This is a genomic window from Blastococcus sp. SYSU D00820, from assembly GCF_054050695.1.
Map to the genome: position 1 here is coordinate 167,616 of NZ_JBJGZW010000004.1, position 57,671 is coordinate 225,286.

Here is a 57,671-nt window from a genome sequence, read left to right on the forward strand (position 1 = left end):
CGCGCTCGACCGGGTGCTGCCCGGCCGGGCGGCGGCGGGCGTGGCCGCGGCCCTCTTCGGGCTCTGGCACGCCGCGCCGGCCCTCGACGGGCTGCGGGCCAACGACGTGGCTCGCGGGCGGGCGGCGCGGGCCGCCGCCGTGCTCGGGGTGTGCGCCGGCACGGGGTGCGCCGGTGCCCTGTTCGGGTGGCTGCGCCGGCGCAGCGGCAGCCTGCTGGCGCCGGCCGTGCTGCACCTGGCCGTCAACGTCCTGGGCACGCTTGCCGCCGCCGCCGCGACCCGGCGCAATCGGGGCGGGTGAGCCCGGGCGGAGCGGGTAGTCCCCCGGCTCGCACCACACGGGGAGGCCCTTCCGCATGACCCGGCTCGACGCGTCCTCGCTGTCCGGTCTCGACCCGTCGGTGTGGACTCCGCGCTACGACCGGGCGGCCGTCCGCCCCGGCATCGTCCACCTGGGGGTCGGCGGGTTCCACCGCTCGCACCAGGCCCTCTACGCCGATCGGCTGCTGGACGCGGGCCAGTCCCCGGACTGGGGGATCTGCGGGGTGGGGGTGCTGCCCGCCGACCGCCGGATGGCGGAGGTGATGGCCGCCCAGGACTGCCTGTACACCCTCGTCGTGAAGCACCCCGACGGCTTCCTCGACGCCCGCGTGGTCGGCTCGCTCGTCCGGTACCTGCTCGCTCCGGACGACCCCGAGGCCGTGGTCGAGCAGATGGCCGCGGAGTCGACCCGCATCGTGTCGCTCACGGTGACCGAGGGCGGCTACAACGCCTCGGCGGTCACGGGGGAGTTCGACACGCAGGCGCCGGAGGTCGTCGCCGACCTGCGGCCCGGCGCGCGGCCGCGGACGTCGTTCGCCCTGGTGACCGAGGCGCTCGACCGCCGGCGGCGGCGCGGGCTGGCGCCGTTCGCCGTCGTCTCCTGCGACAACATCCCCGGCAACGGGCACCTGGCCCGCCGCAGCTTCGCCGCCTTCGCCGGTCTGCGCGATCCGGAGCTGGGGGAGTGGGTCCGCGAGCACGTGCCGTTCCCCAGCTCGATGGTGGACCGGATCACGCCGGTCACCACCGACGCCGACCGCGCCGAGCTCGCCCGCCGGTTCGGCGTCGAGGACGGCTGGCCGGTCGTCTGCGAGCCCTACACCCAGTGGGTGCTGGAGGACCGCTTCCCGGCCGGCCGGCCGGCGCTGGAGGACGTCGGCGTGCAGCTGGTCACCGACGTCGCGCCCTACGAGCTCATGAAGCTGCGACTGCTCAACGCCGGCCACCAGGTGCTCGGCCACCTGGGCCGGCTGGTGGGGCACCGGTACGTGCACGAGGCCTGCCAGGACCCGCTGCTGCGGGAGTTCCTCGTCGGCTACCTGGAGGAGGAGGGGACGCCGACGCTGCCCCCGGTGCCCGGGATCGACCTGCGGCGGTACCGGTCCGACCTGGTCGGCCGGTTCGCCAACCCGCACGTCGCCGACACCCTCGACCGGCTGTGCGAGAACGCCTCCGACCGCATCCCCCAGTTCCTGCTGCCGGTGGTCCGCGCCAACCTCGCCGCCGGCCGGGGGATCCGCCGGTCGGTCGCGGTGCTGGCCGCCTGGGCGCGGTCGGCGGAGGGCACCGACGACGCCGGCCGGCCGATCGCGCTGGCCGATCCGCGCGGGGACGACCTGCGCGACCGGGCCCGGCGGCAGGGCGGGGACCCGCTGGCGTTCGTGGCCGACCGGGAGCTGTTCGGCGACCTCGCCGACGATCCCCGCTTCGCCGAGGCCTACCGCACGACGCTCCGGTCGCTGACCGAGCGCGGCGCCCGGGCGACCCTCGCGGCCCTGCTGGACGCCCGCCGGGCCGCCTGAGCGCCGGCCGGGTCAGCAGACCAGGGCGACCAGCTCGTCCCAGGAGCCGACGACGGCGGCCGCGCCGGCCTCCCGCAGCGCCGCCGTCCGCGCAGGCCGGTCGGCGGCCGGCACGAACTGCAGGATGCCCACGGTCGGGTGACCGGCAGCCACCGCCGCGCGGGCGCCGTTCACCGAGTCCTCGACCGCGATCCCCTCGTGCGGGGCGATGCCCAGCCGCTCGGCGGCCAGCAGGTAGACCGCGGGGTCCGGCTTGCTGGTCGGCTCGGGCAGCGAGTCCTCGGCGCTGAAGCGGCGGCCGGGGGCGAACAGCGGCGCCAGCCCGGTCACCCCCAGGCAGGCCGCCAGCCGGGACGACGCGCTGGAGGTGACCGCCGCCAGCCCGAACCGGCCGGTGAGGCGGTCCAGGGCCGTCCGCACCGACGGGTCGGGCAGCAGCACGGTGCGCAGGTGCGCGGTGACCACGTCCTTCTCCTCGCGGACCCACTCCTCCAGGTCGGCCCCGGCGAGCTGCCGGGAGAAGCCGGCGGCGAGCTCCTGGGCCGCGGCCCGGAAGTTCTTGCCGTTGGTCATCCGCTGCAGCTCGTCGGGGGCGTAGGTCCGCGGCGCGCCGAGCCCGGCGAGGAACCGGTTGGTGACGCCGGCCGAGGCCGCGTAGGCCGGCTCCTCGGAGGGGAACAGCGTGCCGTCGGCGTCGCAGAGCAGAGTCGTGGCCGCGGCCGGGTCGAGGGGAGGGTGCCGATCGGTCACGCGGCGCCCTGCTCCCGCGCGGCCAGGCGGGCCGCGATGACCTCGCGCGGCCCCTGCTCCTCGAGCGCGGACAGCGCGTGCTGGACGCAGCCGGCGAACCGCGGGTCCCGGCCGATCGAGTCGAACACCGCGCGCTCGTGCAGCAGCGGCGCGGCGTCGGCGCCGGCCTCCTGGGCCACCGGCACCAGGTCCGGCCGCGGACCCTCGATCGGCACCTCGTCCCCGGCGTAGTCCTCGCCCCGCAGGAACCGCAGCCAGCCGGCGACGGCCAGGCACAGCAGGTCGTGCGGCCGGCCCTCGTCGAGCGCCGCCCGGACCGAGGGCAGCAGGTAGCTGGGGATCTTCGACGAGCCGCGGCGGCCCAGCCGGGCCAGCTGGTCGGGCATCCGCGGGTTGGCCAGCCGGTCCAGCAGGGTGCGCTGGTAGTCGCCGAGGTCCACCCCGGGCACCGGGGGCAGGCCCGGGGCGATCTCCTCGGCCATCAACCGGGTGAGGAAGGTGCGGAAGACCGGATCGGCCATGACCTCGGCGGTGGTCCGCAGGCCGGACAGGTAGCCGAGGTAGGCGATGGCGCTGTGCCCGGCGTTGAGCAGCCGGGTCTTGACGGTCTCGAACGGCGACACGTCGGGGACGAACTGGACGCCGACCTGCTCCAGCGGCGGGCGGCCGTTGCAGAAGGTGTCCTCGACGACCCACTGGCGGAACGGCTCGGTCACCACCGGCCACCGGTCCCCGATCCCGGTCGCGGCGACGACGGCGTCGCGCTCCTCCGGGGTGGTGGTCGGGGTGATCCGGTCGACCATGCTGCTGGGGAAGGCGACGTGCGCGTCGATCCAGTCGGCCAGCCCGGGGTCGCGCAGCCGGGCGAAGGAGACGACGGCGGTGCGCGCCGCCGTTCCGTTGGACTGCATGTTGTCGCAGGACAGCACGGTGAACGGCGGCAGGCCGGCCGCCCGGCGCCGCGCCAGCGCCTCCACCAGGAAGCCGAAGACGGTGCGCGGCGCGGCGGGGTCGGCGAGGTCGGCCTGCACCTCCTCGTCGTCGGCGTCGAACTCCCCGGTGTGCGGGTCGATGCGGTACCCCGTGCCGGTGATGGTCAGGGAGACGACCCTGGTCTGCGCGTCGGCGAGCGCCGCGAGCACCGCCCCGGGGTCGTCCGGGGCGTAGAGGTAGCCGGTGAGCACGCCGACCACGGCGGCCCGGTCGCCGTCGGCGGCGCGCTCGACCACGAGGTAGAGCCGGTCCTGGGCGTCCAGCACCTCCCCGATGGCGCGGCTGTGCAGGCCGACGCCGAGCACGCCCCAGTCCGTCGCGCCGCGCCGGGCGAGCTCGTCGAGGTACACGGCCTGGTGGGCGCGGTGGAAGCCGCCGACGCCGATGTGGACGATGCCGGGGCGCAGCGCGCTCCGGTCGTAGCCGGGCGCCGAGACGTCGGGCGGGAGGTCGGGGAGCGTGCGGTCGGACAGGGGGACGGCGGTCGCCGTCGCCCGCGCAGGGGCAGACGTCATGGAGGGAGGTCCTCGAGGGGGGAGTGGGACCGCTCGGGGTGGCTGTTCACCCGGGATCCGCTCCGGACATGCCCTGCCCGGCACCGGCGCAACCGGAACGCCTCCCGATGTGGTGGAGACCTCTTCCCCGGGGTAGGGGGCGGACTCCCCGTAGCACTCGGGGCCGGTCGCCGCCTCCAGGACGTCTCCGTGAGCGCACGCCGCACCCCGCCCCTGCCCGCTCCGCGCCGCACCTGGACCGACGTCCCGTCGGTGGGCCGGGTGCATGCCCGCACCTGGGACGGCGGTGCCCCCGCCGACGCGGTGCCCGTCGTGCTGGTGCACGGCCTGGGCCTGTCCAGCCGCTACCTCGCACCGCTGGGGCGGCGGCTGGCCGCGCTCGGTCACCGCGTCCTGGCCCCGGACCTCCCCGGCTTCGGCCGCTCGCCGCGGGACCGGCGGCTGCGCTGGCCCGGTGGGCCGGACGTCGCCGAGCAGACCGGGCACCTGCTGGCCTGGCTCGACGCCGTCGGCGTGCCCCGCGCGAGCCTCTTCGGCAACTCCATCGGCACCCAGGTCGCCGTGGAGCTCGCCGCCGGCTCCCCGGAGCGGGTGGACCGCCTGGTGCTGTCCGGGCCGACGCCGGACCCCGCCTACCGGACGCCGCTGCGCCAGTACCCGCGGGTGCTGCGGAACATGGCCTTCGAGCTGCCGACGCTGCAGCCGCTGTTCCAGCTCGAGTACGCCTCCACCGGCGTGCTGCGCATGCTGCAGCAGCTGGTGCGCTCCGTCGACGACCCGGTGGAGCTGCGGCTGCCGCGGGTGCAGGCCCCGGCGCTGGTGGTGCGCGGCCGCCTCGACCAGACGCTGTCGCAGCGGTGGGCCGAGCGGTTCACCCGGCTGCTGCCCGACGGCCGGCTCGTGGTGGTGGAGGGCGCCGCGCACAACCTGCACCACGCCGTCCCGGACGTCACCGCGCGGCTGGTGCACGCCTTCCTCGCGGGGGAGATGACCGCCGGGGACGACGGGGTCGTCGTGCCGCGGTCCTCGCCGGAGGACCCGCTGGCCCGGCGGCGGCCGATCGCACCGGCGGTGCACGCCGCCCTCGACGTCGGCACCACCGCCGCGCTGCTGCTCGGCGCTCCGCGGATGCGCAGCTGGGGACCGCGGACGCGGGCGCTGCTCGCCGGATTCGGGGCGATGGGGCTGGCCGACACGCTGCTCACCGACTTTCCGGCCGGCGCGGTCCGCCGGGTGCCCCTGCCGCTGCACCTCAACGCGGAGGCGGCTGCCGGCGTGCAGCTGCTGCTGGCCGCCGCCACCTGGCTGCGGGGGGAGCCGGCCGCCGGCCGGCGGGCGGTCGCGCTGCAGGGCGGCCTGGAGCTGCTCCGGGCGGCGGTGACGCGGGTGCCGGCCGGCCCGGCCCGCCTGGTGGCGTCCCGGCCGGCGGGGTGAACCGGCCCGGCCGGCTCCGGACGGTCGCGTTTCGCGGGCGGGCGGGCAGGGCAGGCACCCCGGACCCCAGCCCCGGTGGAACGCACCGCCACGCTGCTGGTCAGCACAGCCAGGGACGGCCCCCCGTGGACCCCACGCAGCACGTAGCGCTCTCCGCCCGACCCCGGACGGAGGTGCGCCGTGGTCGCCCGGCCTGAGCTGCGCCGCCGTCCGCTGGCGGCCGTGCCGCCTGCGATCACCGCCCCCGCCTGGCGGCCGCCGTCGGAGCACCAGCTCCGCGGCGTGCGCCCGGAGGCGACGCTCGACCTGGGCTGGGGCCGGCTGGTGTTCGGCCACACCTTCCCCGACCCGGCCCGGCTGCTCGACGCGCTGCGCGCGGAGCAGGACGGCCGCCGCGACATCTGCATCTACCCCCGCGATCCGCAGGTGCTCGTCGGCATGGCGCCCGACGAGCTGTTCCTCGACCCCAGCTACACGTTCCGGCTGGACCTGCACCGCTACCGGCCGCGCCGGGAGCTGGTGGAGAACGTCTTCGTCCGCACGGTGACCTGCCCGGCCGACGTCGCCGAGATGGCGCGGATCCTCGCCCGCGCCGGCATGGTCGCCGGCGATCCGGAGCAGGTCTGGCACAACCACTCGACCCGCACGGTGCGGTACCTGGTGGCCGAGGACCGCCGCACCGGGCAGGTGGTCGGCACGGTCACCGGAGTCGACCACGTGCGGGCCTTCGGCGACCCGGAGGGCGGCAGCAGCCTCTGGTGCCTGGCCGTCGACCCCGCGCTCGCGCCGCCCGGCACCGGGGAGGCGCTGGTGCGGGTGCTCGCCGAGCGGTACCTCGCCCGCGGCCGCAGCTACCTGGACCTGTCGGTGCTGTACGACAACGCGCCGGCGATCGCGCTCTACCGCAAGCTCGGCTTCCGCCAGGTGCCGGCGCTGGTGGTCAAGCGGCGGACCGCCGTCAACGCCCCGCTGTACGTCGCGCCGCCGCCCGGGCTCGACCGGCTCAACCCCTACGCCCGCATCCTCGCCGACGAGGCGCTGCGCCGGGGGATCCGCGTGGAGGTCACCGACGCCGACCACGGCGAGCTGCGCCTGACGCTGGGCGCCCGCAGCCTGCTGACCCGCGAGTCGCTGTCGGAGCTGACCACCGCCGTGGCGATGAGCCGCTGCGACGACAAGCGGGTCACCCGCCGGATCATGGAGCGCGCCGGCGTCCGCGTGGCGCGGGCCGCGTCGGTCCCCGACGGCGACCCCTCGGCGGCCCTCGCCCTGCTCGCCGCGGTCGGGGAGTTCGTGGTCAAGCCCGCCCGCGGCGAGCAGGGCAAGGGCATCACCGTCGGCGTGCGCACGCCCGCGGCGCTGGACCGGGCCGTGGCCGCGGCGGCGCGGCACTGCCCGGACGTCCTCGTGGAGGAGCTGGTGGCCGGCGACGACCTGCGGGTGGTCGTCATCGACCACCAGGTGGTCGCCGCCGCGGTCCGGCGGCCGGCCGAGGTCGTGGGGGACGGCGTCTCCGACGTCACCGCCCTCGTCCGGAGCACCAGCCGGCGCCGGGAGCGGGCGACCGGCGGGGAGTCGCGGATCCCGCTGGACGACACCACCGCCGCGGTGGTCGCCGAGGCCGGCTACGCGATGGACGACGTCCCGCCCAGCGGGCAGCGGATCCGGGTGCGGCGGACGGCGAACCTGCACACCGGCGGCACGATCGAGGACGTCACCGACCGGCTGCACCCGGCGATCGCCGAGGCGTCGGTGCGGGCCAGCCGCGCGATCGGCATCCCGGTCACCGGCCTGGACTTCCTGGTGCCCGACGTCGAGGGCCCCGAGCACGTGTTCATCGAGGCCAACGAGCGGCCCGGGCTGGCCAACCACGAGCCGCAGCCCACCGCCCAGCGGTTCGTCGACCTGCTGTTCCCCGAGACCCGCCGGTAGCGCCGCCGTCCCGGATCCCGGGCCGGGTGCCCCGCGGTGCAGCCGGTGTCGCGGGCCTGGGGGAGGATGTCCCCGTGGCCAAGCACCGGGCTCCGGACTCGGACCCCACCGACTTCGACGCCGCCACGTCGGCGCTGGCGGACGTGACCGGCGACTACGTCGTCGACGTCGCGCACACCCGCATCGGCATCCGGGCGCGGCACGCGATGGTGACCACCGTGCGCGGCTCGTTCACCGACTTCGCCGGTGAGGCGCACCTGGACACCGCGGACCCGCCGGCCAGCAGGGTGACGCTGCGGATCGCCACCGCGAGCATCGACACCGGTACGCCGGACCGCGACGCGCACCTGCGCTCGCCGGACTTCCTGGACGTCGAGCGGTATCCGTTCATCGTCTTCACCTCGACCGCGGTCGAGCAGGTCGACGAGGACGTCTACCAGGTGACCGGCGACCTCACGATCCGCGACGAGACCCGGCCGGTCACCGTCGACTTCACCCTGACCGGCTCCGCGCGCGACCCCTTCGGCAACGTGCGGGTCGGCTTCGAGGGGGCGCTGGCGATCAAGCGCAGCGAGTGGGGCCTCACCTGGAACACCGCCCTCGACACCGGCGGTGTGCTGGTCAGCGACCGGATCCAGATCGAGTTCGACGTCTCGGCGATCCGGGCGGGCTGACCCTTCAGCGGTCCGGTGCCGGGCGGGGGAGACCGCGCAGCGCGGACACCACCGGTGCGGCCGTGGCCAGCCACGGGTCGAGGACGGCGGGGTCGTCCCAGGACCGGTCGAGGAGGTACAGCCCCCGCGTGGGGGTGGTCGCGCCCAGCTCGACCAGGACCGGCTTGAGCAGCAGGTCCGGGGCGTGCGCGTGGCCGGGGCCGGCCCCGAGCATGAGCGGCACGGCCACCACGCCGGCCAGGTCGCCGGTGCCGACCTGGTCGAGGAACAGCTTGAGCAGCCCGGTGTAGGTGCCCTTGTACGTGGGGCTGGCGACGACGGCCACCTCGGCCGCGCGCAGCGCGGTGACCGCCTCGTCGACGGCCGGGTCGCCCCGGCCCAGCAGCCCCGCGCCGAGGTCGACGACGTCGACCACCCGGTCGGCGGGGGCGCCGGTGAGGCGTTCCAGGACGGTCTCGGCGGCCGCGCGGGTGCGCGAGTGCGGCTTGGGGTTGCCCACGACGACGACGGTGCTCACGAGGTAATCCCTACCATCCCGATCGGGTTTGACGGATATGCGGCTCGCGTGCCAGTCTCCCCGGCAGGTCATGAGCGCCAGCGCGAAGCCCCGGCTCGCTGGCCGGCAACCCTCCTCCGCGGTGGGGTGCCCCGGGTGACGACCAGGCGCCCCGCCGGCCGGCGGGCGCGCAAGCGCGGACCCCGCTCGGGGTCCCGGCCCCGAGGGAGAACCGCGTGTCCACCGCACTGCTGCCCAGCCAGCCCGCCACCCGGCCGGCGGCCGCCGGTCCCGGTCCGCTGCTGCCGGTCGCCGGGGCCGGCACCGCCGTCCCGCTGGTGCCGGGCGGGAGCGCGCCCTACGCCAACCTCGACGTGGCCGCGAGCGCGCCCGCGCTCGTCGCGGTGGCCGAGCGGGTCGCCGAGGCGCTGCCGCTCTACGCCAGCGTGCACCGCGGGGCGGGCTACCTGTCCCAGGTGTCGACGGCGCTGTACGAGTCCGCGCGCGACCGGGTCGCCGCCTTCGTCGGCGCCCGCGCGGACGACGTCTGCGTGCTCACCCGGCACACCACCGACGCCCTGACCCTGCTGTCCCGCTGCGTGCCCGAGGGAGCCGCGGTGCTGGTGCTCGACTGCGAGCACCACGCCGACCTGCTGCCCTGGCTGGCCCGGGGCCGGGCGACGGTGCTGCCCACCGATGCCACCGTCGCCGGCACGCTGGCCGCACTCGCCGCCGAGCTGCGGCGCACCCCCTACGCGCTGCTCGCCGTCACCGGCGCCTCGAACGTCACCGGCGAGGCGCTGCCGTTGCAGGAGGTCGTCGCCCTCGCGCGGGCGGCGGGCACGCGGGTGGTCGTGGACGGCGCGCAGCTGGTGCCGCACCGCGCGTTCTCGCTGGCCGCCTCGGGTGCGGACTGGGTGGCCTTCTCGGGGCACAAGACCTACGCGCCGTACGGGACCGGGGCGCTGGTCGGCCGGCGCGACTGGCTGGACGAGGGCCCGGCGTACCTGCCCGGCGGCGGCGCGGTCGCCGACGTCACCGTCGAGGGCGCCCGCTGGGTGGCCGCACCGCACCGGCACGAGGGCGGCTCGCCCAACGTGCTCGGGGCGGTCGCGCTGGCCGCCGCCTGCGACGCGCTCGCCGGCCTGCCGGCCGGCGCCCTGGAGGCGCACGAGCGGGCGCTGCGCGAGCGGCTGGTCGCCGGGCTCACGGCGCTCCCCGCCGTCCGGGTGCTGCGGATCTGGGAGGACTCGGCCGAGCCCACCGGCGTCGTGGGGTTCACCGTCGACGGCGCCGACCCCGGGCTGGTCGCCGCGGTGCTCTCCGCCGAGCACGGCGTCGCGGTCCGCGACGGCCGCTTCTGCGCCCATCCGCTGCTGGCCCGGCTCGGCGTGCCCGGGGGAGCGCTGCGGGCCAGCGTCGGGGTGGGCAGCTCGGCCGCGGACGTGGACCGCCTGCTCGCCGGGCTGGCCGCCGTCCTCGCCGACGGGCCGGCGGTGCCCTACGCCGTCCGCGACGGGCGCTGGCAGCCCGCCGACGACCCGCGGCCGCTGGCCGGCCTGGCCGGGGCCGACCCCGCCGCCCTGGCCCGCGGCGCCGGCTGCGGAGCGCCGCCGCGGTGAGCCGGTCAGCCGGGCAGCAGCACGGTGCGCAGCTCGTGGGCGCCGTCGGGGCGGGTCGCCTCGTAGAACCACCGGGCCGAGCCGTCGGGCAGGGCCACGACGTCGGCGTAGCGCAGGCCCGACGGCGGGTGCGGGCTGGCGAGGAACGGCCCCACGGGCGCCGCGGCGAAGCGGCCCTCGCCGTCGTGCCGCGCCAGGCCGGTGCGCTCCTCCCAGTTCTCCTCCGCGGTGGCCCGGCCGTCGTACAGGGCCCAGGTGCGCGAGCCGTCGAGGACGACGACGGTGACGCGCACCCCGCGGGCGTCCCAGGTGCCCGGGGTGCCGGCCAGCGCGGTGCCCCGCCAGGTCCACGTGACGCCGTCCGGGCTGGTCGCGTGCTCGGTGGTCATGCGGTCGGTGGCGTCGGGGTCGTCGAGCGGGTGCACCGAGGCCCACAGGTGCCACTGCCCGCCGTCGTACCGGACCACCGGGTCCTTGACGCCGGCCGACGCGCTGCCGGGCAGCACGGTCCGCGGCTCGGCGGTGGCGAGCTCCTCGACGGCGCCGGCCTCCAGGAGGTCGACCCGCCAGTGCTTCGTGCCCGGCGTCGCGCAGCTGACGTAGAGCCGCCAGCGGCCTTCGGGCGTGTGCACCAGGGCCGGACGCTCCAGCGACTCCGCGCCGAACCGGTCCTTGCTCACCGCGACGACGGGCTCGAAGCGCACGCCGTCGGCCGAGCGGGCCACGACGTTGCCGAAGCCGCGGCCCTCGCCGACCGGCCGCCGCAGCCGGTAGGCCAGCCACCAGGTGCCGTCCACGTACGCCGCCGACGGCCCCCCGGCCCAGGAGCCCGGCCGCGGGTCCTCCGGCTCGAGCACCACCTGCGCGTCGGCCCAGAACCGGGCGGGATCGGGGAGCCGGGGCGGTGCTGCGGTCACGCGGGGACTCCGTTCGCCGAGCGTGCTGGGGGCGCCGGGACCGTCCGGGCGCTCGTCCGTGTCTACACCGCGGCGCGGGCCGCGGGACCAGGAGGGATCCGATGAGCGCGACGGCCGGCCGGCTGCCCCACTTCGTCATCGCCGGTGCACCCAAGGCGGGCACCACCGCGCTGCACGCGGCGCTGGCCACCCATCCCGGCCTCTACCTGTCGCCGGTGAAGGAGCCGAAGTACTACCTGACCGACGGCCGGCCGCCGCCCCGCAGCGGGCAGCGCGGCCCCGGTGACGCGCACAGCGCCCGCGAGTGGATCTGGCGGCGCGAGGAGTACCTGGCGCTGTTCGCCGCCGCCCCCGAGGATGCCGTCCGGGGGGAGAGCACGCCCTTCTACCTCTACGACCGGGCGGCGCAGGCCCGGCTGGCCGCCGACGTCCCCGGCGTCCGCGTGATCGCCGTGGTCCGCGACCCGGTCGACCGGGCCTGGTCCAACTGGGTGCACCTGCGCGCCGACGGCCTGGAGCCCGAGGCCGACTTCCTCCGGGCCGTCCGCGAGGAGGAGCGGCGGATCGCCGCCGGGTGGGCGCCCTTCTGGCACTACCGCGGGCTGTCCCGCTACGGCGAGCAGCTGCGCGACCTCTACACGCACCTCCCGCGCGAGCAGGTCTGCGTGCTGCGCTACCGCGAGCTGGTGGACACCCCGCGCCAGACCCTCGACCGGGTCAGCGCCTTCCTCGGCGTGGCCGCGGGCCTGGCGCACGCCGTGCCGCCGGAGAACGTCAAGCCCTACGTCGCCGACACCGCCCGCCACCGCGCCCTCGCCCACATCGCGCGGGCCGGGGCGGCGCTGGGCGCCTACGCGCCGCCGCAGGTCTGGCGGCAGGTCGGCCGGCCCCTGCTGGCCGCCCTGCACGCCGGCCGGACCGCGCGCCCGCCGCTGCCGGTGGAGGTCCGCCGCGAGGTGCTGGCGCCCCTGCTCGACGACATCGCGCTGCTGGAGGAGCTCACCGGCGAGTCCTTCGCCGACTGGCGGGCCGACACCGGGCGGGGCGACTTCCGCTCCCGCTCGGCAGCGCGGGGTGAGAACTAAATCGCACCAAGTCGATCGACATTGACGTCATTGGCTCCGGCCGGTTAACGTCCGCGTCGGCATCGAGCGTCAGCGACAAGCCCTGGCTTGCTGACCGGCAACCCTCCTCCGCGGTGGGGTGCTCCAGGTGAAGGCCCGGCGAGGCGGTCCCGCCCCGCAAGCGTGGTTCCCCGGCGGGTCCGGGGAGGTCCAGGAGGAACCGACGTGCACGACGGTCGAGACGCAGCGGCGCCCACGGTGCCGCGGCCGACCCTCCTGACCTTCTGCCGGCGTCACATCGACCTGCAGCTGGTCACCAGCGCCCTCTGTCCCGGCGCCTGACCCCTTCCCGGGCCGGCCCTCCCCGGCGCCCCGCCCGGTTCCCCCGCACCACCCGGCCCCGTCCCCGGTGCCGCACGCCCGCCGTGCGGCACCGGGTCGCGGCTGCCTGCCCACCCCGCTGTCGTGGTCCGCCCACGCACGTCTTCTGGAGAGCCCTCCCCGTGAGCACCGTCCGTCCCCGGCGCCTGCGCGCCGTTCCCACCCTCGCCGCCCCGGCGCTGGCCACCGCCCTCGTGCTGGCCGGCTGCGGCACCGGCAGCTCCGGCGGCGGCGCCGCGGCCGGCGGCGAGCCGCAGTCGGGCGGCACCCTGACCTTCGCCGTCGGATCGGACGCCGGCTGCGTCGACCCCCAGCAGGTCGGCAGCAACGACACCATCTACTCGGTCCGCCAGCTGGTGGACTCCCTCACCGACCAGGACCCCGAGACCGGCGAGATCGTGCCGTGGCTGGCCGAGAGCTGGGAGGTCAGCCCGGACGCGACGACGTTCACCTTCCACCTGCGGCCCGGCGTCACCTTCAGCGACGGCTCCCCGCTGACCGCGCAGGTGGTCAAGGACAACCTCGACGCGATCCCGGGCCTGGGCCCGCTGGCGGGCCTGGCCCGCGGCTACCTGGTCGGCTACACCGGGACGACGGTCGTCGACGACCTCACCGCGCAGATCACCTTCAGCGCGCCCAACGTGCAGTTCCTGCAGGCGACCTCCACGCACTCGCTCGGCCTGGTCTCCTCGGCCAGCGCCGCGCTGCCGCCCGAGCAGCGCTGCGCCGAGGGCATCGCCGGCTCCGGGCCCTTCGTGCTCGAGGACTACGTGCAGAACCAGTCGATCAGCCTGACCAAGCGGACCGGCTACGACTGGGGCTCCTCGCTGTGGGAGAAGGAGGGCGAGGCCTACCTCGACCGGCTGGTCTTCCAGATCGTGCCCGAGGCGGGTGTGCGGACCGGCAGCCTGCAGTCCGGCCAGGTCGACGCCATCGGCAGCGTCGGCCAGGCCGACGAGGCCGCCCTCGAGGGCGCCGGCATCGAGCTGCAGGCGCGGGCCAACCCCGGCGTCGTGTTCAACCTCGGCTTCAACAACTCCCTGCCGCTGCTGGCCGACCCCCGGGTGCGCTCGGCCATCTCGCTGGCCGTGGACCGGCAGGAGATCGTCGACGCGGTCTTCCCGAGCGGCACCGAGCCGGCCTCCAGCCCGCTGGCGCACACCACCCCCGGCTGGACCGACCTCTCCGACTCCCTCGCCACCGACCCCGAGGAGGCGCAGTCGCTGCTCGACGAGGCCGGCTGGGTGCCCGGTGCCGACGGCATCCGCGAGAAGGACGGCGCCCGGCTCAGCCTGGAGGTGCTCTGGGCGCCGGTCGCCGGCACCAACCAGCCGGCGCTGGAGCTGATCCAGCAGCAGCTGCGCGCGGTCGGGGTGGAGCTGACGCTGCGCGAGCAGCCGATCGCCCAGCTGCTGCCGCAGCTGCAGGCCGGGGACTTCCAGGCCGCCTGGGGCAACGTGACCCGCGCCGACGCCGACATCCTGCGGACCCAGTTCTCCTCGGCGCTGTCCAACACCTACCGCGTGCCGGCCGGCGAGCTGGACGAGGTGTTGCTGGAGCAGGCCGCCACCGTCGACCCCGCTCAGCGTGCCGAGCTCGTCGCGCGGGCCCAGCAGCTGCTGGTGGACGAGGCCTACCTGGTGCCGGTGGTCGAGCTGCAGACCACGCTCGGCGTGGCGCCCACGGTGCACGACCTGGCCTTCGACGCCTCCAGCCGGATCCAGCTGCACGACACCTGGAAGTCCTGATGGGCCGGTACGTGCTGCGCCGGCTGGCGCAGGCCGTGGTCGTCCTGTGGGCGGCCTACACCGTCTCCTTCCTGGTGCTCGACGCCCTGCCCGGGGACCCGGTGACGGCGATGGCCAGCGCCGGGATGGACGCCGGCACCGTCGACGAGGAGCAGCTGGCCCAGCTGCGCGCGGAGTACGGCTACGACGACCCGCTGCTGGTCCGCTACCTCACCCACCTCGGCGACGCGGTGACCGGCGACCTGGGCGACTCGGTCGGCACCGGCCGGCCGGTGGTCACCACGCTGGCCGACGCGCTGCCGCCGACGCTGCAGCTGACCGGTGCGGCGCTCACCCTCGCCGTCCTGCTCGGCGGGGGGCTGGCGCTGACCGCCACCTACACGCGGGCCCGCTGGCTGCGGCAGCTGCTGCTGTCGCTGCCGGGCCTCGGGGTCTCGGTGCCCACGTTCTGGGTGGGTCTGGTGCTGGTGCAGGTGCTGTCGTTCCAGCTCGGGCTCTTCCCGGCGTTCGGCAACGCCGGGCCGGCCAGCCTGGTGCTGCCGGCGGTGGCGCTGGCGATCCCGACCGGCGCGCTGGTCGCGCAGGTGCTGGCCAAGAGCCTGCTGACCACGCTGGACGAGCCCTACGTCCAGACGGCGCGGGCCAAGGGCGCCGGCCGGCTGCGGATCCACCTGTCCCACGCGCTGCGCAACGCCTCGCTGCCCGCGCTGACCGTCGTCGGCCTGCTGGCCGGCCAGCTGCTGGCCAACAGCGTCGTCATCGAGACGGTCTTCTCCCGCGACGGCCTGGGCCGGGTCACCGCGGCGGCCGTCGGCTCCCAGGACCTGCCGCTCGTGCAGGGCGTCGTCGTCCTCGGCGCGCTGGTGTTCGTGCTGGTCAACCTGGCCGTCGACCTCGTCTACCCACTGCTGGACCGGCGCATCGTCGTCGCCGGCCCGAGGAGGAGTCCGGCATGACCGACGTCCTCGTCCCGAGCCTGGTCGCCCCGCCGGCGGCCGAGGCCCCGGCCCCGGCGCGGCCGGCGGCGGGAGCGGCCCGCCGGGGCACGCCGCGGCGGCTGCTGCGCTTCCTCGCCCGCCGGCCGGGCCTGGTGCTCTCCGGCGTGCTCGTGCTCCTGGTGGTCACCGCCGCCTTCGCACCCGCGCTGTTCACCTCCGCCGACCCCCTGGTCGGCGAGCCGGCGGACAACTTCGCCGCCCCCGGGGCCGCGCACTGGTTCGGCACCGACGAGCTGGGCCGCGACGTGTTCGCCCGCGTCGTCCACGGCGCGGCGCTGTCGCTCAAGGCCACGCTGATCGCGGTCGCGGTGGCCTTCGTCGTCGGCGGTGCCCTGGGCCTGGTCGCCGGCTTCGTCGGCCGCTGGGTCGAGGACGTGATCATGCGGGTCGTCGACGTCCTGCTGTCGATCCCGGCGCTGTTCCTCTCCCTGGCCCTGGTGACCGCCCTGGGCTACGGCACCGTCGAGGTCGCGATCGCCGTGGGCGTGGCCAGCGTCGCCGGGTTCGCCCGGGTGATGCGCGCCGAGGTGCTGCGGGTGCGCACCGCCGTCTACGTGGAGGCCGCGCGGTCGGCCGGGGTGCGCTGGTACGGCGTCCTCGGGCGGCACGTGCTGCCCAACTCGCTGGGCCCGGTGCTCGTGCTGGCCACCCTCGAGCTGGCCACCGCCGTGCTGGCGGTCTCCTCGCTGAGCTTCCTCGGCTACGGCGCGGCGCCCCCGGCGCCGGAGTGGGGCAACCTGATCTCCGAGGGCCGCAACTACCTGGGCAACGCCTGGTGGCTGTCCACGCTGCCCGGCCTGGTGCTGGCCGGCACCGTGCTGGCGATCAACCGGATCGCCCGGGCGCTGGACGGCGAGTGGGCGGCGACCCGGTGAGCGCGCCGCTGCTGGAGATCCGCGGGCTGACCGTCGCCTACGCCGGCCGCACCGGCCCGGTGGCCGCCGTCCGCGGGGTGGACCTCGACGTCGCCCCGGGCGAGGTCGTCGCGCTCGTCGGCGAGTCCGGCTCGGGCAAGAGCACCACCGCGCACGCCGTGGTGGGCCTGCTGCCGGCCGGCGGCCGGGTGGAGAGCGGGGAGATCCGCTTCGGCGGCCGTGACCTCGCCGGCGCGACGGAGCGGGAGCTGCGGGCCGTCCGCGGCGCCCGGATCGGCCTGGTGCCCCAGGACCCGACCGTGTCGCTCAACCCGACCAAGCGGATCGGCGCGCAGGTGGCCGAGGTGCTGCGGGTGCACGGCCTGGCCGGCCGGCGGCCGGCCGCGGCGCGCGCCGTGGAGCTGCTGGAGCTGGCCGGGCTGTCGGAGCCGGCGGTGCGGGCGCGGCAGTTCCCGCACGAGCTGTCCGGGGGCATGCGGCAGCGGGCGCTGATCGCCGTCGCCATCGCCGCCGGGCCGCAGCTGCTCATCGCCGACGAGCCGACCAGCGCGCTCGACGTGACCGTGCAGAAGCGGATCCTCGACCACCTGGACTCGCTGACCGCCGAGCTCGGCATGGCGGTCCTGCTGGTCACCCACGACCTCGGCGTGGCCGCGGACCGGGCCGACCGGGTCGCGGTGATGTCGGAGGGGCGGATCGTCGAGACCGGCCCCACGGCGCAGGTGCTCACCGCTCCGCGCGACCCCTACACCCGCCGGCTGCTGGCCAGCGCACCCAGCCTGGCCGCCGTCCGGTCCGCGCCGGTCGCGGTGGCCGACCGGGACGCGGAGCCGGCGAGCTCCGCGCGGCCGCTGGTGGTCGTCGAGGGCCTCGGCAAGGACTTCCCGCTGCCCCGGACCGCCGGCGGCGCCCGGGTGCTGTCCGCCGTCGCCGGCGTCGGGTTCACCGTCGAGCGCGGGCGCACCCTCGCGCTGGTCGGGGAGTCCGGCTCGGGCAAGTCCACGACCGCCCGGATGCTCCTCGGGCTGACCCGGCCCACGGCGGGGCGGGTGCTTTTCGACGGCGAGGACGTCACCGCCGCCCGCGGGGCGGACCTGCGCCGGCTGCGCCGCCGGGCCCAGCTGGTCTACCAGAACCCCTACGCGTCGCTGGACCCGCGGTTCTCCATCGAGGAGGTCGTCACCGAGCCGCTGCGCGCCTTCGGCGTCGGCGACCGGGCAGCGCGCACCGCCCGGGCCCGCGAGCTGCTGGAGCGGGTCTCGCTGCCCGCCACGGTGCTCGGCCGCCGGCCCGCCGAGCTCTCCGGCGGCCAGCGGCAGCGGGTGGCGATCGCCCGGGCGCTGGCGCTCTCCCCGGAGCTCGTCGTCTGCGACGAGCCGGTCTCGGCGCTGGACGTCTCGGTGCAGGCGCAGGTGCTCGACCTGCTCGCCGAGCTGCAGGCCGGCACCGGCGTGTCCTACCTGTTCATCTCCCACGACCTCGCGGTGGTGCGCCAGGTGGCGCACTCCGTGGTGGTCCTGCGGGCCGGCCGGGTCGTCGAGTCCGGCCCCACCGCCCGCCTGTTCGAGCAGCCCACCCACGAGTACACGCGCGAGCTGCTGGCCGCCATCCCCGGCGCCGGCGCCCCCGTCCCGACCCCCGGAGGTCCCCGATGACCGCGAGTCCCCTCACCACCGACACCGACACCGGCACCGGCACCGGCACCGGGAGCGACTTCGCCCGCGCCTGGGCGGAGTGGCACGAGCAGAAGGAGGCCGCCCTCACCGCGCCGCACGGCTTCCTCGCCGTCACCGCGCTGTCCTGGCTGGGCGGGACGCCGCAGCGGGTGCCCGGCGCCCCCGGGTCGTGGTCGGACGGGCTGCGCGGCGTCGTGGTCACCCTCGGCGCCGGCGAGGAGCTCCTCGTCGACGGCGAGCCGGTGCGGGGGGAGCACGTCTTCGGCGCGCTGGGGCTGCGGGAGAGCGTGCTGACCCGGTCCGGCGACACCGTCGTCGAGCTCGCCGAGCGCGGCGGCCGCCACGTCGTCCGCCCGCGCGATCCGCGCTCGCCGCTGCGGCTGGGCCACCCCGGGACGCCGGCCTACCCGGCCGACCCCCGGTGGGTCGTCGAGGGCCGGTTCGAGCCGTTCGACGTCCCGCGGCCGACCGCCGTGGACGGCGCGGTCGAGGGCGTGCGGCACGTCTACGACGCCCCCGGCGTGGTGCGGTTCGTGCTCGACGGGCAGGAGCACGCGCTGACCGCGTTCCCGGGGCACGAGCCCGGCGGCCTGCTCCTGCTGTTCTCCGACGCCACCTCCGGCGACACCACCTACGCCTTCCGTTCGCTGGCCGCCGGCCCGCCGGACGGCGCCGGCCGGCTGGTCCTCGACTTCAACCGGGCGGTCAACCTGCCCTGCGCCTACACCGACCTGGCCACCTGCCCGCTGCCGCCGGCCGGCAACCGCCTGCCGCTCGCCGTCGAGGCCGGCGAGCGCACCCCGCTGACCCGCGGCCTGGCCCGCGCGACCGAGAACGGAGCGGTCCTCGATGCCTGAGCACCTGCACCTGGCGGTGGCACTGGACGGCGCCGGCTGGCACCCGGCCGCCTGGCGCGAGCCCTGCGCCCGCCCGGCCGACCTGTTCACCGCCGGCTACTGGACCGACCTGGTGCGCGAGGCCGAGCGCGGCCTGCTGGACCTGGTGACGCTGGAGGACGGCTTCGCCCTGCAGTCCGACGACCCGTGGACCGCCGACGAGCGCACCGACCGGGTGCGCGGCCGGCTGGACGCCGTCCAGGTCGCCGCCCGCGTCGCGCCGCTGACCCGCGGCATCGGCCTGGTGCCGACGGCGGTGGTCACGCACACCGAGCCGTTCCACCTGTCCAAGGCCGTCGCCACCCTGGACTACGTGAGCACCGGCCGGGCCGGTGTGCGCGTGCGGGTGAGCACCGGTGCCGCCGAGTACGCCCACGTGGGCCGGCGCCCGGCGCCGGCGTTCGACCGCGACGCCTCCGACACCCCCGAGGTGCAGCAGGTGGTGCGCGAGCTGTTCGGCGAGGCCGGCGACTGGATCGAGGTGGTCCGCCGGCTCTGGGACAGCTGGGAGGACGACGCCGAGATCCGCGACGCGGCCACCGGCCGGTTCGTCGACCGCGACAAGCTCCACCCCATCGGCTTCGCGGGCCGGCACTTCTCCGTCCGCGGGCCCTCCATCACGCCGCGACCGCCGCAGGGCCAGCCGGTGGTGGCCGCGCTGGCGCACTCGACGGTGCCCTACGAGCTGGTCGCCGGGCACGCCGACGTCGGCTTCGTGACCCCGCGCGACGCCGCCGACGCCGCGGCGATCGTCGGGGAGGTCCGCGACCTGCAGCGGGCGGCCGGCCGGGCGGGGGAGACCGTGCACGTCTTCGGCGACCTGGTCGTCGTCCTCGACGACGACCCGGCCGCCGCGGCCGCCCGGCTGCGCCGGCTGGACGACGTCGCCGGCGCCGCCTACCGCAGCGACGCCCGTGTCTTCACCGGCTCGGCGGCCCAGCTGGCCGACCTGCTCACCGAGTGGGCCGCCGCCGGGCTGACCGGCTTCCGGCTGCGCCCGGCCACCCTGCCGCACGACCTGGCACAGGTGACCGGCCGGCTGGTGCCCGAGCTGCAGCGCCGCGGGCTGTTCCGCACCGCCTACGAGGCGCCCACCCTGCGCGGGCTGCTCGGCCTGCCCCGCCCGGCCAACCGCTACGCGACCGCGACCGCCTGAGGACCCCCATGACCAAGCAGATCCACCTCGCCGCGCACTTCCCCGGCGTCAACAACACCACCGTGTGGAGCGACCCCGCGGCCGGCAGCCACATCGAGTTCTCCTCCTTCGTGCAGATGGCGCAGACCGCCGAGCGGGGGAGGTTCGACTTCTTCTTCCTCGCCGAGGGCCTGCGGCTGCGCGAGCACAAGGGGCAGATCCACGACCTCGACGTCGTCGGCCGGCCGGACACCTTCACCGTGCTGGCCGCCCTCGCCGCGGTCACCGACCGGCTGGGCCTCACCGGCACGATCAACTCGACCTTCAACGAGCCCTACGAGGTGGCCCGCCAGTTCGCCACCCTCGACCACCTCTCCGCCGGCCGCGCCGCCTGGAACGTCGTCACCTCGTGGGACGCCTTCACCGGGGAGAACTTCCGGCGCGGCGGCTTCCTCGCCCAGGACCAGCGCTACGAGCGGGCACGCACGTTCCTGCAGACGGTGATGGAGCTGGCCGACTCCTGGCGCGGCGACGAGATCGTGGCCGATCAGGAGTCCGGGGTCTTCCTCCGCGACGCGCAGGCCGGCCGGTTCACCCACTCCGACGCCCACTTCGACATTGCCGGCCGGTTCGACGTGCCCCGCAGCCCGCAGGGCCGGCCGGTCGTGTTCCAGGCCGGGGACTCCGAGGAGGGCCGGGAGTTCGCCGCCTCCAGCGCCGACGCCATCTTCAGCCGGCACGGCACCCGCGAGGCCGGCCAGGCCTTCTACACCGACGTCAAGTCGCGGCTGGCCGCGTACGGCCGCACCCGCGACGAGCTGCTGATCCTCCCCGCGGCCACCTTCGTGCTCGGCGACACCGACGCCGAGGCTGCCGAGCTGGCCCATCACGTCCGGCTGCAGCAGGTCTCGGGGCAGACCGCGCTGCAGTGGCTGGAGGGGGTGTGGAACCGCGACCTGTCCGGCTACGACCCCGACGGCCCGCTGCCCGACGTCGAGCCTGTGGTCGGCGAGGAGGCGCTGGCCCAGGGCCGGGCGAGCGTGCGGATGTACCGCGACCCGCGGGCCACCGCCCGGGAGTGGCGGGAGCTGGCCGAGGCCAAGCGGCTGTCGATCCGCGAGCTGGTCGTCGAGGTCACCGGCCGGCAGACCTTCATCGGCAGCGCGGCCACGGTGGCGGCCACGATCGACGACCTCGTGCAGTCCGACGCCAGCGACGGCTTCATCCTCGTCCCGCACATCACCCCCGGCGGGCTGGACCCGTTCGTCGACACCGTCGTCCCGCTGCTGCAGGAGCGCGGGGTGTTCCGCACCGAGTACGAGGGCGAGACGCTGCGCGACCACCTGGGCCTGGCGCACCCGGCTCCGCGGGTGCCGGCGGCGAGCGCCCGGTGAAGCTGCTCGCCGCCGACCTGGTGCTCAACGCCCCCGACCCGGGAACCGGGCGGGTGCCCGATCCGCACGAGCGGCTCGCCGAGGCGGTGCGCGGTGCGGTCTGGGCCGAGCAGGCCGGCTTCGACGCCGTCGGCATCGGGGAGCGGCACGCCGCGCCGTTCCTCTCCTCCTCGCCCACGGTGCTGCTGGCCACCATCGCCGCGCAGACGGAGCGGGTGCGGCTGGTCAGCACGGTCACCGTGCTGCCGCTGCTGGACCCGGTCCGGGTGGCCGAGGACTACGCCACGATCGACTCCCTCTCCGGCGGCCGGGTCGACCTGGTCATCGGCAAGGGCAACGACCCCGTGCAGAACCGGCTGTTCGGCTACGACCTCGACGACCAGTGGCGGCTCAACCGCGAGAAGTACGAGCTGCTGCGCCGGCTGTGGCACGAGGAGGAGGTCACCTGGTCGGGCTCGGTGCGCCCGCCGCTGGAGCGGGCGACCACGCTGCCCCGGCCGCGGCAGCAGCCGATCCCGGTCTGGCACGGCAGCGCGTCGTCCACCGAGTCCACCGAGCTCGCCGCCCGCTTCGGCGAGCCGGTGTTCAGCGCCAACGCCTTCCACCCGACCAAGAAGTACACCGAGCTGGTGCGGCACTACCGGGAGCGGCTGGCCGCGCACGGGCACGACCCCGCCTGCGGCGTCGTCGGCGTCGGCTGCGGCGGGGTGTACGTCAGCGAGCGCAGCCAGGACGCCGTCGACGTGATGCGCCCGCGCTACGAGGCGTTCCTCGCCACCCCGGCCGCGCAGCACAACGCGCCGGAGTTCACCACCGTCGAGGACGCGATCGAGCGCGGGCCGCTGCTGGTCGGCAGCCCGCAGCAGATCGTGGAGAAGCTGGCCCGCTGGGACGAGGAGTTCGGCGGCGTCGAGGTGCTGCAGCTGGGCCTGCAGGGGATCGGCGTCCCCGCGGCCGAGCACCGGGCCACCCTCGAGCTGTTCCTCGACCGGGTGGCCCCGGTGCTGCGGGCGGAGCTGCCCAGCCGGGTCTGGCCCGACACGGAGGTGACCGGGTGAGCCGTTCCGCGCTGTGCGTCGTCGGGGCCGGCCCCACCGCGGTCAGCGTGCTCGAGCGGCTGCTGGCCAACGCGCCGGAGCTGGCCACCGGCGACCGGCTCACCGTGCACCTGGTGGATCCGTACCCGCCGGGCGGCGGCCGGGTGTGGCGGGCCGGGCAGCCGGACCTGCTCTGGGCCAACTCCCTGGCCGGCGACATCACGCTGCTGCCCGACCCCTCGGTCACCGCGGAGGGCCCGGTGGGGGAGGGCACCACCCTGCTGCAGTGGGCGCAGCGGACCGGTCGCCCGCTGACCGCGGGGTCCTTCCCGTCGCGGCCGGTGGTCAACGCCTACCTGAGCTGGGTGCTGGCCCGGGTGGTCGACGCGCTCGCCCCCTGGGCCGACGTGCGGGTGCACGCCACCACCGCGGTCGACGTCCGCAGCGGGGACGACGGCGCCGAGGTGCTGCTCGCCGACGGCGGCCGGCTCGCCGTCGACACGGTGGTGCTGGCCCAGGGGCACCTGCCCGCCCGCCCCACGGCCGCGGAGCGGGCGACCGCCGCGGCGGCGGCCCGGGCCGGGCTGCGGTACCTGCCGACCGGTTACACCGCCGACGTCGACCTCTCCGCGCTCGCGCCGGGGGAGGACGTGCTGGTGCGGGGCGCGGGCCTGGCGTTCGTCGACCTCGCCGTCCTGCTCACCTCCGGGCGCGGCGGCCGCTTCGAGCGGGGGGACGACGGCCGGCTGCGCTACCGGCCCTCGGGCCGCGAGCCGGTGCTGCACGTCGGCTCCCGGCGTGGCGTGCCCTACCGGTCCAAGCTCGGCTACGCCTGGGGCGGGCCGCCGGTGCCGCTGCGCTTCCTCACCCAGGACGCGCTGGAGGAGACCTTCGGGTCCACCCGCCGGCTGGATCTGCGTGCCGACCTCGGCCCCCTGCTGGCCCGGGAGCTGGCCTGGGCGCACTACACCGAGCTGTTCCGCGCGGCGCCCGAGCGGACCCGGCTGCCGTGGGCGGAGTTCGCCGAGCGGTTCCCGACCGCCGGCCCGGCCGAGGAACGCGCCCTGGTGGCCGAGGCGGTGCCCGACCCGGCCGACCGGTTCGACCTCGCCGCGCTCGACCGCCCCCTGGCCGGCCGGGTCTTCGCCGATGCGGACGCGCTGCAGGAGGCGGTGCGGGCCCACGTCCGCGCCGACCTCGCCCGCGCCGCGGATCCGCGGTCCAGCTGGGACGCCGCGGTCTTCGTCGCGCTGCTGCAGAGCTACGGCGCCGTGGCCGGCCTGCTCGCCGCCGGCCGGCTCACCGCCGAGGCCGAGAGCGAGCAGCTCCCCGGCTGGTTCCTGAACCTGTTCAGCTACCTCGCCAGCGGCCCGCCCGGCCCGCGCCTGGAGGAGCTGCTCGCGCTGTCGGAGACCGGGGTGCTGCGCTTCCTCGGCGCCGACGCGGCCGTCGTGCTCGACGAGGGGGCCGGCGTCTTCCGGGCCCGCTCGGCGGGCTGCTCCGGCGAGACGGTCGCCCGGGTGCTGGTCGAGGCCCGGCTGCCGGCCGCCGACGTCGCCGCCACGACCGATCCGCTGGTGCGGGGCCTGCTGGGCCGGGGCGCCGCCCGCGAGCGGGTGCTGGACGACCCGGCGGCCCCGGCGGGGGTGCGGCGGACCGGCCGGCTCGACGTCGACGGCGAGCTGCGGGTGCTGCGCCGCTCGGGCGTCGCCGATCCCCGGGTGTTCGCCCTCGGCGCCTGGACGTCGGGCCCGCCGGTGGCCGGCTTCTCCCGGCCGCGGACGAACGCGCCGCTGTTCCGCACCACCGACGCGCTGGCCCGCCGGGTGTGGCGGGTGCTGTCGGCCACGGGGGCGGAGCGGGTGACCGCGGAGGTGGCCTGACGGCCGCCTCGAGGTCGTCGGGCGGGACGGGCGGCATCGGCACCAGGGGCGGGTCGACGTCGCCGAGCCGGGTGGCGGCGACCCCGGCGAGCAGGCAGAGCAGGCAAGATGCTCCGATGCACTCCGACGGCTCCGGCACCACGACCTCTCCCGGTCTCCGGCTCCCGGCGCCCCGTCCCGCGGTCGAGCCGCAGCCGGCCGGCGCCTCCGCGGACCGGCTCCTCGTCCCCGGCGAGACCTGCTGGCGGGTCGAGCGGGCCGACCGGTTCGCCGTCTTCGTCGACGCCGCCGACTACTTCGCCACGCTGAAGCGGGCGCTGCTCGGGGCCCGCCGCCGGGTGCTGCTGATCGGCTGGGACTTCGACCCGCGCATCCGGATGGACCCGCGCAGCCCCGGCCGCGCCCGCGACGACCGGCTGGGGCGGGTGCTCGAGGCCGCCGTGCGCGCCAACCCGGAGCTGGAGATCGGCGTCCTCATGTGGGACATGGGCATGGCGGTCGGGCTCGGGCGCGGCCTGGTGCCCATCGTGCTGCTCGGCCGGCGCGCGCCCGACCGGCTGACCTTCACCGTCGACACCCACCATCCCGTCGGCGGCGCGCACCACCAGAAGATCGTGGTCATCGACGACTGCCTGGCCTTCGCCGGCGGCATCGATGTCACCGCCGACCGCTGGGACACCCCCGAGCACCCCGACTCCTCCCGGCGGCGCGCCCGCCCCGGATCGCGCCGCGACATGGGCCCCTGGCACGACGTCACGAGCCTGGTCGACGGCGCGGCGGCGCGGGCGATCGGCGACCTGGCCCGCGAGCGGTGGGAGAGCGCCAAGGGGGAGCGGCTGGAGCCGGTGTCCGGCGTGCAGCCCTGCTGGCCCGACGGCGTGGAGCCGCTGCTCACCGACGTGGACGTCGCCGTCTCCCGCACCCGCCCGGAGCACGGGGGCACCTCGCTGGTGCACGAGATCGAGCTGCTGTGGCTCGCGGTGATCGCCGGCGCCCGGCACAGCGTCTACATCGAGACCCAGTACTTCGCCAACCGCCGGGTGGCCGAGGCGATCGCCGCCCGGCTCCAGGAGCCCGACGGGCCGGAGTTCGTGGTCGTCAACCCGCACGAGGCGTGGGGCTGGCTGGAGGAGAAGGCGATGGGCAGCGCCCGGGCGGCGCTGCTGGACCTCGTGCGGGAGGCCGACCGGTACGACCGCTTCCGCCTCTACGTGCCGGTCACCGGGTCGCGGCGGCCGGTGTACGTGCACGCGAAGGTGACCGTCGTGGACGACCGGCTGCTGCGCATCGGCTCGTCCAACCTCAACAACCGGTCGATGGGGCTGGACACCGAGTGCGACCTGAGCATCGAGGTGGACGAGGACTCCCCGGAGCGGGAGACGCTCGCGGCCGCGGTGCTCGGCATGCGGCACCGGCTGCTCGGCGAGCACCTCGGCGTGCCGCCGGAGGAGGTGGCCGCCGCCGTCGAGCGGGCGGGCGGCTCGCTGGTCGCCGCGATCGAGGAGCTGCGCCGCCCCACCGGCCGGTCGCTGGTGCCCTTCGACCCGCCGGACCTCGGGCCGGTGGGCCGCACCCTCGCCGACACGCGGCTCCTGGACGCCGAGCGGACGCCGAACCGGTGGCAGCGGGTGCGCAGCGCCTTCGGCCGGCGGCGCCGGCACCGGCCCGTCGCCGGCTGACCCCGGCCGGCCACGGGCGGGTCAGAACCGGGCGGCGTCCAGCGCCTCGCGGGCCTCGGCAGCCAGCCGGCGGACCAGCTCGCCGGCCGGCACCGCCTCGGCCAGCCGGTGCGCCTGGCCGGCCCACAGGTGCATGCCCTCGGCGTTCCCGGCGGCGCGGGCCTGCGCGCGCAGCGGCGCGGTGAGGAAGTGCAGCTCGGGATAGGCGGCGGGGGCGTCGGCGGGCAGCTCCCGCACCGCGCGGTTGACCAGCGCGCGGGCGGCGCGGCCGGTGAAGACGCGGGTGACCGCGGTCGGCCGGTCCTCGGTCAGCGCGGCGGCGTGCGGCGGCGCGGTGCCGGCCTCGGGAGTGCGCAGGAACGCCGTCCCGAGCTGGGCCAGCGACGCCCCGGCGGCCAGCGCGGCGGCCACCCCGCGCCCGTCGGCGAGCCCGCCGGCGGCGACCAGCGGCCGGTCGGAGACCCGGCGGACCAGCGCCAGCAGCGGCAGCAGGCCCAGCTGCTCGGGCTCGTCGTCCCCGGTGCCGCCGCGGTGCCCGCCGGCCTCCCAGCCCTGCACCACCAGCGCGTCGGCGCCCGCCGCGGTGGCCGCGGCCGCGTCGGCGGGGGAGGTGACGGTGATCCAGACGGCGACCCCGGCGTCGTGCAGGGCGGCGACCGACTCCGCCGGCGGCAGCCCGAAGGCGAAGGAGACGACGGCCGGCCGCAGGCCGGCCAGGAGCGCGACCTTGGCCGCGTGGTCGTCGTCGGTCGACCGGGCGGCACCTGGCTCTGCCGTTATCCCCAACTGACGTGCGTGCCGGGCCAGTGCGGCGGCGTACGCCGGCACCCGCGCCACCTCCTGCTCCGACGCCGGGGTCGGGCAGAAGACGTTGACCAGGAACGGCGCGGCGGTGCGGTCGCGCAGCCGCCCGACCTCCTCGGCCACCGCCTCGACGGGCCGGTAGCCGGCGGCGAGGGAGCCGAGCCCGCCCGCGCCGCAGACGGCGGCGGCGAGGTCGACCGTCGACGGGCCGCCGGCCATCGGCGCGGCGACGACGCGGGCGGGCACGGGCGGCAGGGGGAGGGGCACGGGGCCACCCTGGCAGAGCCCGGCCCGGGTTTGCCGCCCCCCGGGGCCGGGGCACGGCGGTCGCCATGGACGCCGAGATCTCGCTGACCGTCGACGGCGCTCCCCGTCGCCTGACGGTCGACACGCGCACGACGCTGCTGGACGCGCTGCGCGAGCGGCTGGGCAACACCAGCCCGAAGAAGGGCTGCGACCACGGCCAGTGCGGCGCGTGCACCGTCCTGCTCGACGGGGAGCGGGCGCTGTCGTGCCTGGCCCTGGCGGTGGCCCACGACGGCGCCGCCGTGACCACGGCCGACGGCCTGGCCCCCGAGGGCGAGCTCCACCCCGTGCAGCAGGCCTTCCTCGACCGCGACGCCCTGCAGTGCGGGTACTGCACCCCCGGCCAGGTCTGCTCCGCGGTGGGCGTGCTGGAGGAGGTGCGGCGCGGCTGGCCCAGCACCGTCACCGCGGACCTCACCGCGGCCCCCGAGCTGTCGCACGACGAGGTGGCCGAGCGGATGAGCGGCAACCTCTGCCGCTGCGCGGCCTACGTCAACATCGTCCCGGCGGTGCAGCAGGCGGGCGGGGTCGCGCCGTGAAGCCGTTCGCCTTCGCCCGCCCGGCCGACGTCGCCGAGGCGGTGCGCACCGTGGCCGCCGAGCCGAACGCCGTCTTCCTCGGCGGCGGTACCAACCTCGTCGACCACCTGAAGCTGGGCGTCGCCCGGCCCGACCTCGTGGTCGACGTCCGGCGGCTGACCTCCCGGGAGATCACCGACCTCGACGACGGCGGGCTGCGGATCGGCGCGGCGGTCACCAACAGCGAGGTGGCCGCCGACCGGCGGGTCCGCGAGCGCTGGCCGGTGCTGGCGCAGGCGCTCCTCGCCGGTGCCAACGGGCAGCTGCGCAACCTGGCCACCACCGGCGGCAATCCGCTGCAGCGCACCCGCTGCGTCTACTTCCAGGACGTCACCACGCCCTGCAACAAGCGCGAGCCCGGCAGCGGCTGTTCGGCGGTCGGCGGCTACACCCGTTACCACGCCGTCCTCGGGGTGCCCTCGGCCCTGCCCGACCCCGCGGCGCCGGAGACCTGCATCGCGACCCATCCCTCGGACATGGCGGTCGCGCTGGCCGCCCTCGACGCGCGGGTGCACGTGCAGGGCCCGTCCGGCGCCCGGGTCGTGCCCTTCGCCGAGCTGCACCGGCTGCCCGGTGCCGACCCCTCCCGCGACACGGTCCTCGCGCACGGCGAGCTGATCACCGCCATCGACGTGCCCCCGCTGCCGGCCGGCGCCCGCTCGGCGTACCGCAAGGTCCGCGACCGGGCCTCCTACGCCTTCGCGCTGGTGTCGGTGGCGGCGGTGGTCGCGGGGGACGACGTCCGCATCGCCCTGGGCGGCATGGCGCACAAGCCGTGGCGGGCCACCCGCGCGGAGGAGCTGCTGCGCGGCGGCCCGCTGGGCGACGGCGCCGTCCGCCACGCGATGGAGGTGGAGCTCACCGCGGCCCAGCCGCAGCCGGGCATCGACGGCGGCAACGGCTTCAAGATCTCCCTGGCCACGCGCACCGCCGTCGCCGTCCTGCGCGACCTGACCCGGGAGGGCTGACATGACCGAGCTGCTGGAGCCCCGGGCCATCGGCCGGGCCGTGGTCCGCCGCGACGGGGAGCGCAAGGTGCGCGGCACCGCCGTCTACGCCTACGAGACGCCCGTGGAGCGGCCGGCCTACGCCCATCCCGTGCAGGCGACGATCGCCCGCGGCCGGGTGACCGGGATCGATGTCTCGGCCGCCGAGGCCCTGGACGGCGTGCTCGCCGTGCTCACCCACGAGAACGCCGAGCGGCTGGCCTCCACCGAGGACCGGGAGTTCGCCGTCCTCCAGTCCGACGAGGTCGCCTTCCGCGGCCAGCTGGTCGGCGTCGTGCTCGCCGAGACCAGCGAGCTGGCCCGCCAGGCCGCCGACCTGGTCGCGGTGACCTACGCCGAGGAGGAGCACGACAGCGCCCTGGCCGTCGACCACCCGGCGCTGTACAAGCCCGAGAAGGTCAACCCCGGGTTCGAGACCGACACCGCCGAGGGCGACGTCGCCGCCGCCATGGCCACCGCGCACGCGACGGTGGAGCAGACCTACTCGACGGCGATGGTCCACAACAACCCGCTGGAGCCGCACGCCTCGACCGCGCTCTGGGATCCCGCCGCCGAGGTGCCGCTCACCCTCTGGGACTCCACCCAGGGCGTGCACCCCGACCGGGCCGCCGTCTCGAAGGTGTTCGGCCTGGAGAAGGAGCAGGTGCGGGTGGTCTGCCCCTACGTGGGCGGGGGCTTCGGCTCCAAGGGCACGCCGCACGCCAACGTGATGCTCGTGGTGCTGGCGGCGCGGGCGCTGCCCGGCCGGCCGGTCAAGCTGGCGCTGACCCGGCAGCAGATGTTCTCCCTCGCCGGCTACCGGACGCCGACCATCCAGCGGATGCAGGTGGCCGCCGACCGCACCGGGCGGCTGTCGGCGATCGCGATCGACGTCGTCGAGCAGACCTCGCGGATCAAGGAGTTCGCCGAGCAGACCGGCGTGCCCACCCGGATGATGTACGCCGCGCCGAACCGGCGGACGACGCACCGGCTGGCGCCGCTCGACGTCCCGGTGCCGTCGTGGTTCCGGGCGCCGGGGGAGTGCCCCGGCATGTTCGGCCCCGAGGTGGCGCTCGACGAGCTGGCCGAGCAGCTGGGCATCGATCCGGTCGAGCTGCGGATCCGCAACGACCCGGAGGTGGACCCCGAGACCGGCAAGCCGTGGTCCAGCCGGCACCTGGTGGAGTGCCTGCGCGAGGGCGCGGCGCGGTTCGGCTGGGCCGACCGGCCCCCGGCCCGCCACCGGGACGGCGACTGGCTCGTCGGCACCGGTGTGGCGTCCTCGGTCTACCCGACGATGCGCCAGGCGACGTCGGACGCGGCGGTCCGCTTCGAGGCCGGCCGCTACGTCGTCGAGATCGGCGCGGCCGACCTCGGCACCGGCGCCTGGACGGTGCTGCCGCAGATCGCCGCCGACGCCCTGGACGTGCCGGTCGACGACGTGGAGGTGCGGATCGGCGACACCCGGTACCCGATCGCCTCCGTGGCCGGCGGTAGCTCGGGCACCAACACCTGGGGCTCGGCGATCACCGTCGCCGCCCGCGAGTTCCGCGGCAAGTACGGCGCCGACCCCCGCGACGGCGACGAGGTCACCGGCTCGGTGGACCAGGCCGCCCAGGACGACGAGCACGCCGCCTACGCCTTCGGCGCGCAGTTCGCCGAGGTCCGGGTGCACGCCGACACCGGCGAGATCCGGGTGCCCCGGCTCTACGGGGTCTTCGCCGCAGGCCGGATCGTCAATCCGCGCACCGCGCGCTCCCAGTTCATCGGCGGCATGACCATGGGGCTGTCGATGGCGCTGCACGAGAACAGCGTGTGGGACCCGCGGATCGGCCAGGTCGCCAACCACGACCTCGCCGAGTACCACATCACGGTCAACGCCGACGTCGGTGACGTGCAGGCGCACTGGCTCGACGAGCACGACCCGTACGTCAACGCGATGGGCAGCAAGGGCATCGGCGAGATCGGCATCACCGGCACCGCCGCGGCGGTGGTCAACGCGGTGCACCGGGCCACCGGCATCCGGGTCCGCGACCTGCCGGTGACCCTCGACAAGCTGCTGCCCGGCCTGGACTGAGGATCCCCGGTCCCGGGGGAGGTGCACCGGTGCGAGAACTGCTGGCCGTGGTGAACGGGGCCGCCGGCAGCGCGGACGACGAGTCGGTGCAGGCGGCCCTCGCGGGGTTGCGCGCCGGCGCCGACGTCCGCGTGGTCCGCACGGCCGACGAGGCGGACCTGGCCCGGGCCGTGGCCGGCCGTGGCGGACGCCGCCTGGTCGTCCTGGGCGGTGACGGGTCCGTGCACGCTGCGGTCCGGGCCCTCGACCGGGCCGGTCAGCTGGATCCAGGGGATCCGGTCGGCATCGTCCCGTGCGGAACCGGCAACGACCTGGCGCGCGCCCTCGACCTGCCCCTGGACCCGGTCGAGGGGGCGGAGGTGGTCCTGACCGGGACACCTCGGGCCGTGGACGTCGTGCGGGACGACGCCGGGGAGCCGGTGCTGAACGCCGTCCACGTCGGGATCGGCGCCCACGCCTACGACCGGGCGACCCGCTTCAAGAAGCTGCTCGGACCCGCGGCCTTCCCCCTCGGCGCCGCGCTCGCCGGCGTCACGACGACCTCCTGGGATCTCCGCGTCGAGGTCGACGGGGAGGTCGTCACGACCGCGGACGGCGGGTGGTGCGCCGACGGGAGAACCGGGGTCCTCCTCGTGGCCGTGTGCAACGGCCCCACGATCGGCGGCGGCCGGCCCCTGGCCCCCTCCGCGGTCCTCGACGACGGGCTGGCCGACGTCGTGGTCTGCGTCGCCACGGGCCCCGTGGCCCGAGCCGCCTTCGGCGTCGCGCTGGCGCGCGGACGGCACGCCGACCGTCGCGATGTCGTGATCACCCGCGGCCGGGAGGTGACCGTCTCCGGCGGTCCCGTGCAGCCCGACGCCGACGGGGAACTGCAGGCCGCTGTCACCGCACGGACCTGGCGGATGGAGCACCGGGCGTGGTCGGTGCTGGTCCCGTCCTGACGTGCGGGGCACGGCGCGCCGGCTCACCCCTGCCGGCGGGCCTCCTGGTCGGCGTAGGTGTCGAGCAGGTCGCGGGCGTGCCGGCCGGCGTCGCCCTCCTGGCCCAGCGCGCGCCGGAACGAGTCGAGCTTCGCCTCGCCGGCCGGGAACGGCGGCAGCAGCGGGACGTCGGCGTCGGTGAGGACCTCCAGCACCACCGGCCGGTCGGCGGCCAGCGCGCGGTCCCAGGCCGGGCCCAGGTCCGCCGGGTCCTCGACGCGGATGCCGGTCAGCCCCAGCAGCTCGGCGTAGCCGGCGAACGGGAACGCGGGCAGCGACTGGCTGTCGTCGAACCGGGGGTCGCCCTCCATCTCCCGCTGCTCCCAGGTCACCTCCGCCAGGTCGCGGTTGGCCAGCACGCAGACGACGAACCGGGGATCGGCCCACGACCGCCAGCGCGCGGCGACGGTGACCAGCTCGGCGTTGCCCAGCATCTGCATCGCGCCGTCACCGCTGAGCACGGTCACCGGCCGGCCGGGATCGGCCAGCTTGGCGGCCAGGCCGTAGGGCACCGCACAACCCATCGACGCCAGGGTGCTCGACAGGTGGGCCGGCACTCCCTCGGGCAGCCGCAGGTGGCGGGCGTACCAGTACGTGACCGAGCCGACGTCCACGGCGACCTGCGCGTCGGCCGGCAGCCGCGGGCTCAGCTCGGCCACCACGGCCTCGGGGTTCACCGGTGCGGCCGGCGTCCGCGCGCGCTCGGCCGACAGCTCGTGCCAGCCCCGCACCGCCGTCTCGACCTCGGTGCGCCACGCCGGGTCCGGCTGCGCGCCGTCGAGGAGCGGCAGCAGCGCCCGGAGGGTCTCCGCGGCGTCGCCGGGCAGCGCCACCTCGATCGGGTAGCGGTTCCCCAGGTGCCGGCCGTCGAGGTCGATCTGGACGGCGCGGGCCTGGCCGGGCGCGGGGTAGAACTCCGTCCACGGGTCGTCCGTGCCGACCATCAGCAGGGTGTCGCACCGCCCGAGCACCGCTCCCGACGCCGTCGTCCCGAGGTGGCCCATGACCCCGGCCGCGAGCGGGTGGCCCTCGTCGACGTACGGCTTGCCGAGCAGGCTGGTGGCCACGCCCGCGCCGAGCGCCTCCGCGACGGCGAGCACCTCGGCCCGGGCCGACCGCGCGCCCTGACCGACCAGCAGTGCCGGCCGCCGGCCGGCGCGCAGCAGGTCGGCGGCCGCGCGCAGGTCGTCGTCCCGCGGCAGCAGCCGGCCCGGCCGCCAGACCGGCGCGGTGACGACGACACCGTGCTCCTGGCCGAGGTCGGGCGCCGGCTGCTGCTGCACGTCGTGCGGCAGGACCACGACGGCGGGGGAGCGGGTGGCCAGGGCGGTGCGGAAGGCCCGGTCCAGCACGAGCGGCAGCTGCTCGGGCGTGGTCACCACCTGGGCGAACTGCGCGGCGACGTCCTTGACCAGGGAGAGCAGGTCGATCTCCTGCTGGTAGGCCGAGCCCAGCACCGACCGCTGCTGCTGGCCCATGACCGCCACCACCGGGACGCCGTCGAGCTTGGCGTCGTACAGGCCGGTGAGCAGGTGCACCGCGCCCGGCCCCTGCGTGGAGACGACCACGCCGACCCCGCCGGTGTACTTGGCGTGCCCGACGGCCATGAAAGCGGCCGCCTCCTCGTGCCGCGCCTGCACGAACGCCGGCTCCCCGGCCCGGCGCAGCGCTCCCATGAGGGCGTTGACGCCGTCCCCGGAGTAGCCGAACACCCGCGGCACGCCCCACTGCCGCAGTCGCTCGACCACGACGTCGGCGACCAGCCGCTCCGCCACCGCTCAGCCCCTCCGTGCCGCGTCGGCCGCCCGGCGGACCAGGTCGTCCCACACCGACCGGTCGTCGCGGTCGACCACCGGGAACCCGGCGCCGGGCTCGCCCTGCCAGTGCAGGTCGATGCCGGGGCTGTGCACGTCGGTGCCGTCGCCGAGGAAGAAGTGCGGGCTCCCCTCCACCTCGTCGGCGCGTGCCCGGTAGTCGGCCATCATCGGCCCGCGCGCGCGGCCGTCCTCCAGCGCGGCCTGCAGCTCACGGGCGTCGACGGCCGGGCACTCCCCGGCGACGTCGACGATCTCGTGCAGCAGGCTGATGCAGCGACTGTCCCGGAAGAAGGCCCGGCGCAGCGCCATGTCCAGTTCCTCGGCGGCCTCCGGGGACTGCCGCGCCGCGGCGTGCACCGCTTCGTTGGCCGGGAGGCTGGTGACCGGCCACTCCGACGGCTGCCCCTGCCACGGGGTGAAGCCGAAGTCCGGCTCGATGGTGCCCACCACCGGGATCTCCGGCTGCACCAGCCCCAGGGGGATGGCGAACCGGTTGACGTCCTCGAGCGCGAACAACCGGTGCGCGATCCGCACCTGTTCGTCGAGCCCCAGGCGTGTGCGGGCCTCGTAGAAGCGGTGCAGGGCGATGGTCGACCAGGCGCAGACGACGTCGGTGTAGACGACGACGCAGCCGGCGGGCACGTCCACGGTCATGGCCGGGCCCCTACCCGGCACCGGTTGCGGCACGCATCGGCCGGCGGGTGTACCCCGGGAGCCGGCGGGTAGCGCGCCGGGCATGTCCTCTCCGACCACGCACGAGACGCTCGGTGACCTGGAGGTCGTCCACCTCTTCGACGACGCGATGCCCACGGGCGTCACGGTGTCCTCCGCCGGGCGGGTCTTCGTCTGCTATCCGAAGTGGGGCGACGAGGTCGGCTTCACGGTGGGGGAGATCCGGGACGGCGCCGTCGTCGCGTTTCCGTCCCAGGAGCACAACGACAACCGCTCCGACGCCGACCCCGAGCGCTTCGTCTCGGTGCAGAGCGTCGTCGTCGACCCGGCCGACCGGCTGTGGGTGCTGGACACCGGCAGCCCGATGTTCGCACCGACCGAGCACGGCGGGCCGAAGCTGGTCTGCGTCGACCTGGCCCGCGACGAGGTGGTGCAGACGATCCTGTTCCCGACCGACGTCGCCCTGCCGACGACGTACCTCAACGACGTCCGGTTCGACCTGCGCCGCGGCGGGGCGGGCGCGGCGTTCATCACCGACTCCTCCGACCAGGGGCCCAACGGGGTCATCGTCGTCGACCTGGCGTCCGGGGAGAGCTGGCGCCGGTTGCACGAGCACCCCAGCACCAAGGCGGTGCCGCCGCCGGACCTGCGCATGGTGGTGGAGGGACAGGAGTTCACCGAGCGGGCGGAGGACGGGTCGACGTCACCGATCTGCATGGGTGCCGACGGGATCGCGATCGCCACCGACGGCGGGCGGCTGTACTACTGCCCGATGGCCGGCCGCCGCTGGTACAGCGTGTCGGTCGACGCGCTGGTCGACCGTGGCCAGGACGACGACGCGGTGGCCGCCACCGTGGTCGACGAGGGCGACAAGGGCTGCGTCAGCGACGGCCTGGAGACCGACGACGCCGGTCGGCTCTACGTGACCGACGGCGAGCACGACGCGATCCACCGCCGACTGCCCGACGGCTCCTGGGAGACCGTCGTCTCCGATCCGCGGCTGCTGTGGCCGGACACCATGTCCGTCGCCGCCGACGGCCACCTGTACGTGACGGCCAACCAGCTGTACCGGCAGGGCAAGTACCGCGGCGGGCAGGATCAGCGCCGCCGGCCCTACGTGCTGTTCCGCACCCGGATCGACGCCGGGCCGGTCCGGCTGCGCTGACGGCTGCCACACTGCTCCGGTGCCGGACGTCGAGCTGCGGGAGATCCACCCGGCGGGGGACGAGGCCCTGGCCCGCGAGCTGCTCGCCCTGCAGCACGCCGCCTACGCGGTCGAGGCCGCCCTGATCGGCGACGACCGCATCCCGCCACTGGCCGAGGACCTCGACGGGCTGCGGGCCGCGCCGCTGCGCTGGCTCGGCGCCCGGTCCGGAGGCCGGCTGACCGGCGCGCTGGCCTGGTCCGAGGACGGCGGTGCGCTGGACCTCGAGCGCCTGGTGGTGGACCCGGGCCGGGCCCGGCAGGGGATCGGGCGGGCGCTGGTGACCGAGCTGCTCGGCCGCGGGGGGAGCCGGCCGGTCGTCGTCGCCACCGGGCGGGACAACACCCCGGCGCGGGCCCTCTACGAGGGGCTGGGCTTCGCCGTCACCGGTGAGCGCGAGGTGCTGACCGGGCTCTGGGTGACCTCGTATCGGCGCGGCTGATCCGACGCATCCAGCGGAACCATTCGCCAGCGGCCGGACCGCTGCCTAGCGTCGCCACAGGTGCGCGCTCCGTCGCGGAGGGCGCCGCGAGAGGACGCAGGTGAGGCGAGGATGAGCACCGCCAGCCCGACGGCGACGCTGCGCGGCGGACCGCCGCGGGCGGAGGAGGTCGGCGACGGCCTGTACGCCTACGTGCAGCCCGACGGCTCCTGGATGATCAACAACACGGGGTTCCTGGTCGGGCCGGACGGCGTGGTGAGCGTCGACGCGTGCTCCACGGAGGCGCGCACCCGCGCCTACCTGGACACCGTCCGGCAGATCACCGGCCGCGGCGTGCGGACGCTGGTCAACACCCACCACCACCCCGACCACACGGCCGGCAACGGGCTGCTGCCCGACGCGACGATCGTGGCGCACGAGGCCGCCCGCACCGAGATGATCGCGATGGGCCAGGCGCACCCGCCGGGCATCTGGAGCGACTTCGACGCCGGGACGCCGGGCTTCGCGCCGCCGTTCCTGACCTTCACCGAGGGCGTCACGCTGTGGGTCGGCGACCGGCGCTGCGAGGTCCGGCACGTCGGCGGGCCCGCGCACACCACGAACGACTCGGTGGTCTGGGTGCCGGACGCCTCGGTGCTTTACGCCGGCGACCTGGTGTTCAACGGCGGTACGCCGTTCCTGCTCAGCGGCTCGGTGGCCGGCGCGATCGAGGTGCTCGAGCGGTTCGTCGTCCCGCTGGGCGCGCGGACGATCGTCCCGGGGCACGGCCCGGTGTGCGGGCCCGAGGTCATCGACGAGGTGCTGGCCTACCTGCGGTTCGTCCTCGACGTCGCGCAGCGCGCCGCCGACGCCGGCCTGACCCCGCTGGACGCCGCCCGGGAGACCGACCTCGGCCGGTTCGCGGAGTGGACCGACGGGGAGCGCATCGTCGGCAACCTGCACCGGGCGATGGCCGAGCTGGCCGGGCTGCCGGCCGGCGGGGCGATCGACGGCTTCGCGGCGCTGCGCGACATGGTCGCCTACAACGGCGGCCGGCCGCTGACCTGCCTCGCCTGACCGCACACCTGCCGACGCGCACCGCGCCCCCGGGACGGTCATCCCGAGGCGCGGTGCGGCCGGTCAGCGGGGAAGTGGCGCCTCGCGGTCGTCGCCGGTGCGCTCGTCGCCGGTGAGGGCGTCACCGCGCTCCCGCGGCTCCGGGAGGACGGCGACCTCCTCGGCGTCGGTGCGCGCCGCCGCCCCCGGCAGGTCGGCCTCGTCGGTGACCGCCTCCCCGCGGGCGACCATCCCGGCGACGTCGGCCAGCGGGATCTCCTTGAGCAGGAGCGCCAGCACCAGGGCGATGGCGAAGGCCGGCAGCAGGTAGAGGAACACCGGTGAGAGCGCGTCGGCGTAGGCGTCGACGATCGCCGTCTTCAGCGGATCGCCGGCGGCCTGCACGGCCTGCGGCACCAGGCTGTCGGGCCCGGTGATCCCGGCCGAGACCGCCTGGGGAGCGTTCTCCGTGAGCGCGCCGGTGAGGTTCTCGGTCAGCCGGCTGGTGAAGATCGTGCCGAACACCGCGACGCCCAGGGTGGCGCCGACCTCGCGGAAGTAGTTGTTCGTGGCGGTGGCCGCCCCGAGGTCGCTCGGCGAGACGGCGTTCTGGGCGACCAGCACCACGATCTGCATGATCAGGCCGAGCCCGAGGCCCATGCAGAACAGCATCAGCCCGACGGTGACCAGCGAGGTCTCCCCGGACAGGGTCGACATCCACAGCATCGCCGCGGCGATGACCAGCACACCCGCGATCGGGTAGGCCTTGTAACGGCCGGTCCGCGTGGTCGCGATGCCCGAGCCGATGACCGTGATGAACAGGCCGGCCATCATCGGCAGCATCAGCAGGCCGGAGTTGGCCGCCGAGGTGCCCGAGGCCATCTGCAGGAACGTCGGCATGAAGGCGATCGCCGAGAACATGCCGAGGCCGACCGCGGCACCGAGCGCGGTGGTGACCACGAACGTGCGGTTGCGGAACAGGCTCATCGGGATGATCGGCTGCACCGCGCGCCGCTCGACGAGGACGAAGAGCACCGCCGACACGGCGAACAGCGCCATCAGCAGCAGGGTGGGGGCCGCCGTCCAGCCCTCGTCGCCGCCGAAGTCGGTGAAGAAGATCAGCGAGGCGGTCGCGATCGACAGCAGCACGACACCGGCGACGTCGACCGGCTCGGTGTTGCGCTTGCGCGGCAGGGTGAGGGCGAACCAGCCGATGACCAGGGCGGCGACGCCGACCGGCACGTTGATCCAGAAGCACCACTGCCAGCCCAGGCTCGCGTGGTCGGTGAAGAAGCCGCCGACCAGCGGGCCGGCGACGGCCGACAGGCCGAAGACCGCGCCCAGCGGGCCCATGTACTTGCCGCGCTCCCGGGCGGGGACGACGTCGGCGATGATCGCCTGCGACAGGATCATCATCCCGCCACCGCCGAGGCCCTGGACGCCGCGCCAGATCACGAACCAGGTGAAGTCCGGTGACAGCGCCGCGCCGACGCTGGCCGCGGTGAACAGCGCGATGGCCACCAGGAACAGCGTGCGGCGGCCCCACAGGTCGCCGAACTTGCCGTAGATCGGCATGACCAGGGTGCTGGCCAGCAGGTAGGCCGTGGTCACCCAGGCCATGTGCGAGACGCCGCCGAGGTCGCCCACGATCGTCGGCATCGCCGTGGAGATGATCGTCTGGTCGAGGCTGGCGACCAGCATCCCGGCGATCAGCGCCGAGAAGATGAGGTTGATCCGCCGGCGGGTGAGGACGATGGGGCCCTCGGCGGAGGTGCCCCTCGAGGGCACGGTCTGCGTGGTCACGCTGCTCCTGTCGGAGGTCGGGACGCCGGGGCGTCGGAGGCGCTGGGCGGCGGGGGAGCGAGGAGCGCGACGGCGGCGTCGCGCAGCCGGTGCAGGTGCACGGCGAACGGGGTGTCGTCGCCGGCCTCGAACCAGATGCCGCCGGCGGTGCGGGCGAGGGCCAGCGCGGTGGCGGCGACCGCGCGGGCACCGTCGTCGGCTCCGGGCAGCCCGCGGCGGGCCGCGATGAGGTCGGCGAGCTCGCGCTCGTGGGCGACGACGCGGGCGAGGTGCCGGGCCAGCAGCCGGGGCTCGCGCTCGGCGAGGGCCATGACGGTGCGCAGGCCCTCGCGGCCCTCGGCGGCCAGCTGCACCGACGGGTCGAGCAGGTCCAGCAGGTCGGCCAGCAGGTCGCCGGAGGGCCCGCCGGCGACGAACGCCGCCCGGCTCTCCGGCGTGCCCATCGGCGGTTCCTCGCCGAGGACGGCGCTCTCCTTGGACTCGAAGTAGTTGAAGAAGGTCCGCAGCGAGACGCCGGCCTCGGTGCAGATCCGCTCGACGGTGACGCCGTCGAGGCCGGCGGCCAGGACGAGCTCGCGGGCCGCGGTGGTCAGCCGGCGGCGGGTCTCGGCCTTCTTGGCCTCCCGCAGGCCGCCGGGAGCATCGGTTTGCACGTCGTGCATCTTTGCACGACGTGCACGACTGCGGGGGGTGACGCTCCGCACCCTCAGCCGGCGCGCACCGACCGCCAGACCAGCTCCGGCAGCGTCCGCTGCGCGCCCGCGAGGTCGATGCCGGGGCCGCCGGCCAGCCAGCGGCGGGCCAGCTCCGCGGGCGGCCCGACGACCAGCACCTCGAGGACGTCCGCCGGGGCGTCCACCACCCGCCCGGCGGCCACCTGGGCGGCGAACCAGGCGTGCAGCTCGCCGGTGCGCGGCGCCACCTCGGCGGCGATCCGCGGGGCGTGGGCCGGCAGGAAGGCCGCGTAGGACGAGGCGTGCACGAAGCGGGCCGCGTCGGGGTGCTCGCGGGTGTGCCGCAGGTAGGCGGCCACGACCGCCCGGACGCCGGTCGCCGCCGTGCGCGAGCGCCGCAGGTCGGCCAGGACGGCGTCCAGCAGCTCCCCGAGGCAGCGGGCGTAGAGCGCGGCGGCCAGCCCGCCCAGGCTGCCGAAGTGGTGGTAGAGGCTGCCCAGGCTCACCCCGCTGCGGTCGAGCACCGCCTGCACGGTGATCCCGTCGGTGCCGTCCTCGGCGTGCACGGCGAGCGCGGCGTCGAGCAGCCGGGCGCTGGTGGCCTGCCCGCGGGTCGTCGTCCTCACGCGGCCACCCCGGTGAGCCGGGCGGCCTCGGCCCAGAGGGCGTCGGCCAGGCCGGGGTCGTCCGCCGGTGCGCGCAGCGGCACCTCGGCGTCCTCCTCGACGTAGCGGCCGGTGCGCCCGGCCCACTCCGGGGCGGTCGCCAGCCGGGCCACCCGGCGGGCGCCGACGGCGGGGTCGTCCCAGCGCCGCTTGGCCAGCCGGAGCAGCAGGCCGACCGGGCCGCCGCGGTCGCCGAGCGCGGTGCGCAGCACCCCCGGGTGGACGGCGTTGACGGTCACGCCCCGCGGCTCCCAGCGGGCCGCCCACCGCGGCAGCAGGGCCAGGTTGCACAGCTTGGTGTCGGCATAGGTGCGCAGGGCCGAGAACCGCGCGCCGGCGCAGGTGACCCCCGGCTCGGCGCGGCCGGTGGCGTACAGCCCGGCGGTCACCTGCACCACCCGGGCGCCGGACTCCGCCAGCCGCTCCTCGAGCAGCCCGTTCAGCAGGAACGGGGCCAGGTGGTTGACCGCGAACGCGCGCTCCACGCCGTCCGCGGTGAGCTCCCGGCGGCTGGGCCAGACGCCGGCGTTGTGCACCAGGACGTCGATCCGCGGGCAGGCGGCCAGCAGCGCGCCGGCCGCCGACCGCATGCCGGCGGTCTCCGTCAGGTCGCCGGTCACCAGGCCGACGTCGGCGCCGGTCTCGGCCCGCAGCCGCTCGCGCGCCGCCGTCCCCCGGCCGGGGTCGCGGGCCAGGAGGACGACGGAGCAGCCGCCGGCCGCGAGTGCGGACGCGGTCGCCAGCCCGAGCCCCGAGGCTCCTCCGGTGACGACGACGGTCGGGGGCTCGGGTGTCGGCGGCATGGCACGGAACGTAGCGCGGTTCTAGAGAATCGTTCTAGTGGTCGGTGCGCGCGACGTGCTGCCGGGCCACCTCGGCCGGCGCTCGACCGGCGGGACCTTCGACTCTGGCGGTACCGCTCGCGGCCTCCTGAGCTGCCCCTCGGCGCTAGCGTCGCCGATCCCGGCCACCGGGGGTCCCGACGAAGGGAGCCTCGATGCCGGCAGCGCGCTCGATCTGCCTGTACACCCCGTCCACCGATCCCTCCGGCATGGGCCAGCACATGCTGGACCTGCTGGCCGAGTACACCGGCAGCGCCGAGGTGTCGCTCATGGTGCGGCCCACCCCCGGTGGCCGGCGGATGCTCGACCGGGCCGCCGCGCTGGGCGCCCGCCCGGTGCCGCTGCCCGGCCCGCGCGATCCGGCCTTCGCCCGGGTCGTGACCGGGGTGCTCGGCGAGACCCGGCCCGACGTCTTCCACGTGCACGTCGGCACCGGCTCCGAGGACTGGGACGGCGCCCGCCTGGCCCGCGCGGCCGGCTGCCCCGCCGTCGTGCAGACCCAGCACCTGCCCTACCTGCTCTCCTCGCCCCGCCGCCGCGCCGGGCTGTTCCACGGCATCGAGACCGTCGACCGGCTGATCGCCGTGTCGGAGGGAGTGCGGCGCACGTACGAGCGGATCGGGGTGCCGCCCGGCCGGATGACCGTCGTCCCCAACGGGGTGGCGGCGCTGCCCGACCGCCCGGACCGGCCGGCGGCCCGCCGCGCGCTGGGCCTGCCGCCGGACGTGCCGGTCGTGCTCACGGTCGGGCGGCTCACCCACATGAAGGGCCAGCAGACCCTGATCGAGGCCGCGCCGCTGCTGCGCGAGCGCCACCCCGGCGTGCAGATCGTGCTGCTCGGCGACGGGCCGCTGCGCGAGCGGCTGACCCGCCAGGCCGCCGGCCTGGGCCTCGCCGGCGTCGTCCGCCTCCCGGGCTGCCGCCCCGGCGCGCGGGCGCTGCTGACCGCGGCCGACGTCTTCGTGCTCCCGTCGCGGTGCGAGGGGATGCCGCTGGCCGCGCTCGAGGCCATGGAGGCGGGGCTGCCGGTCGTCGGCACGCGGGTGACCGGCACCGAGGAGGTCGTCCGGGACGGCGTCACCGGAGCGCTGGTGCCGCCGGGCGATCCGCGCGCGCTGGCGGCGGCCCTGTCCGCGCTGCTCGACGACCCGGTGCTGCGCCGCCGGCAGGGGGCGGCCGGGCACCGGGCCTGGCGGGACCACCACCGGCTCGGGCTGATGGCCGCGCGGACGGCGGCCGTCTACGAGCGGACGCTGACCTCGGCGGCCGGGGTGCCGCGGTGAGCCGGCTGCGGATCGGCTGCGTGGGCACGGGGTTCATCGCCGGCCGGCACCTGGCTGCGCTCGGCTCCTTCCCCGAGGTCGACGTGGTGGCGGTGGCCGACGTGGACGGCGAGCGCGCCGAGGTCGCCGCCGCGCGGGTGGGCGCGCGGGCCTACCGCGACCCGGCACGGCTGCTGGCCACCGAGGACCTGGACGCCGTCTGGCTGTGCGTGCCGCCCGGCGCGCACGGCCCCCTGGAGGCCGCCGCCCTCGACCGCGGCCTGCCGTTCTTCGTCGAGAAGCCCCTGGCCGCCGACCTGGCGACCGCCGAGTCGATCGCGGCCGGGGTCGACGCCGCCGGGCTGACCACCGCCGTGGGTTACCACTGGCGGCACCTGGACGTCGTCCGCCGGGCCACCGCGCTGCTGCACGAGCGGCCGCCGCGGCTGCTCACCGGCGGCTGGCTGGACGCCACCCCGCGGGCGCCGTGGTGGTCGCGCCGCGACGAGTCCGGCGGCCAGGTGGTGGAGCAGACCACCCACCTGTTCGACCTGGCGCGGCTGCTCGCGGGGGAGGTGACCGCCGTCTGCGCGGCCGAGGCGCCGGCCGGCGACGGCGCCGACGTGCCGGCCGCCGCGGCCGCCGTCCTGACCTTCGCCTCCGGCGCCGTGGGCAGCCTGTCCTCGGCGCGGGTGCTGGGCTGGCGGCACGCGGTGGGGCTGGAGGCGGTCGCGGACGGCTGCACGGTGGCGGTCACCGAGCGGGGGATCGCCGACCACCGGCTGCGGATCACCACCGCCGCCGGCGAGGAGGAGGTCGTCGACTCCGGCCAGGACCCGATCGCCGTCGAGGACCGCGAGTTCCTCGACGTCCTCCTCGGCCGGGCCGAACGCGTCACCGTGCCCTACGCCGAGGCGCTGCGCAGCCACGCGCTGGCCTGGGCGGCCGACCGGTCGGCCCGGGAGGGCGGGCCCGTGCGGCCGGCCGGCGCGGTTGCCCCGGCCGCGCCCGGGGCAGGAGCGGCCGGGTGACGACCCGTATCGGAGTGGTGGGAGCCGGGTTCATCGCCGGCCGGCACGTCGACTCGCTGAGCGGCATCGACGGGGTGACCGTGACCGGGGTGGCCGATCCGCAGCGGGAGCGCGCCGAGCGCCTCGCCGGGCGGGCCGGAGCCACCGCGTACGACGGCTGGGAGCAGCTGCTCGGCGCCGGCCCGCTCGACGCCCTGTACGTCTGCGTGCCGCCCGACGCGCACGGCGGCGTGGAGGACGCCGCGCTGGACCTGGGGCTGCCGCTGTTCGTCGAGAAGCCGCTGGCCGCCGACCTCGGCACCGCCGAGCGGCTGGCCGCCCGGATCGAGGCGGCCGGGCTGCTGACCGCGGTCGGCTACCACTGGCGCCACCTCGACACGGTGGACCGCGCGCGGGAGCTGCTGGCCGACCGGCCCGCCCGGCTCGTGCTCGGGGCCTGGCTCGACAAGGCGCCGAACGTGCCGTGGTGGGCGCGGCGGGACCGCTCGGGCGGGCAGACGGTCGAGCAGGCCACGCACCTGTTCGACACCGCGCGGGTGCTGGTCGGGGAGGTCGTCGAGGGCTGGGCGACCGGCAGCCGCTCACCCGACGGTCCCGGCGACATCCAGGACGCCTGCACCGCCGCCGTGCGCTTCGCCGGCGGGGCGGTCGGCTCGTTCGCCAACAGCTGCCTGGCCCCGCGCGGCGCCCGGATCGGCCTGGAGCTCGTCGCCCCCGGGCTGCGGCTGTGGCTGACCGAGCACCGGCTGGAGGTCACCGACGCCGACGGCGAGCGGGTGGTCGAGCGCGGGCACGACCCCATCGAGGCCGAGGACCGCGCCTTCGTCGCCGCCGTGCGCGGCGAGGGGGACGACGTGCGGGCGTCCTACGCCGAGGCCCTGCGCACCCACCGCCTGGTCACCGCGGTCGCCGCGGCGGCGGCCGGCGGCGGCACGGTGCAGCTGGGGAGCGGCGCGTGAGCCGGCGGATCCGCAGCATCGGGGTGGTCGCGCCGGGGGAGCCGGGCATCCTCGAGCTCGAGGAGCCCGAGCCCGGCCCCGGCCAGGCGTGGGTGCAGACGCTGTGGTCCGGCGTCAGCGCCGGCACCGAGGTCGCGCTGGTGCGGGGCACCGATCCCCACCACCAGCGGTCCTGGGACCGCGACCTGCGGGTCTTCGCCCCCGAGGGGCCCACCGCCGGCTATCCGGTCCCGAGCCTCGGCTACATGGAGGTGGGCCGGGTCACCGAGAGCCGCGTGCCCGGGCTGGCCGAGGGATCGGTGGTCGCCATGGCCTACGGCCACCGCACCGGCCGCTGCGCCGACCCGGTCGGCATGCCGGTGATCCCGGTGCCCGACGACCTCGACCCGCTGCTCGGCGTCTACCTCGCGCAGATGGGGCCGATCTGCGTCAACGGCCTGCTGCACGCCGCGGCGCTCGCCGAGGGCCCGGGCGCCGAGGTGGACGCCGGGGTCCGCGACCGGCACGTGCTCGTCATGGGCGCCGGGGTGATCGGCCTGCTGTCGGCGCTGCTGGCCCGCCGGCACGGCGCCGCCGACGTCGTGGTCGCCGAGCCCTCGCCCGCCCGGCGGGCGGTGGCCGGGGCGCTGGGCCTGGCGACCGTCGACGACGCCGACGGCGGCGCCTGGGCCCCGGTCAAGCGGCGGTGGCGGCACGGGGAGGGCGACGCCGGCGCCGACGTCGTCCTCCAGTGCCGCGGGCACGACGTCGCGCTGGCCACGGCCCTGCGGGCGCTGCGCCCGCAGGGCGCCGTCATCGACCTGGCCTTCTACCAGGGCGGCGCCCCGGCCGTGCGGCTCGGCGAGGAGTTCCACCACAACGGACTGGCGGTCGTCTGCGCGCAGATCGGCCGGGTGCCGCGGGGGATGGCCGAGGCCTGGCCGCGGACCGCGCTGGCCGCGGTGACCCTCGACCTGCTGCGCGCGCACGGCGACGACGTCCGCCGGCACCTGGTCACCGACGTCGTGCCGTTCGAGGAGGGGCCGGCACTGCTGGCCGAGCTGGCCGGCCGGCGCCGTCCCTCCCCGCCGCTGCAGGCGGTGCTGCGCTTCGACGCGCCCTGATCGGCGGGTTCCCGCGGCGTCAGCGGGCGACCGACCGGAACAGCGCGACCAGCCGGTCGGCGTGCGCGTCGAAGGTGTGCCGCTCCCGGGCGGCGAGGGCCGCCGCCGCGCCCTGGCGGTCGCGCAGCTCCCCGCCGAGCGCCTCGGCGACGTCGTCGGCCGACCGGTAGAACAGCCCGGTCCCCTCGGCGCGCAGCACCCGCTCGACCGACACCAGCGAGCCCGGGTGGGCCGGCTGCAGTAGCGGCAGCCCGGCGGCCAGGCAGACCGGCAGCCGGGCGGGGGAGTTCAGGTCGTCCCAGGTCGCCCGCCGCAGGTCGCCCCCGTTGTCGCTGGGGTAGCGGTGCAGCCAGCCGGCGTCGTACCGGGACAGCTCGGCCACCCAGTCCTCCGGGCCCACCGCCGGGTGCACGTGCACGAATTCCGGCGCGCGGGCCAGCGCCTCGTCCAGCCAGCCGGTCCAGGACCCCTTCGGGCCGGGCGCGCGGACCTGCCCGTGCAGATGGGTGTGCACCCCGCGGGCGGCCAGGTCCAGCACCCAGGCGAGGTCCAGCCCCGAGGGCCGGCCGACCACGGCGGTGTGCGGCTGCCCGTCGGCGGCGGAGAGCTTGCCCGACAGCGCCCCGGCCAGCCGGTCGCCCACCGGCAGGTCGCCGTCCAGGACGCCCAGCCGCGCCGGGTCCACCCGGCCGCGCAGCGCCAGGGCGAACCAGTCGCGCTCCTCGTCGGTGGCGAACAGGCAGGCGTCGGCGCCGGTGACCAGGTCGGCCAGCAGCGGCCACTCGCCGCGCACGATGCTGCGCTGCGGGGCCTCCTTGAAGTGCCAGACGAACGGCAGGTCGGGGAATGCGGTCCGGACGGCGTGCGCGAACGGCACCGCCCGCCAGTTCAGCTGGGCCCACACGACGTCCGGCGCGAGGGCGGCGACCTCCTCCCGCCAGCGGTCCCGGTCCAGATCGGGGACGTGCCCGAACGGCAGCGGGCCGACGGTGGCGTCGCCCAGCCCGTCGGCGGTCCACAGCCCGGTCAGCCGGTGGCCGCGCTCCAGCAGGGTCAGCACCCGCTCCGGGTTGAACGCCAGCTCGCCGACGACGAGCACCGACAGCCCGCCGGGGTCCGGGACGTACCGCCGTGACCGGTACCGCGCGTAGCGGGCCACCTCGTCGACGGCGCCGCCGTCGGTCGAGGCGAAGCGCAGCGGGGCGGCCACCCGGTAGCGGGTGCGGAAGACGTTGAGGCCGCCGTCGAAGGCCTCCCGGATCGCCCGCGAGCGCTGGCCGGGGTGGCGGGTCCAGGCGCAGGTGACCCGGCCGGTGTCCGCGGTGCGCCCGTGCGCGGCGACCCGGGACCACATCAGCCGCCCGAGGTCGTCGCTCTCCAGCTCGGCGCGCTCGGTCCACCGGTCCGCGGTGCGCCGGTGGGCCACCTGCACGAGCTGGTCGTAGGGGGTGCCCGCCGGTTCGGCCAGCCCGCTCCGGACCAGGACGACGCCGTCCTCGGCCAGGCCTCCGAGCAGCGCGGACAGGTGGTCGCCGTACCAGACGTCGTCGGCCGGCAGGTAGGCCACGACCGGGGCGGTGGTCGCGTCGAGGGCGGTGTTGAGCGCCGCACCGAGCCCGCGGTTCGCGGCGGACCGCAGCAGCCGGATCCGCGGATCGGCCAGCGCGGACACCACCGCGGCCACCGCCTCCGGATCGGGGGACCCGTCGTCGACGACGACGGCCTCCCAGTCCGGCCGGTCCTGGGCGAGCAGGCCGTCGAGCGCGCGGGGGAGGAAGGCGGCCTGGTCGTGGACGGGGACGAGGACGGCGACCGCCGCGGCGGTCACCCGACCGCGGCCGGCGTCCGGCCGAGCGCCCGCGCGTAGACGTCGGCCACGCGGGCGGCCAGGTGCGGCCAGGCGTATCCGCGGGCCCGCTCCCGGGCGCCGCGCGCCAGCCGCTCGCGCAGCGCGGGGTCGGCGACCAGCCGGTCCAGCGCGGCGGCCAGCGCGCCGACGTCCCCCGGCGGCACGAGCAGCCCGGTGCCGCCGTCGGCCACCACCTCCGGGATGCCCCCGACCGCGCTGGCGACGGCGGGCAGGCCGGCGGCCATCGCCTCGGTCAGCACCGAGCCCATCTCCTCGTAGGCCGACGGCAGCACGAGCACGTCGAGGGAGCCGAGCACCGCCGGGACGGCGGAGTGCTCCACGAACCCGGTGGCGGTGATCCGCTCCCGCGCGGGGCTCTCGGCGATCCGCTGCCCGACCAGCGCCCGGTCGGGCCCGTCGCCGACGACCACGAGCTGCGCCTCCTCCCGCATCCGGCCGAACGCCTCGACGAGCAGGTCGGCCCGCTTCTGCGGGGCGAGCCGGCCCACGTAGCCGATGCGGGGACGGCCCAGGCCGGGGAACAGGTCGGCACCGCCGGGGGCGAACAGCGCCGGGTCGAACCCGGACGGGATCGTGGTCACGCGCCCGGCCGGGACGCCGTCGGCGCGCACGGCGGCCGCCGCCCGGTCGGTGAGGACGACGACGGCGTCGGCGCGCCGCACGGCCGACCGCTCGATCCAGCCGCCCAGCGCCCGCAGCAGCCGCGTGCGCACCGAGCGGCCGGTCAGCGTGTGGCCGACGCTGCAGTGCAGCGTGACCACCAGCGGGCAGCCGTGCCGCCGGGCGGCCAGCCGGCCGAGGGGGAGGGTGGCGAGGTCCTCGCCCTGGTGGGCGTGGACGACGTCGACCGGGGACGCCGGCCGGCGCAGCACCGCCGGCAGGGCGGCCAGCGCCCACAGCTGCCGCAGCCGGGGGAGGGGCAGGCCGGTGCGGTGCACCATGGCCGCGTGGCCCAGTCGCGCGGTGCCCGCCCGGGCGGCCAGCCGGGAGGTCACCACCGTCTGGCGGTGGCCCTGGGCGTCGAGGCAGCGGGTGAGCGTGGCGGTGTGGTTCTGCATGCCGCCGATCGGGTCGAAGCGGGCGGCCCGGGAGGTGAGCTCCCCGGGGAGCGCGCCCGGGGTCGCCGCCGTCCCGGTCCGCGGCGCGGGCTCGAAGACGCTGCACAGCCGCAGCACGTGCACCGGCCGTCCTCCTCGTCGGATGTGGCCACGGCTGGGCCGGGGACCCGCAGTAGAGCACGGGTTACCGGCCTGCGCCGCTGGGCAGGAGGCCCGGCGTGACCGCTCCGCTGGCCGATCCCGCGGTGCGCCGGCTGGCGATCGTGCGGCTGCGCGTGGGCCTCGGCGACCTGCTGTGCTCGCTGCCGGCGCTGCGCCGGCTGCGCGCGGCGCGGCCGGACCTGACGGTCACCCTGGTCACCTGGGAGCGGATGGCGCCGGTGGTCGAGCGCATGGGCGACGCCGTCGACGAGCTGCTGCCCTTCCCCGGCGCGGCGGGGATCCCCGACGGGCCGGTCGACGAGGCCGGCCGGGCGCCGTTCCTGGCCGCGGCGGCCGAGCGGCGGTTCGACCTGGCCGTGCAGGCCTACGGGGACCGGCCGGCGGCCAACGCGGTCACCGCCGCCCTCGGTGCCCGGCTGACCGGCGGTTTCGCGCCCACCGGCTGGAACCCGCCGCCGGGCACGGAGGCGCTGCACCTGCGCTATCCGGTGCACCTGCACGAGGCCGAGCGGCACGTCCGGCTGCTCGAGCACCTGGGGCTGCCGGCCGGCGGTCCGCCCGAGATGACGTTCCCCGTCACCGCCGCCGACGAGGCCGAGCACGCGGCCACGCTGCGGGCAGCCGGCCTGGTGCCCGGCGGCTACGCGGTCCTGCACCCCGGCGCCTCCTCGCCGACCCGCCGCTGGCCGGCCGCCCGCTACGCCGCGGTCGGCGACGCCCTGGCCGCCGACGGACTGGCCGTCGTCGTCACCGGCGTGCCGGGCGAGCGGGCGATCAGCGCGGCGGTGGTCGCGGCCATGCGCGCCCCGGCCGTCGACCTCACCGGCGCGACGAGCCTGGGCGGGCTGGCCGCGCTGCTGCGCGACGCCGCGGTGCTGGTCGGCAACGACACCGGCTCGGCACACCTGGCCGCCGCCGTCGGCGGCCGCGGCGTGACCGTGTTCCTGCCCGGCGACCCGGTCCGCTGGGCGCACCGCGGGCCCCGGGCGCGGGCGCTGGTGGCCGACGTGCCCTGCGCGCCGTGCCCCCACCTGGTGTGCCCGATCGACTTCCGCTGCGCCGACTCCGTCCGGGTGCCCGACGTCGTGGCCGCCGCGCGGGACCTCGCGGCGGCCGCCCGGTGAGCGGTCGGCGGCCGCGGGTCGCGTTCGTCTGCGACTCCGACGCCTGGGGCGGCGCCGAGGTCTACCTCACCCACCTGCTGCGGCGCGCCGAGGGGCTCGGCTGGACGGCCTCGCTGGTGGTGGCCGAGCCGGTCGCCGAGCGGTTCCGCCCGGTGGTGCCTCCGGAGCGGCTGGCGGTCGTCCCGCCGGCCCGCCACGCGGCCCAGGCGCCGGCGGTGCGCCGCGCCCTCGCCGCGACCGGGCCGGACGTCGTGGTCGTCAACCTGGTCGACCCCGGCTCCAACGCCGCCGCCGCGACCGCCGCCCAGCAGGTGGCCCCCGCGGTGGGCGTGCTGCACCTGCCCGGCGACGCGGGCACCGGGGTCGCGCGGCAGCGGCTGGCCGGCGTCTACGCGCGGATGGCCGCCGTCCTCACGCCCGCGGCCGGCGCGCGGGACCAGCTCGTCGCCGACCTCGGGGTGCCGGCGGAGCGGGTGACCGTCGTCCCCAACGGCGTCGACGTCCCGCCGGCCGCGTCCGGCCCGGCGGGCCACGCGGTGCCGCGGATCGGCGCGCTGGGCCGGCTGACCGCGCAGAAGGGCTTCGACGTCCTCCTCGAGGTGGTGCGGAGGCTGGCCGGCGACGGGGTCGCGCTCGAGGTGGTCGTCGGCGGCGCGGGCCGCGACGAGCAGCCGCTCCGGGCGGCGGCGGTCGGGCTGCCGGTGGCCTTCGCCGGGTTCGTGACCGACGTCCCGGGCTTCCTGGCCGGGCTGGACGTCTTCTGCCTGCCCTCCCGGCACGAGGCCCTGCCGCTGGCGCTGCTGGAGGCCATGGCGGCGGGGCTGCCGTGCGTGGCCACCGACGTGGGCGACGTCGCGGTGGCGGTGGGGGACGACGCCGTCGTCGTCCCGCCGGAGGACCCGGCCGCGCTCGCCGCGGCGCTACGCGACCTGCTCGCCGAGCCCGGCCGCCGGGTCGAGCTCGGCCGGCGGGCCCGCCGCCGCGCCGAACGCGCCCTCGACGCGGACCTCATGGCCGCGCGCACCTACGCCGTCCTCGACCGGGTCCGCCGGCGCGACTGAGCCGCCGGCGCCGCGCAGGCGCAGCAGCCGCCGCGGGCCGCCGACCGGCAGCGTCCAGCGCGCGCCGAGGTGGGCGTCCAGGCCCGGCTCCAGCCGGGAGAGGCCCGCGCCCGGATAGGGGGTGAGCTCGCCGAACCAGATCTCGCCCCGGTGCAGGTAGAGGTCGACGCGCAGCATGTCGTATCCCGCGGCGATCCGCGTCACCGCGCGCAGGAGGTCGTCCAGCCGCTCCGGCGGCGGCACGTCGTCGCCGGCGGGATAGCCCCACGTCCACGGCAGGGGCGCCCAGTCCGGGGTGTACAGGCGGGCCCGGTGACCGTCGGTCCGGCCGGTGTGCACCCCGATGACCCGCGGGACGCCGTCGGTGACGACCACCTTGACGTCGGCGGGCACCGTGCCCGGCTCGCCGACGAACTCCTCGACCAGCAGCCCCGCGCGCGCCCGCCGGTAGGCCCACTCCTCGCTCTTGCGCCAGTACCGCTCGGCCGTCCAGCCCGCGGTGCGGGCGGCGAGGTCCGCGACGTCGGCCGGGCCCTCGCCGATCAGCACCCGCATGCAGCTGTGGTTGGGCTTGAGCACCCACGGTCCGCGCAGGTCGACGCCGGCCAGCGCCGTGACGTCGGTGCCCGACCACAGCGTCCGCGGGATCCGCACCAGGTCGCCGGCCCGCGCCCGGGCGTGCTCCTTCATCGCGAGCTTGTCGCAGGTGTGCGCCAGCAGGTCCCGCCGGTCGTGCGCGATCCGCCACTGGAGCTTCTCGGTGAACGAGGCGTGCCCGCGCAGCCGTGGCCAGGCGCCGTGCGCCCGCCGGTACAGCCAGGCGCGGCGCGGCCCCGGGGGCAGCAGCCGGTGCCGGGGCACGAGCGTGACCGGGTCCCTCGACATCCGCCTCCCTCCCTCGACCGCGAGGCCGCCCGGTACCCCGGCCTCCCGGCGGGGAACCGGGAGGTGACCGAGCCCTCGCCCGGCTAGCCTCGCCGCCGTGGCGGCCCGCGAGCTGGTGGTGCTCGGCACGGCGAGCCAGGCGCCGACGCGCACGCGCAACCACAACGGCTATCTGCTGCGCTGGGACGGCGAGGGCCTGCTGTTCGACCCCGGCGAGGGCACCCAGCGGCAGCTCCTGCTCGCCGGCGTGCCGAGCAGCGCGATCACGCGCATCTGCCTCACCCACTTTCACGGCGACCACTGCCTGGGCCTGCCCGGCGTGGTGCAGCGGATGTCGCTGGATCGCGTCGCCCACCCGGTCGTGGCGCACTATCCGGCGTCGGGGCAGGTCTTCTTCGACCGGCTGCGCGCCGCGTCGGTCTTCACCGACGTCACCGACCTGCGCCCCGAGCCGGTGGCGGCCGAGGGCCCGCTCGGGCGGGTCGGGACGGCGACGCTGGGAACCCGCCGGCTGGACCACCGCATCGACTGCGTCGGCTACCGGCTGGTCGAGCCCGACGGCCGGCGCATGCTCCCCGACGCGCTGGCCGCCCGCGGCATCGCCGGGCCCGACGTCGGGCGGCTGCAGCGCGAGGGCCGGCTGGTCACCGCCGGCGGCACCGTGGGGCTCGACGAGGTGAGTGCGCCCCGGCCCGGCCAGCGGTTCGCCTTCGTCATGGACACCCGGCTGTGCGACGCCGTCCCGGCGCTGGCCGACGGCGCCGACCTGCTGGTCATCGAGGCGACGTTCCTGCACGAGGACGCCGAGCTGGCCACCGCCTACGGCCACCTGACCGCCCGCCAGGCCGCGACCGTCGCCGCGGAGGCCGGCGTCCGGCGGCTGGTGCTCACCCACTTCTCCCAGCGCTATCCCGATCCCCGGCGGTTCGCCGACGAGGCCGCCGCGGTCTTCGACGGGGATCTGGTCGTCGCCGCCGACCTGCAGACCGTTCCGCTGCCGCCCCGCAGGTGAGCCGGTGGTTCGGCGGGGGGCGCGTCGGGCAGGGTGGACGGCGGCAGCGACCCGCGCCGGGCAGCGGCGCGGACGGCAGGAGGGGACAGCATGGACACCGCCGCGACCGACATCTCCACGACGCCGGAGTGGGAGGCACTCGCCCGGCACCACCGGAAGGTCGAGGGCACGACGCTGCGCGAGCTCTTCGCCGCCGATCCCGACCGCGGCCGCCGGCTCACCGCCCAGGCCGCCGACCTGCACCTGGACTACTCCAAGCACCGGGTCACCGACGAGACGCTGCGGCTGCTGGTCGCGCTCGCCGAGCGGGCCGGGCTGCGCGGGCGCATCGACGCGATGTTCGCCGGCGAGCACATCAACGTCACCGAGGACCGCGCCGTCCTGCACGTCGCCCTGCGCGCCCCCGCCTCGACCGAGCGCGTGGTCGACGGCCAGGACGTCACCGCCGACGTCCAGGAGGTGCTGGAGCGCATGGCCGGCTTCGCCGAGCGCGTCCGCTCGGGGGAGTGGCGGGGGGCGACCGGCCGGCCGATCCGCGCGGTGGTCAACATCGGCATCGGCGGCTCCGACCTCGGCCCCGCCATGGCCTACACCGCGCTGCGCGCCTTCTCCGACCGCGGCATCGCCTTCCGCTTCGTCTCCAACATCGACCCGACCGACTTCGCCGAGGCCACCCGCGACCTGGACCCGGCCGAGACGCTGTTCGTGGTCAGCTCCAAGACGTTCACCACGCTGGAGACGCTGACCAACGCCTCGGTCGCCCGCAGCTGGCTGGTCGAGGGCCTCGGCGGCGACGAGTCCGCCGTCGCCCGGCACTTCGTCGCGGTGTCGACCAACACCGACGCCGTCCGCGAGTTCGGCATCGACCCCGACAACATGTTCGGGTTCTGGGACTGGGTGGGCGGCCGCTACTCGTTCACCTCGGCCATCGGCCTGTCCCTGATGGTCGCCATCGGCCCGGAGGCCTACCGGGAGATGCTCGCCGGGTTCGCCGCGGTCGACGAGCACTTCCGCACCGCGCCGTTCGAGGCCAACCTGCCGGTGCTCCAGGGGCTGCTGAACGTCTGGTACACCGACTTCTTCGGCGCCCAGACCCACGCCGTGCTGCCCTACAGCCAGTACCTGTCCCGGCTGCCGGCCTATCTGCAGCAGCTCACGATGGAGAGCAACGGCAAGTCGGTGCGCTGGGACGGGCAGCCGGTGACCGTCGCCACCGGCGAGGTCTACTGGGGCGAGCCGGGCACCAACGGCCAGCACGCCTTCCACCAGCTGCTGCACCAGGGGACGACGCTGGTGCCGGCCGACTTCATCGGCTTCGGCCGGCCGAACCACGACATCGGCGAGATGCACGACCTGCTGATGGCCAACCTGTTCGCGCAGAGCGCGGTGCTCGCCTTCGGCCGGACCGCCGAGGAGGTCGCCGCCGACGGGACGCCGGCCGACGTCGTCCCGCACAAGGTGATGCCCGGCAACCGGCCGAGCTCGGTGATCCTCGCGCCGCAGCTGACCCCGTCGACGCTCGGCCAGCTGGTCGCGCTCTACGAGCACACCGTGTTCGTGCAGGGCGTGGTCTGGCAGATCGACTCCTTCGACCAGTGGGGCGTGGAGCTCGGCAAGGTGATGGCCCGCCAGCTCGCCCCCGCGCTGACCTCCGAGGAGCCCGGCGAGCTGGACCAGGACGGCTCCACCACCGCCCTCGTCGAGCTGTACCGGCGGATGCGGGGACGCGCCGTCTGACCAGGGGCGATCCGCGTCGACATGTCGTCAAGACGTCATGACGTATCGTCGACGACGCCCGGCCCACGACGCGAGGAGTCTCCCGGTGCGCATCGGCATCCTGACCGGCGGCGGCGACTGCCCCGGCCTCAACGCGGTCATCCGCTCGGTGGTCCGCACGGCCACCAACCACTACGGCAGCGAGGTGGTCGGTTTCCGCGACGGCTGGCGCGGGCTGCTGGAGGACCGCTCCACCCCGCTGGACATCGCGGCGGTCGACGGCCTGCTGACCCGCGGCGGGACGACGCTGGGCTCGGCCCGCGTGGCCCCGGCCCGGCTCGAGGCGGGGCTGGACGACATGAAGGGGGTGCTGGCCACCCACGGGATCGACGTCCTCATCCCGATCGGCGGTGAGGGCACGCTGACCGCGGCGCACCTGCTGTCGGAGGCCGGCGTGCCGGTGGTCGGCATCCCCAAGACCATCGACAACGACATCGACGGCACCGACCTGACCTTCGGCTTCGACACCGCCGTCAGCATCGCGACCGAGCTGATCGACCGGCTGCACACCACGGCCGAGTCGCACCAGCGGGTGCTGCTGGTCGAGGTGATGGGCCGGCACGCCGGCTGGATCGCGCTGCACGCGGGGCTGGCCGCCGGCGCCCACCTCACCCTGGTGCCCGAGGAGCCGTTCGACGTCGACGAGGTCGTCCGGCTGGTCTGCGAGCGGTTCGCCCGCGGCGACTCGCACGTCATCGGCGTGGTCGCCGAGGGTGCGCAGCCCCTGCCGGGGCAGATGTCGTTCCGCGAGGGCGGCATCGACGAGTTCGGCCACCGCCGGTTCACCGGCGTCGCCCAGCAGCTGGGCGAGGAGCTGGAGCGGCGCACCGGCAAGGAGGTGCGCGCGACCGTCCTCGGCCACGTGCAGCGCGGCGGCACGCCGACCTCCTTCGACCGGGTGCTGGCCACCCGCTTCGGGCTGCACGCCACGATCGCCGCGCACGAGGGGCAGGTCGGCCAGATGGTCGCGCTGCGCGGCACGGAGATCGAGCTGGTGCCGCTGAAGCAGGCCGTCGCCCGGCTGAAGACCGTGACGCCGTCGCGGCTGGCGGAGCTCGGCGCCTTCACCGGCTGACCCGGCCTCCCGGGACGCGGCCGCGCCGTCGGAGGCGGAGGATCGGGGAGGAGGGGGGCGGCCCGCCTCCGAGCGATCCCCCGGAGGCGCCCTCGTGACACGGTCGGCCAGTGACGTCCCCGCGCCCTCGGGCGAGGAGCGCTACGAACCCGACCCGCGGCGCTGGCGCGCGCTCTCGGTGACGCTCGTCGCCGGGTTCATGAGCCTGCTCGACGTCAGCATCGTGTCGGTGGCCCTGCCGTCGATGCAGGAGGGCCTGGCCGCCTCGCCGGCCGGGGTGCAGTGGGTGGTCTCCGGCTACGCGCTCACCTTCGGCCTCGCCCTGGTGCCGGCCGGGCGGCTCGGCGACGCCCTCGGCCGGCGCCGGCTGTTCCTCGTCGGGCTGGCCGGGTTCGTGCTCTTCAGCGCCGCCGCCGGTGCCGCACCGACCGTGGGGCTGCTGATCGCCGCCCGGCTCGGGCAGGGCCTGGCCGCCGGCTGCCTGGCGCCGCAGAACTCCGCGCTCATCCAGCAGCTGTTCCGCGGCGGCGAGCGCGGCCGGGCCTTCGGGCTGTTCGGCGCCACCGTCGGCATCTCCACGGCCGCGGGCCCGGTGGTCGGCGGGCTGATCCTGGCCCTGGCCCAGGGCCCCGACGGCTGGCGCTGGATCTTCTACGTCAACGTCCCCATCGGCGTGGTCGCCTTCGTGCTGGCGCTGCGGCTGCTGCCCACGGGCGGCTCGGGGGGCCGCGGGCACGTCGACGTCGTGGGCGTCGCCCTGCTCGGGGCCGGCTCCCTCGCGCTGCTGTTCCCGCTGGTGCAGGCCGAGTCCGGCGGGCTGGCCTCGCTGTGGTGGCTCTTCCCGGTCGGCGTCGCGGTGCTCGTGGCGTTCTTCCGGTGGGAGCGCCGGGTGGTGCGCCACGGCGGCGAGCCGGTCTTCGACCCGCGGCTGGTCACCGAGACCCGCGGCTACGCCGCCGGCGCGGCGCTGGGCACCGTCTACTTCCTCGGCTTCAGCGGCATCTGGCTGGTGTTCGCGCTGTTCTTCCAGACCGGCCTGGGCTACACGCCGCTGCAGTCGGGCCTGTCGGTCACCCCCTTCGCGCTGGGTTCGGCGACGGCGGCCGTCGTCGCCGGGCGGCTCGTGGAGCGCTACGGCCGCGCGCTGACCGTGTTCGGCCTGGCCGGCGTGATCGTCGGGCTCACCGCGGCCGCCGTCGTCCTGCTGCTGGTGCCGGCGGAGAGCGCCGGCTGGGCGATCGCGCCGGCCCTGCTGGTCGGCGGCATCGGCGGCGGCTTCGTCATCTCGCCGAACATCACGATGACGCTGCGCAACGTGCCGGTGCGGATGGCCGGGTCGGCCGGTGGCGGGCTGCAGACCGCGCAGCGGTTCGGTGCCGCGATCGGCACGGCCGCGCTGCCCGGGCTGTTCTACGTCGTCCTGGGCGCCACCGGGCAGGACCACCAGGTGGCGGCCGCGGCGGGGCTCGCCGTGGCGGTCGCCGGCGCGGCGGCGGCGCTGGTGCTCGGCGTCCTCGACTGGCGGCGGGACCGCCGCGAGCAGTGGGAGGAGGAGCACCGGCTGGCCAGGAGGGACCTCGACCGGCACGAGGTCCACGCGCACGGAGCGACCGCGGCGCACTTCTGACGGCAGGCCGGGGTGTGCCCCCGGCGCGTCGCGGGCACCGGTGAGCCATGGCGAAGAACAACGACCAGGACGCCCAGCGCGCCGCCGTCCGTCAGGCGAAGAAGGACGGCGTGTCGCCCAGCGCGGCCGGGGCGACGACCGGCGCGAGCAAGCAGACCCACCACGTCCGGCACGGCGACGACCGGCACGAGCACTCCAGCGCCCAGGGCAAGAGCAAGACCTGACCGCCCGGCGGGCGGAGGACCGGCGGCGTCGGTAGCGTCGCCGGCGGCCCGCTGCCCGCCGACCCCGGGAGTCCACCCTGCCCGCGACCACCGTGCCCGGTGCCGCCTCGACGCCGGAACTGCGCGCCCATCTCGCCGGCCCCCCGGTGGGGGAGGGCCCCTGGCCCGGGGTCGTGGTGGTGCACGAGGCCTTCGGCCTCACCGACGACACCCGCCAGCAGGCCGACCGGCTGGCCGCCGCGGGCTACCTCGCGGTGGCCCCCGACCTGTTCAGCGCCGGCGGGGTGCTGCGCTGCCTGCGCTCGACGTTCCGGGCGCTGAGCCGCGGCGAGGGCCCGGCCTTCGGCGACCTCGAGGCCACCCGCGCGTGGCTGGCCGCCCGTCCGGACTGCACCGGGCGGGTCGGCATCCTCGGGTTCTGCATGGGCGGCGGGTTCGCGCTCATGACCGCGCCCCGCGGGTTCGACGCCGCGGCGCCGAACTACGCCTTCCTGCCGAAGGACCCCGAGGAGGCGCTGCGCGGCGCCTGCCCGGTCGTGGCCAGCTACGGCCGCCGCGACGTCATGCTGCGCGGTGCGGCCGAGCGGCTGGAGCGGGTGCTCACGCAGCTCGAC

49 protein-coding genes, 1 pseudogene and 2 riboswitches (2 of these 52 cut by a window edge) are annotated in these 57,671 nt (G+C 76.6%); of the genes and pseudogenes, 36 read left to right on the top strand and 14 right to left on the bottom strand.

What is annotated here, in order from left to right; translation table 11 throughout:
* Together ACI79R_RS07595 and ACI79R_RS07600 are read left to right on the top strand one after the other, a co-directional pair.
* Positions 1–301 carry the end of a CPBP family intramembrane glutamic endopeptidase gene (locus tag ACI79R_RS07595; RefSeq protein ID WP_456572987.1) on the top strand. Its footprint begins 371 nt before the window's first position, so only the last 301 of its 672 coding nucleotides appear in the window; its start codon lies beyond the left edge, outside the window; it ends in the stop codon at positions 299–301.
* A gap of 55 nt (positions 302–356) precedes the next feature.
* Positions 357–1,844, top strand: a complete 1,488-nt coding sequence (locus ACI79R_RS07600) for a mannitol dehydrogenase family protein (protein ID WP_456572988.1) — start codon at positions 357–359, stop codon at positions 1,842–1,844.
* Positions 1,845–1,856: 12 nt separating this feature from the next.
* On the opposite strand, the gene ACI79R_RS07605 is transcribed toward ACI79R_RS07600, so the two are convergent.
* On the bottom strand, positions 1,857–2,594 hold the full coding sequence (locus tag ACI79R_RS07605; RefSeq protein WP_456572989.1) for an HAD family hydrolase: 738 nt from the start codon (positions 2,592–2,594) through the stop codon (positions 1,857–1,859).
* On the bottom strand, positions 2,591–4,102 hold the full coding sequence (locus ACI79R_RS07610; RefSeq protein WP_456572990.1) for a mannitol dehydrogenase family protein: 1,512 nt from the start codon (positions 4,100–4,102) through the stop codon (positions 2,591–2,593). The genes ACI79R_RS07605 and ACI79R_RS07610 overlap by 4 nt, the downstream gene beginning before the upstream one ends.
* A gap of 189 nt (positions 4,103–4,291) precedes the next feature.
* Here ACI79R_RS07610 and ACI79R_RS07615 point away from each other — a divergent pair, with 189 nt between their 5' ends.
* From ACI79R_RS07615 to ACI79R_RS07625, 3 genes are all read left to right on the top strand, one after another.
* Complete coding sequence (locus ACI79R_RS07615) at positions 4,292–5,536, top strand: alpha/beta fold hydrolase (protein ID WP_456572991.1); 1,245 nt, start codon at positions 4,292–4,294, stop codon at positions 5,534–5,536.
* Between the two features lie 180 nt (positions 5,537–5,716).
* The gene (gene ngg, locus ACI79R_RS07620; protein ID WP_456572992.1) at positions 5,717–7,468 is read left to right on the top strand and encodes an N-acetylglutaminylglutamine synthetase; all 1,752 of its coding nucleotides are present in this window, start codon (positions 5,717–5,719) and stop codon (positions 7,466–7,468) included.
* Between the two features lie 74 nt (positions 7,469–7,542).
* The gene (locus ACI79R_RS07625) at positions 7,543–8,142 is read left to right on the top strand and encodes a YceI family protein (RefSeq protein WP_456572993.1); all 600 of its coding nucleotides are present in this window, start codon (positions 7,543–7,545) and stop codon (positions 8,140–8,142) included.
* 4 nt (positions 8,143–8,146) lie between these two features.
* Here ACI79R_RS07625 and ACI79R_RS07630 read toward each other — a convergent pair whose 3' ends face one another.
* On the bottom strand, positions 8,147–8,659 hold the full coding sequence (locus tag ACI79R_RS07630; RefSeq protein WP_456572994.1) for an NADPH-dependent FMN reductase: 513 nt from the start codon (positions 8,657–8,659) through the stop codon (positions 8,147–8,149).
* Between the two features lie 66 nt (positions 8,660–8,725).
* Positions 8,726–8,841: riboswitch (SAM riboswitch) on the top strand.
* Positions 8,842–8,874: 33 nt separating this feature from the next.
* Between ACI79R_RS07630 and ACI79R_RS07635 the strand changes: the two genes are divergently transcribed.
* Positions 8,875–10,260 carry an aminotransferase class V-fold PLP-dependent enzyme gene (locus ACI79R_RS07635; RefSeq protein ID WP_456572995.1) on the top strand — a complete coding sequence of 462 codons (1,386 nt, stop codon included), beginning with the start codon at positions 8,875–8,877 and terminating at the stop codon, positions 10,258–10,260.
* A gap of 5 nt (positions 10,261–10,265) precedes the next feature.
* Here ACI79R_RS07635 and ACI79R_RS07640 read toward each other — a convergent pair whose 3' ends face one another.
* Entirely contained in the window at positions 10,266–11,177 is a 912-nt protein-coding gene (locus tag ACI79R_RS07640) for a hypothetical protein (RefSeq protein ID WP_456572996.1), read from the bottom strand.
* Between the two features lie 101 nt (positions 11,178–11,278).
* Here ACI79R_RS07640 and ACI79R_RS07645 point away from each other — a divergent pair, with 101 nt between their 5' ends.
* The 11 genes from ACI79R_RS07645 (at position 11,279) to ACI79R_RS07695 (ending at position 25,943) form a co-directional block, all read left to right on the top strand.
* A complete protein-coding gene (locus ACI79R_RS07645) occupies positions 11,279–12,262 on the top strand; it encodes a sulfotransferase family protein (RefSeq protein WP_456572997.1) in 984 nt (327 codons plus the stop codon).
* A 58-nt stretch (positions 12,263–12,320) separates the two neighbouring features.
* Positions 12,321–12,431, top strand: a riboswitch (SAM riboswitch).
* A gap of 313 nt (positions 12,432–12,744) precedes the next feature.
* Positions 12,745–14,370, top strand: coding sequence for an ABC transporter substrate-binding protein (locus ACI79R_RS07650; protein ID WP_456572998.1), 1,626 nt, complete (start codon positions 12,745–12,747; stop codon positions 14,368–14,370).
* Entirely contained in the window at positions 14,370–15,326 is a 957-nt protein-coding gene (locus ACI79R_RS07655; protein ID WP_456572999.1) for an ABC transporter permease, read from the top strand. Before ACI79R_RS07650 ends, ACI79R_RS07655 begins: the two co-directional genes overlap by 1 nt.
* Positions 15,323–16,243: an ABC transporter permease gene (locus tag ACI79R_RS07660; RefSeq protein WP_456573000.1), complete on the top strand. Its 921-nt coding sequence runs from the start codon at positions 15,323–15,325 to the stop codon at positions 16,241–16,243. Before ACI79R_RS07655 ends, ACI79R_RS07660 begins: the two co-directional genes overlap by 4 nt.
* Positions 16,240–17,898, top strand: coding sequence for a dipeptide ABC transporter ATP-binding protein (locus ACI79R_RS07665; protein WP_456573001.1), 1,659 nt, complete (start codon positions 16,240–16,242; stop codon positions 17,896–17,898). The genes ACI79R_RS07660 and ACI79R_RS07665 overlap by 4 nt, the downstream gene beginning before the upstream one ends.
* Positions 17,895–18,776 carry a DUF1684 domain-containing protein gene (locus ACI79R_RS07670; RefSeq protein ID WP_456573002.1) on the top strand — a complete coding sequence of 294 codons (882 nt, stop codon included), beginning with the start codon at positions 17,895–17,897 and terminating at the stop codon, positions 18,774–18,776. Before ACI79R_RS07665 ends, ACI79R_RS07670 begins: the two co-directional genes overlap by 4 nt.
* Complete coding sequence (locus ACI79R_RS07675; RefSeq protein ID WP_456573003.1) at positions 18,769–19,971, top strand: LLM class flavin-dependent oxidoreductase; 1,203 nt, start codon at positions 18,769–18,771, stop codon at positions 19,969–19,971. Before ACI79R_RS07670 ends, ACI79R_RS07675 begins: the two co-directional genes overlap by 8 nt.
* Before the next feature lie 8 nt (positions 19,972–19,979).
* A complete protein-coding gene (locus tag ACI79R_RS07680; protein WP_456573004.1) occupies positions 19,980–21,344 on the top strand; it encodes an NtaA/DmoA family FMN-dependent monooxygenase in 1,365 nt (454 codons plus the stop codon).
* Entirely contained in the window at positions 21,341–22,402 is a 1,062-nt protein-coding gene (locus ACI79R_RS07685; RefSeq protein ID WP_456573005.1) for an LLM class flavin-dependent oxidoreductase, read from the top strand. Before ACI79R_RS07680 ends, ACI79R_RS07685 begins: the two co-directional genes overlap by 4 nt.
* The gene (locus ACI79R_RS07690) at positions 22,399–24,264 is read left to right on the top strand and encodes an FAD/NAD(P)-binding protein (protein ID WP_456573006.1); all 1,866 of its coding nucleotides are present in this window, start codon (positions 22,399–22,401) and stop codon (positions 24,262–24,264) included. The genes ACI79R_RS07685 and ACI79R_RS07690 overlap by 4 nt, the downstream gene beginning before the upstream one ends.
* Before the next feature lie 116 nt (positions 24,265–24,380).
* A complete protein-coding gene (locus ACI79R_RS07695) occupies positions 24,381–25,943 on the top strand; it encodes a phospholipase D-like domain-containing protein (protein WP_456573007.1) in 1,563 nt (520 codons plus the stop codon).
* A gap of 21 nt (positions 25,944–25,964) precedes the next feature.
* On the opposite strand, the gene ACI79R_RS07700 is transcribed toward ACI79R_RS07695, so the two are convergent.
* Positions 25,965–27,014 (bottom strand): NAD(P)H-dependent flavin oxidoreductase, encoded by a 1,050-nt coding sequence (locus ACI79R_RS07700; RefSeq protein ID WP_456573008.1) that lies wholly within the window; start codon positions 27,012–27,014, stop codon positions 25,965–25,967.
* A 65-nt stretch (positions 27,015–27,079) separates the two neighbouring features.
* Here ACI79R_RS07700 and ACI79R_RS07705 point away from each other — a divergent pair, with 65 nt between their 5' ends.
* From ACI79R_RS07705 to ACI79R_RS07720, 4 genes are read left to right on the top strand one after another with little or no spacing between them, the layout of a single operon-like run.
* Positions 27,080–27,592, top strand: coding sequence for a 2Fe-2S iron-sulfur cluster-binding protein (locus ACI79R_RS07705; protein ID WP_456573009.1), 513 nt, complete (start codon positions 27,080–27,082; stop codon positions 27,590–27,592).
* A complete protein-coding gene (locus ACI79R_RS07710) occupies positions 27,589–28,599 on the top strand; it encodes an FAD binding domain-containing protein (protein WP_456573010.1) in 1,011 nt (336 codons plus the stop codon). The genes ACI79R_RS07705 and ACI79R_RS07710 overlap by 4 nt, the downstream gene beginning before the upstream one ends.
* 1 nt (position 28,600) lies before the next feature.
* The gene (locus ACI79R_RS07715) at positions 28,601–30,694 is read left to right on the top strand and encodes a xanthine dehydrogenase family protein molybdopterin-binding subunit (RefSeq protein WP_456573011.1); all 2,094 of its coding nucleotides are present in this window, start codon (positions 28,601–28,603) and stop codon (positions 30,692–30,694) included.
* 29 nt (positions 30,695–30,723) lie between these two features.
* Positions 30,724–31,635: a diacylglycerol/lipid kinase family protein gene (locus tag ACI79R_RS07720; RefSeq protein ID WP_456573012.1), complete on the top strand. Its 912-nt coding sequence runs from the start codon at positions 30,724–30,726 to the stop codon at positions 31,633–31,635.
* Between the two features lie 23 nt (positions 31,636–31,658).
* On the opposite strand, the gene ACI79R_RS07725 is transcribed toward ACI79R_RS07720, so the two are convergent.
* Both ACI79R_RS07725 and ACI79R_RS07730 read right to left on the bottom strand, forming a co-directional pair.
* Positions 31,659–33,449 (bottom strand): thiamine pyrophosphate-requiring protein, encoded by a 1,791-nt coding sequence (locus ACI79R_RS07725; RefSeq protein ID WP_456573013.1) that lies wholly within the window; start codon positions 33,447–33,449, stop codon positions 31,659–31,661.
* A 3-nt stretch (positions 33,450–33,452) separates the two neighbouring features.
* Entirely contained in the window at positions 33,453–34,145 is a 693-nt protein-coding gene (locus tag ACI79R_RS07730) for a DsbA family oxidoreductase (RefSeq protein WP_456573014.1), read from the bottom strand.
* Positions 34,146–34,227: 82 nt separating this feature from the next.
* On the opposite strand from ACI79R_RS07730, the gene ACI79R_RS07735 reads away from it, so the two are divergent.
* The 3 genes from ACI79R_RS07735 to ACI79R_RS07745 all read left to right on the top strand — a co-directional run bounded on the left by ACI79R_RS07735 (position 34,228) and on the right by ACI79R_RS07745 (position 36,865).
* Positions 34,228–35,328 (top strand): L-dopachrome tautomerase-related protein, encoded by a 1,101-nt coding sequence (locus ACI79R_RS07735; protein WP_456573015.1) that lies wholly within the window; start codon positions 34,228–34,230, stop codon positions 35,326–35,328.
* Between the two features lie 19 nt (positions 35,329–35,347).
* On the top strand, positions 35,348–35,809 hold the full coding sequence (locus ACI79R_RS07740) for a GNAT family N-acetyltransferase (RefSeq protein WP_456573016.1): 462 nt from the start codon (positions 35,348–35,350) through the stop codon (positions 35,807–35,809).
* A gap of 111 nt (positions 35,810–35,920) precedes the next feature.
* Positions 35,921–36,865, top strand: a complete 945-nt coding sequence (locus ACI79R_RS07745) for an MBL fold metallo-hydrolase (protein ID WP_456573017.1) — start codon at positions 35,921–35,923, stop codon at positions 36,863–36,865.
* A 63-nt stretch (positions 36,866–36,928) separates the two neighbouring features.
* Here ACI79R_RS07745 and ACI79R_RS07750 read toward each other — a convergent pair whose 3' ends face one another.
* The 4 genes from ACI79R_RS07750 to ACI79R_RS07765 are packed head-to-tail and all read right to left on the bottom strand — an operon-like array spanning position 36,929 to position 40,789.
* The gene (locus tag ACI79R_RS07750; protein ID WP_456573018.1) at positions 36,929–38,647 is read right to left on the bottom strand and encodes an MDR family MFS transporter; all 1,719 of its coding nucleotides are present in this window, start codon (positions 38,645–38,647) and stop codon (positions 36,929–36,931) included.
* Entirely contained in the window at positions 38,644–39,309 is a 666-nt protein-coding gene (locus ACI79R_RS07755; protein ID WP_456573019.1) for a TetR/AcrR family transcriptional regulator, read from the bottom strand. The genes ACI79R_RS07750 and ACI79R_RS07755 overlap by 4 nt, the downstream gene beginning before the upstream one ends.
* A 44-nt stretch (positions 39,310–39,353) precedes the next feature.
* A complete protein-coding gene (locus tag ACI79R_RS07760; protein WP_456573020.1) occupies positions 39,354–39,947 on the bottom strand; it encodes a TetR/AcrR family transcriptional regulator in 594 nt (197 codons plus the stop codon).
* A complete protein-coding gene (locus tag ACI79R_RS07765) occupies positions 39,944–40,789 on the bottom strand; it encodes an SDR family NAD(P)-dependent oxidoreductase (protein WP_456573021.1) in 846 nt (281 codons plus the stop codon). The genes ACI79R_RS07760 and ACI79R_RS07765 overlap by 4 nt, the downstream gene beginning before the upstream one ends.
* 194 nt (positions 40,790–40,983) lie before the next feature.
* On the opposite strand from ACI79R_RS07765, the gene ACI79R_RS07770 reads away from it, so the two are divergent.
* From ACI79R_RS07770 to ACI79R_RS07785, 4 genes are read left to right on the top strand one after another with little or no spacing between them, the layout of a single operon-like run.
* Positions 40,984–42,111, top strand: coding sequence for a glycosyltransferase family 4 protein (locus ACI79R_RS07770; RefSeq protein ID WP_456573022.1), 1,128 nt, complete (start codon positions 40,984–40,986; stop codon positions 42,109–42,111).
* The gene (locus ACI79R_RS07775; protein ID WP_456573023.1) at positions 42,108–43,121 is read left to right on the top strand and encodes a Gfo/Idh/MocA family protein; all 1,014 of its coding nucleotides are present in this window, start codon (positions 42,108–42,110) and stop codon (positions 43,119–43,121) included. The genes ACI79R_RS07770 and ACI79R_RS07775 overlap by 4 nt, the downstream gene beginning before the upstream one ends.
* Positions 43,118–44,080, top strand: a complete 963-nt coding sequence (locus ACI79R_RS07780) for a Gfo/Idh/MocA family protein (protein WP_456573024.1) — start codon at positions 43,118–43,120, stop codon at positions 44,078–44,080. The genes ACI79R_RS07775 and ACI79R_RS07780 overlap by 4 nt, the downstream gene beginning before the upstream one ends.
* Positions 44,077–45,183 (top strand): zinc-binding dehydrogenase, encoded by a 1,107-nt coding sequence (locus ACI79R_RS07785; RefSeq protein ID WP_456573025.1) that lies wholly within the window; start codon positions 44,077–44,079, stop codon positions 45,181–45,183. The genes ACI79R_RS07780 and ACI79R_RS07785 overlap by 4 nt, the downstream gene beginning before the upstream one ends.
* Positions 45,184–45,202: 19 nt before the next feature.
* Here ACI79R_RS07785 and ACI79R_RS07790 read toward each other — a convergent pair whose 3' ends face one another.
* Together ACI79R_RS07790 and ACI79R_RS07795 are read right to left on the bottom strand one after the other, a co-directional pair.
* Positions 45,203–47,011, bottom strand: a complete 1,809-nt coding sequence (locus ACI79R_RS07790; RefSeq protein ID WP_456573026.1) for a glycosyltransferase — start codon at positions 47,009–47,011, stop codon at positions 45,203–45,205.
* Positions 47,008–48,234 (bottom strand): glycosyltransferase family 4 protein, encoded by a 1,227-nt coding sequence (locus ACI79R_RS07795; RefSeq protein ID WP_456573027.1) that lies wholly within the window; start codon positions 48,232–48,234, stop codon positions 47,008–47,010. Before ACI79R_RS07795 ends, ACI79R_RS07790 begins: the two co-directional genes overlap by 4 nt.
* A 95-nt stretch (positions 48,235–48,329) precedes the next feature.
* Here ACI79R_RS07795 and ACI79R_RS07800 point away from each other — a divergent pair, with 95 nt between their 5' ends.
* Complete coding sequence (locus ACI79R_RS07800) at positions 48,330–49,397, top strand: glycosyltransferase family 9 protein (RefSeq protein ID WP_456573028.1); 1,068 nt, start codon at positions 48,330–48,332, stop codon at positions 49,395–49,397.
* A complete protein-coding gene (locus tag ACI79R_RS07805; RefSeq protein WP_456573029.1) occupies positions 49,394–50,458 on the top strand; it encodes a glycosyltransferase in 1,065 nt (354 codons plus the stop codon). Before ACI79R_RS07800 ends, ACI79R_RS07805 begins: the two co-directional genes overlap by 4 nt.
* Positions 50,459–50,530: 72 nt before the next feature.
* On the opposite strand, the pseudogene ACI79R_RS07810 reads toward ACI79R_RS07805, so the two are convergent.
* Positions 50,531–51,343 (bottom strand): annotated as a pseudogene (locus tag ACI79R_RS07810) (ATP-grasp fold amidoligase family protein); the annotation flags it as partial.
* A gap of 97 nt (positions 51,344–51,440) precedes the next feature.
* On the opposite strand from ACI79R_RS07810, the gene ACI79R_RS07815 reads away from it, so the two are divergent.
* The 6 genes from ACI79R_RS07815 to ACI79R_RS07840 all read left to right on the top strand — a co-directional run.
* A complete protein-coding gene (locus tag ACI79R_RS07815; protein ID WP_456573030.1) occupies positions 51,441–52,355 on the top strand; it encodes a ribonuclease Z in 915 nt (304 codons plus the stop codon).
* Between the two features lie 90 nt (positions 52,356–52,445).
* On the top strand, positions 52,446–54,092 hold the full coding sequence (pgi, locus tag ACI79R_RS07820; protein ID WP_456573031.1) for a glucose-6-phosphate isomerase: 1,647 nt from the start codon (positions 52,446–52,448) through the stop codon (positions 54,090–54,092).
* Positions 54,093–54,177: 85 nt separating this feature from the next.
* A complete protein-coding gene (locus ACI79R_RS07825) occupies positions 54,178–55,206 on the top strand; it encodes an ATP-dependent 6-phosphofructokinase (protein WP_456573032.1) in 1,029 nt (342 codons plus the stop codon).
* Between the two features lie 94 nt (positions 55,207–55,300).
* The gene (locus tag ACI79R_RS07830) at positions 55,301–56,833 is read left to right on the top strand and encodes an MFS transporter (RefSeq protein WP_456573033.1); all 1,533 of its coding nucleotides are present in this window, start codon (positions 55,301–55,303) and stop codon (positions 56,831–56,833) included.
* Between the two features lie 47 nt (positions 56,834–56,880).
* On the top strand, positions 56,881–57,057 hold the full coding sequence (locus tag ACI79R_RS07835; RefSeq protein WP_456573034.1) for a hypothetical protein: 177 nt from the start codon (positions 56,881–56,883) through the stop codon (positions 57,055–57,057).
* Positions 57,058–57,149: 92 nt separating this feature from the next.
* Positions 57,150–57,671: the 5' portion of a dienelactone hydrolase family protein gene (locus ACI79R_RS07840; RefSeq protein WP_456573035.1), read on the top strand. The gene runs 204 nt beyond the window's last position; only the first 522 of its 726 coding nucleotides appear in the window; the start codon lies at positions 57,150–57,152; its stop codon lies beyond the right edge, outside the window.

Excerpts from the sequence above, each read along its gene's own strand:
- ACI79R_RS07705 (WP_456573009.1), top strand. The coding sequence starts at position 27,080 with ATGGACGCCGAGATCTCGCTGACCGTCGACGGCGCTCCCCGTCGCCTG.
- ACI79R_RS07715 (WP_456573011.1), top strand. The coding sequence starts at position 28,601 with ATGACCGAGCTGCTGGAGCCCCGGGCCATCGGCCGGGCCGTGGTCCGC.
- ACI79R_RS07660 (WP_456573000.1), top strand. The coding sequence starts at position 15,323 with ATGACCGACGTCCTCGTCCCGAGCCTGGTCGCCCCGCCGGCGGCCGAG.
- ACI79R_RS07610 (WP_456572990.1), bottom strand. The coding sequence starts at position 4,102 with ATGACGTCTGCCCCTGCGCGGGCGACGGCGACCGCCGTCCCCCTGTCC.
- ACI79R_RS07680 (WP_456573004.1), top strand. The coding sequence starts at position 19,980 with ATGACCAAGCAGATCCACCTCGCCGCGCACTTCCCCGGCGTCAACAAC.
- ACI79R_RS07730 (WP_456573014.1), bottom strand. The coding sequence starts at position 34,145 with ATGACCGTGGACGTGCCCGCCGGCTGCGTCGTCGTCTACACCGACGTC.
- ACI79R_RS07655 (WP_456572999.1), top strand. The coding sequence starts at position 14,370 with ATGGGCCGGTACGTGCTGCGCCGGCTGGCGCAGGCCGTGGTCGTCCTG.
- ACI79R_RS07735 (WP_456573015.1), top strand. The coding sequence starts at position 34,228 with ATGTCCTCTCCGACCACGCACGAGACGCTCGGTGACCTGGAGGTCGTC.
- ACI79R_RS07695 (WP_456573007.1), top strand. The coding sequence starts at position 24,381 with ATGCACTCCGACGGCTCCGGCACCACGACCTCTCCCGGTCTCCGGCTC.
- ACI79R_RS07755 (WP_456573019.1), bottom strand. The coding sequence starts at position 39,309 with ATGCACGACGTGCAAACCGATGCTCCCGGCGGCCTGCGGGAGGCCAAG.
- ACI79R_RS07645 (WP_456572997.1), top strand. The coding sequence starts at position 11,279 with ATGAGCGCGACGGCCGGCCGGCTGCCCCACTTCGTCATCGCCGGTGCA.
- ACI79R_RS07835 (WP_456573034.1), top strand. The coding sequence starts at position 56,881 with ATGGCGAAGAACAACGACCAGGACGCCCAGCGCGCCGCCGTCCGTCAG.
- ACI79R_RS07745 (WP_456573017.1), top strand. The coding sequence starts at position 35,921 with ATGAGCACCGCCAGCCCGACGGCGACGCTGCGCGGCGGACCGCCGCGG.
- ACI79R_RS07670 (WP_456573002.1), top strand. The coding sequence starts at position 17,895 with ATGACCGCGAGTCCCCTCACCACCGACACCGACACCGGCACCGGCACC.
- ACI79R_RS07600 (WP_456572988.1), top strand. The coding sequence starts at position 357 with ATGACCCGGCTCGACGCGTCCTCGCTGTCCGGTCTCGACCCGTCGGTG.
- ACI79R_RS07765 (WP_456573021.1), bottom strand. The coding sequence starts at position 40,789 with ATGCCGCCGACACCCGAGCCCCCGACCGTCGTCGTCACCGGAGGAGCC.
- pgi (WP_456573031.1), top strand. The coding sequence starts at position 52,446 with ATGGACACCGCCGCGACCGACATCTCCACGACGCCGGAGTGGGAGGCA.
- ACI79R_RS07770 (WP_456573022.1), top strand. The coding sequence starts at position 40,984 with ATGCCGGCAGCGCGCTCGATCTGCCTGTACACCCCGTCCACCGATCCC.
- ACI79R_RS07675 (WP_456573003.1), top strand. The coding sequence starts at position 18,769 with ATGCCTGAGCACCTGCACCTGGCGGTGGCACTGGACGGCGCCGGCTGG.